The following is a 57,671-nucleotide window of genomic DNA, read 5'->3' on the forward strand; positions in this document are numbered from 1 at the left end:
AGATGACGAAGTTGGCATCCTTGTCGTATTCGTCTTTGTTTAAGGAATACTTAACAACTACGGTGTCGGTGTTTTCCATGATGGCTTCAACGCTTCGGTATTCTTCGTTCATTTTATGGTCGAGCATTTTCAGAAAATCGTTAACCAGTACCTCATTGTTTTTTTGGTAGACGTACGAAATACCGTAGCCACGGTAAAAGTCGCCGGGTTGTCCGGGGAAAAGCGTTTTGGTGCTGTCGGGTATCTCGTAGTCGTAGCGGATGCTGGAATAAGTCCAAACCGTTTCCCACTGGTGTACGGCAGCTTTGGTAGGTTTCAACATGTATTCATTCGAACCCCATGGTTCAAAAAGGCGTTGCAACTGATGCTGTTGCTGGCTTTGTTTGTCGAAGGGGAGGGTGAGGATGTGTTCCTTGCGGTCGATGTTCAGGAAGATATTCGCCCACTGGCCGTACGAGAAGGTCTCGTCGAGCTGGTAACGGTCATCTTCGCTGTTGTTGTAGATCACTTGTTCGAGGTATTCAACACTTTTGGCCAGATCACCCAGTGTGAGGTACATTTTTCCCATCAGGGTGTTGTAGCTCCAGATACTCCATACGGTGACCTCCCACGAATTGTCGTTGTTGTCGATATAATGGTTTACACCCACTGCTTTTACTTTGTTTTCCAGTTCCTGAGTAAAGTAGCGGATGACCCTTTCGGTATCGAAATATTGTTTTTCGAGTACCTCTTCGTGGTTATAAATGGTATCGTTGTAGTAACCATCGAGACTGTATTCGATGTATACGCTATCGACATAAGTAGCTCCTGAGTTAACAAAGGTATTGATTTCATCAATCTCGGCCAGTTGCTGATGAATGAAAGGTACCTTGCCGTAAATCTGTACTGCGTTGAAATAAGCCCAGGCCCTCATGCACAAAGCTTCGCCGTAAAGCCGGTCGTAGTTGTTAACCGGAGCATTCGGGTCGAGCACCGAAGGTTGTTTGTTTTCGATAATTGACAGAAAGCGGTTGGTGGCTGCAATCAGCCTGAAAAAATTATCAGGCGATGCATATTGATTGCTTTTCGATACGTTGAAGTTGTAGATTTCAAGCAGTTCGGCATCTGCATTATCGGTTACAGTAAGCAAATCGCCACGGAGCTCACCTAAAATGACAAGCTGCTCAACCAGCTCCTGCTGCAGGGCATATAATCCCATCGATGCAGCACGGTATTCATACCAGTCGGTATATAAATCTTCTTCACTCACTGTGATGTCCTGATCGGGAGTGAAGAATTCTTCACACGACGAAAGGTTGATCAGCATCAGAAGTGCTGTAAGTGGAAGGATGATTGTTTTTAATCGCTTATTCATGATATAAGTTTCTCTAAAATTTTATAAACCAATTTTAATACCAACCAGGAATTGACGTGGTGCAGGTGTTGTACCAAAGTCGATTCCCTGTTCGGAAGTATTGAATGAATAGGAAAATTCAGGGTCGTATCCGAGATAGGTCGACAGCGTTAAGAGGTTGCTTGCTGAGATATAAAATTCAGCATTTTTGAAAGCCCAGAATTCATTGGGGATTTTGTAACTGATCGATACATTTTTCAAACGCAGGTAGGATCCGTCTTCGATCCAGCGTGATGAAAAGGCACTGTTGCCAACAGGGTCGTTCAGCAGTGCTCGCGGAACTTCGGTGACCTGTCCGTCGTATTGCCAGCGCTTAAGCACCGAAGTGCTTTGATTGGCCAGGCTGGTCATCGATTCGTTTTTGTACCTCAGGTAATTGAATACTTCGTTACCGGTAACAAAATAAACGAAAGCATTTAATGACCAGTTTTTATAGGAAAAGGTATTGCTTAAACCACCTGTAAATTCAGGGATGGGTGAACCAAGGCTGATTTTATCGTAGCGGTTAATGACCTGGTCGGGTGTTCCGTCGGGGCCTGAGATGTCTTCATATATGGCGTCACCTGCTTTGTAGGCGATTCCCTTGTTGTTGACCATTCCGGCATTGGCTGCCTCTTCTTCGCTTGAATATACACCCAGAAAACGGTAACCATAAAAGCTGTTCATGGCTTCACCGGTCATGTTAACGAGTTCGTAGCTTCCATACGATGTAATTTGTATGTCGTTGGGCATGGCAGTGATCTGGTTTTGTGCATGCGAAAGGGTGGCTTCAATATCCCATTTAAACGATGGAGAATTGACAAGTCGTCCGAAGAGATAGCCATCCCAACCGGTATTTTTCATTGCACCGGAGTTTTCCGGTCTGTAATCAAAGCCATAGAATGCTTCGAGCGGGGCATATATCAACAGGTTGTTGGTGGTTGAACTAAAGAGGTCGAAGTTCATTCGTACCCTGTTTCCCCAAAGTGCCAGGTCGATACCTGCATTTAACTGGCTCACCATTTCATAATTTAGCTGCTTATTGGCTATGGTACCCGGCACCACTCCTGTTGTTTGTCGGTACTGGAGTGTACGGTAAAAGTTGGTAGCGTTTGATTCGCCAATATCGTCGTTTCCGGTAACACCGACTGCTACTCTGAATTTTAATTCTTCAAGCCAGGCTTTGTCGTTCAGGAAGCTTTCATTGGAAACCCGCCAACCAAGACCGGCTGAGTAAAACAAACCGAAGGGCTGCCCCATCAGGTTGAGTGCTGTAGGTGCTTCCTTTCCAATGCGTGAAGAGCCATCGAGCGAAACGCTAGCAGAAGCAAGGTATTTATCCTGGTAAGCATAGGAAAGTTTTTCGTAAATCGAAATCCAGTTCCAGTTCCGGTTGTTTCCTCCAATTTCTCGCAGATTGTCGATGCCGTTGGCAAGTTCCCGGTATTCGTCGTTTTCGTGGGCATTTTTAGCAATACCCCAGTCATATTGAAAACGGTTGGAGGTAAGGTTTACTCCGGTAGTTGAATTAAGACTGTGATTGGCATTGAATTTTTTATTGTAAATCAGCATGGAGTGATTACTGAAGCCATTGAAGGTATTGGTCGATGCCTTGGCTACGTTGTGGGCTTCCTTGTCGTAATAAAGTTCCATGCCCTTATTGGGCATAAACATGTTCTCCTTGAGTGCATTGTAAAAGATTCCAAAATTGGTTCTTAAAAGCAGGTTTTCACCCAGGTCGGCTTCAAATCCCAATGAAGTAATAATATGGTAGTTTTGACTCCGGGCAGAAAAATTCTCAATGGTAGCCAGGGGATTGCTCACTCCAAATTCGTCCACTTCGGAAAGCATGGAAGTTTCGAGGCCATCGGCATCGTACTGATAACGGTTTAAAAGTGGTGATTTTACCAGCGCCGAAAGAATGGGACTGGTTTCTTTAACCCGTGCTGATTCTTTTAATGCAGAATTACTGGTATTGAACGATACGCTGGCATTCATACGAAGCCAGGTATAGATGTTAACAAGACTGACAAAGCGGAGGTTGTAGCCCTGATAGCTGGTGTTTCGAATAATTCCCTTGTTGTCGTAATAACCAAATGACAAGCCATAGCGGGCAATTTCATCACCTCCCTTTACTTTGATGTTAAAGTTGGTAAATGAAGCATTTTCGAAGATGTATTGTTGCCATTCGGTGTCGTGGAGGTAATTATTATAGCGTTCGTCGTCTGCTTCGAGATATAGATTGGAATATTGCTCCCTCATTACTTCCTCGAGCATGCCAGAGCTGTAGAGCAATTCCTTGGCCAGCGTTTTGTGCTGGGATGCATTCATTACCGGAATGTTTCTTTCGGGTTTTAATGAGAGTCCGCGGCGCATGTCTATTTCGAACGAAGTTTCAGTGGCACTTGGGTCAAGGGTCTGAATCATTACCAATCCGTTGGACCCATTCGATCCATAAGCTGATGCATAAACTGCATCCTTCACCACGGTAGCATTGGATATATCGAGTGGGTTGATGGCCAGCAGAGGGTTATAAGCATAACCATCGATGACCGAACCGAACAAACCCTGAGGTTCCATAATAATTCCATCGACAATGTAAAGGGGTTGCGTATTGGCATGAATTGAATTGATGCCACGGATGTAGTTTACTGCTCCCGAACCAGGTTCACCCGATCGGTTCACCACGTGCATACCCGATACACGGCCCTGCATGTACTGATCGATCGAGGTGGTAATGGAGTGATGGATTTTATTCAGATCGAGATCGGAAAAGGCCGTTGCCATATTTTTCATCTGAACCTGTTGGCTCAGTGCGACAAGCTGATCCTCGCCACTTGCTACTTTTAAGGGTGTGAGCATAATGGTTAATGAGCTTCGGCCGTCGAGAAAGATGCGTTTGCGCTTATAAGCCGATGCAGGAGCCGCAATAATCCACACGTCACCGTGGTCGGCTTTTACTGTAAATTCACCATTCTCGTTTGTAAAGGCAGGCATTTCGGTCGATCCTTCAACACTCACCGATACATTGGCCAGTGCTTTGTTTTCGGGCGATACCACGATACCACTCACAGTAAGGATTTCCTGTGCATGCATTGTAAAGGTACTCATCATGATCATGAACAAAAAGAGCATGATTCGTGATAGGTTTCGGTTAATTGGTGTATTATTCATTGCTGAACTTGTTATTTTCTTAATTAGCTTCGGTCTTAACATGAGGTCATTACTGACCTGTTGATTGGCCCGGGGCCTGTTGTACTTCAAAAGAGCGTAAATCATCTTTACGGATTTTTAATAATCAGGTCGGTCATTGCTTCGGGGAAATAACCGATATAATCGATAAATAAACCGTTAAACTTAGCCTGACTCGGGCCTTTGTACTCGAGCCTGATTTTAGCACGCCCGTATTCAGTGATGTTATCAACCCAGAAGTCAAATTTGTTGAAGCGACCCTGGGGTACATAGCGTTTTCCGCTAACTGCACTGGGCATTATACCACGGTATCTTATAAAATCGTAATAGTCAAAGGTTTTGACTAGTTCGTCGTTTACGTATATTTCATACAGGCCGCCAAAATCCATATGGGTACGAATCACAAAAAGATAACGGCGGGGGAAGAGCGGCTTGCTCTTGAACTCGACGCTGTAAGCTTCTTCATATCCGTTGGGGAACTGAATCTTCATAATGGAGTCGTTGGAGGCATCGGCTACAAAGTCGGCATCGGGCAGAAAGGTCTGACTGCTGATTACCTTAATGGAGTCTTTCCACGAGTAGCGGTCTTTGCCAATAACGTTGAGAAGTGCCTCTCCTTCAGTGCGCAATGGGCTCATGAAAAGGGAGTCGAGGATTTCGAATTCGGCATAATTATAAGCATACCCGTTGCTGCAAATGGTTTTGTCGACCGGAGTAAAACGAATCCTGATACTGTCGCCCAGAATATTTTTAAGCGTGTCGGTGTCGAATTCTTCAGGTTCAAGCATGTTTTCGTAAATTCCTTCCTTCAGAAGATAGGGTATCAGTATGTCCTGTTGCCATTCGAGGGCAATGTCGTCGTAACTGTCGTAGCTTCCGCCGAGTTTAAGAGCCATGTTGGTCAAGGCTTGTTCGTAAAGATGCTGACGCGGGAAAACCAGGGTGGCTGTTTTTACCCTGAACTCTTCCGAAACTTTAAAGTATTCTTCTTCAAAAAGATTGATGACCGTGACCACCGAGTCGTAAATGGTATTGCCGTAATCGTCGAAACCCAGTGGCTTGCTAAGTTCCTTATCGAGAATGATTGAATCCTGATCGTCGATAAACTGTTTCAGTGCAGGGTTGGTTTGGGCAATGTATTCGTACAAACTGGGCTTGGGGCTTGCTACTTCACTGATAATAAAGTAACGTCCGTCGCGATATAGGGGGCTTGAAAAAGTAACAGGGATCTCGTCGAATAAATATTGTCCGTCACGCTTTTCAAACTGTGCAAATTTGAGCATCAGCGTCTGAATTTTGCGTTTGCGCTCAATGTTGTTGGGTTGGATATAATGGTGCAGAATATGATAGGCCAATCCCTTTTTTGTAATTTCAGCAGTGTCGGTATAGCTTTCAAGAGCACTGTTGCTTGGTACAAAAAAGCTATGTACATCGTTGTATTCAAAAATGGAGTCGAGTCCAAAGCTTTCAATTAATTCGACAAATTTGCTTGTCTGATTGTCGGCTTTCATGGCTTCCCAAACACTTTGATCAATGGTATCGGGTACGTTTACGTAGTGTTCCGTCCATTTGTCTTCACATGCTGTTATCCCTAAAACGATAAAGGCAAAGATGATATGATAAGCGATTTTTTTCATCAGTATTTTTTTTCAATTGACATTTACTGTCAGTTATAACGATGGTTTTTCGAAATAGATAACATCCCAGTACAGTATGCCTGGTATGAGTGTTTTCACTTTAATTTCGTGATTTTTATATTCAAGGAAAGTGACTCTTCCCAGATCGAAATTAACGTAAGGATCATTGCTGCTACCGCCGGTAGTCAGGTCTATTAAACCTCCAATTTTCACTCCGTCGAGGAAGACTTCTACCAGGGCATTGTCGATGCTGTTGGCATGGGCCCTGAAACGTACATTGTATTCTCCCTGAACAATTTTGGGTAATTGATAGGTGAGCGTAAAGTCACCCTGCATCATAATATAGTCATCATTCCAGGCTGGTTCTTCTTCATCGAGACTTTTCACGAACAGCAAATCGCTGGTTCCGCCGGTCCACGAGAGAGTAGACAGCAGGGATTGGTCCTGTACCAGGTATTCACCTCCCTTATCACGATAAATATTGAACAGCGGTTCTTCGAAGAATTCGAAATATTGATTGGCCACTATTGCATTTTGAGGCAGCATGATCTGGTTGATCAGGTGCACGGAGCCACTCAGTGTAAATACATTGCTCACATCGTAATAAAAAGTGATGTAGTTGAGGTAGGTGGTGTCGCCCACTTCCGAAATAATGGTATCAAATATTTGTTTGCCCCGGTTGATGGCCAGATCCAGTTCATCAATTCCGTTCACGTTCACAGGGACGTTACCATAAGTATTGTAGTTGGATGTTTGCTCTTCGAAGTTGGATAAAAAGAGACTGCCTTCGAGGATATGACAGGCGACAAAATTATACAGGTTGTTGTATGGGCTGGTGTATTCGGTGTTATTTGGACTAATGGCAGCTGCCAGATCGTTAAAATTCATGATGTTGTTACGGTGGTACACCGAATCGGGTTCCACAAAGAGGGTAACAGGGTTGAGGCTGATGGTATCGCGTTCAATCACGCGGCTCAAAATTTCATCGAGACCTGTTTGTTGAACTGCTTCGTAAAAGATGGAATATCCACTGGTTTGTTCGAGCCACTGGGTGGTGGTAAAAGTAATAGGTGTAAGGGCTTTTGAAATAACATGAATGTAGCCGTTCGACACTTCGATGTTCCCTTGTACAAGGGGAGCTTCATTGTTTATTTTGTAATAAGAACTATCGGTACCTATTTCGAAACCAATGGTAATGTTTTGGCCGTAAAGGTTTAGTTCGTCAAGCGCACCAAAGGGAAAATCGTTGGTGAGATAACCTCTGTTTACAACATGATAACGGGCCATTGCAGCAACATAGTCTGCATTGTTCAACAGATCGTCGAAACTGTTAAACAGATTGCTTTCGGCTATGAACAGTTCGATGGCTTCGTTGGTGGGTAAAAACAGGGTATAATCGTTTCCGTTAGGATTGTATGCACTTACGGTTTTATCGAGTTCTCCTTTTTCAAGTATCTGAAGAAATTTTGAATAAAGAGAGTCGTTCTCCGCGATGTAGTCATAGATCGTCTGACGTTCCATGTCTTTAAACCCGGCTTCGGGTACATCTTCGTTACATGAGTAGCATGCAAACAGGGTAACGAAAGTGGCGAGTATGATGTGAATTTTTTTCATCTGGTTTACTTTTAAAGGTTGCTTGAAAGCAAAGAAAACTGAGCCTTCCAATGCTAAGTTCTACCTGTTGTAATACGGATTCTGCTTTAGGTTTTTATTTCTTTCCAGTTCAAATTTATATACCGGCATGTACCAGCCCATGGGGTTGGTTAGTTTTGAGCCAAGAATTCTTTTTTGTGTTGATGGTACATTCTGGATGATGATTTCAACCAATTTGCTGCTACGGGCATAGTTATTGCGTCGGCCCATCCGAACCAGATCGAACCAACGTTTTCCCTCGAAAGCCAGTTCAAGTGCTCTTTCCTCAAGAATGGCATCCTCGAAGGCAGTTGCTGAATTCTGTAATGTACGCGGTGCGATACCTGCCCGTTCGCGAATCAGGTTAATCAGCTCAAGCGCTTCACTGTAACGACCTAGTTGGGACAGTGCTTCGGCTTTCATTAGCAGCACATCGGCATAACGGTACACAATCCAATTGGCTGTTGCTTCGATGTTACCCGGCCTGACAGTACTGCCGTCGGGGGCTAAACCAACGTATTTCCAAATGGTAAAATCGGTTTCCGAATTCTTTTTAATCGAGATGTCCTGACCACGGAAAGGTTCATTGGTATATTTCCGGGCAAAAGCTTTAATCGCCGTATTGCTGGGGTCAAAATTATGACTGTTTACTTCGGTTAAACCGAATAGATTATTGCGCTGATTCTGTCTGAAATCGATCTGGAATTCGAAAATGCTTTCGAGTGAATTTCCGGGATAGAAATTTTCAAACCATCGTGCACTGGGCATTAATTCAATTTTATCGGCCAGGATGATATTGTCGACATGTTCGATCACTGCTTCATAGTCGAAACGCCACAATGCGATGTCGGCCAGAAGGGCTTCGCAGGCTTCTCTCGAGGCTCGTCCTTTGATTTCCATTAACGACAGATAGTTGTCCGACAGGTATTTTCTGGCTTCGAGCAATTCGATGGTAATTTGTTCGAGTATACTGTCGGCCGGAGCCTGAGGCGGATAAAAATCAACATCGTCGGTTTCGCTGGGCTGGGTTACATAAGGAACATCGTTGTAGATACGAACGAGGTAAAAATAGGCCAGCGAACGAATAAAATAAGCTTCCGACATGTAGCCCTGGAGCTGATAGTCGGTAAATGTTTTATCGATGTCTTTTACTGCAGGAGCATTATCGATCACCTCATTGGCATAGTTAATTACCTTGTAAAAGTTTTCCCAGTTACTCAGCCAGTTGTCGGGGTAAATGTTGCCATTCATCATATTACGAATATTCCAGTCGAGGCTGTAGTCATCAGCCACCATGTCGGCCCGTGCTTCGCCATGAATAAACATCAAATTATCGAGGGTCGAAAAGGTACTGTAAGCGCCCATCAGGGTGGCTTCAACGTCCTCCTTGGTTTGCCAGTATTCCTCGCGAGTCAGTCCGCTGGGAGGCATCATTTCCAGCCAGTCGTTACAGGCTGTTTGCGTAACGAGGATGAGTAGGATGATGATATAGTTGAATCTGCGTTTCATTGTCGTGTGCTGTTTAGTCATTCTTTTCATTGTTATTAGAAATAAACCGATAAACTAACTGTAGTCATTCTCGATGGAGGGGTACGTGCATTATCGACTCCAATCCAGAAAGGGTCGCTTGCATTCTGACCAATTTCAGGATCCTGTCCTGAGTAGTTGGTGAAGGTGAGTAATTTACGCGCGCTCAACGCCAGGTTCATGCGGTTTACGTGCAGCAGGTCGCAAATGTGCTTGGGTACTTTGTAGCCGATCTTTACACTGTTCAACCTCAGGTAGTCGCCCCGTTCAACATAGCGGTCCGATCCCAGGTTGTTGGCAGGATGGTTCTCGTAGGCACGTGGCAACATGTGTTCTTCGTCCTGACCTTCTTTTTTCCAGCGGCGCAGTACAGCCTTGCTCTGGTTGTTGCGGTCGTTCATCCCTTCGGTTTTGATTGCTACCCCGTTAATAATATCGAAGCCGATACGATAATGGAAGCCCAAAGAGATATCAAAGTTTTTGTATTGAAAGGCGCTTCCGAAACCACCAATGAAGTCGGGGTTCGAGTCACCAATATAAACTACGTCGTTGAGGTCGATTTTTCCATCGTTGTTTTGATCGCGGTACATGGCATCTCCCCCTTTGAAGGTGTAGGTTCCGAGATAGGTCATTGGAATTACATCGCCGTCGGCATCGAGAATGGCATTGCCTTCGGCATCGCGGGCAATGGCATCTTCGCTACTGGCATATACGCCCAGATATTCGAAACCGAAAAATGATCCGATAGGTTCACCTTCAACTACGCGCTGTGGATATTGTCCATTGGAGATGTCGGTCGACTTCTCATTGTTGAAATTTTCGGGCAGTTTTGAAAACTGGTTGTAGTTGTTCGAAGTATTGAAATAGACACTCCAGATAAGATCCTTTTTACGAATCAGTTTTCCGTTGATCATTAATTCCCATCCCTGGTTTAACATTTCACCTCCATTGAAAAACTGCAGGCCTGAAAAACCAGAAGAATAGGGAATCTGATAGTATTGCCATGTTTGTGTTCCACCAAAAAGGATGTCGGTGGTATGTTTGGTATATACATCAGCCTCAAAATAAAGGCGGTCTTTAAACAGGTTGAGGTTGATTCCTACGTTGTACGATTCTACATTTTCCCATTTCAGGTTTCGAAGTTCGATTTTTGAGGGAATAATTACGTTGTTTCCTGCGTAAGTACCCGATGTATTGTAGAGTGAAAAGCGTGCATAGGGATCACTTGGAGGACGTCCGGCAGTACCCCAGCTAAAGCGGAGTTTGCTTTCGCCCAGCCAGTCGGCACCCGAAAGAAATGATTCGCTTGAAAAACGCCATCCAACAGATACTCCTTTAAAAAGGCCCCAGCGGCTGTTTTGTCCGAAGGCTGAGTTGGCATCGGCTCGTGCATTAATTTGAAGCATGTAGCGGTCGAGGTACTTATAGTTCATGTTGAAAACTGCTCCAAGGTCGCGGGCATCGCCTGATCCGGAACCAATCCAGTTAATTTGAGAATTAATGGCTGGATCCTGCAGGTCAACCGATGGTGTACGGTTGCTTTGCAGGTTCATCCATTCGTAATGCGACTGGTTGGTTACCCACGAAATGGCTCCTGACAAATCATGTATGGAGGCATCGAAGGGTGCATTGAATATGAATTGAGATTCAGTACGAATGGATGAGTTAATGTTGTTCGATTCTTCTGCTTTATTGACCTGCCAGTCGAGCCAGTCAACACCGAGGGCATTGTAGGGAAGAAAGACATTTGATTTCGATCCGTTGTACTGAAAGGAAATGGTTTGACGGAAGCGAACCCAGTCATTGAAAATATAACGCAGGCGAAAAGAGGTTTCCAGTCCGTGCTCTTTACGGTCATTACTGCCTAATGTACCTACTGCCACTGGGTTGTAGTAGGAACCTCCGGCTCCCTGGTAGCTGGTGATTGGTGTAAAGTATTCCCCGGTGGGCTCTCCGTTTTCATCGTACTCCCAGATACTCATGTTGGGTGCTTTAATGTACGACATTTCCCTTATGTTACGATTATCAATTGAAACGTTGCCGTCGACATTGTTGGTAGTATAAGAGAAAAGCACCGTGTACATCAGTTTTTTCGACAGGATGTAATCGAGGTTGATACGGGTTGAAAAACGCCTTGAGCGGGTATTGATGGTGGTTCCTTCTTCGTCGAGGTAACTGAACGAGGCTGAATAACGCGTTTTGTCGCCACCGCCCGACAGGGCAAAGTAGTGGTCCATGGTGATACCGTTTTGTGTAATGGCATCTAGCCAGTCGGTATTGGCCGAATAGTTATAGAAGTCTTCGTAATCGGGGTTGTAGGCAATTTCATCGGGTAATTCGAAAGTACCCCTGGCATTGTGTAACTGTTCCAGTTGAAGGGTGACATATTCATCACCATTGAGCATGGGGATGGGGTCGGGCTGTACATTCAAACTGTGTTTGTACTGGTATTCAAACTGTACTTCTCCCATCTTTCCCTTGCGGGTTTCGATAAGCAAAACTCCATCGGCACCTTTCGAACCATAAATGGCAGTAGCACCTGCATCTTTCAGTACCTCGATGGATTTGATGTCCTGAAGGGCAATGTTGATCATGTTACTGATGTCTTCCTGGTCGGCTGAGCTAAGGTCGATGTCGGCTCCCACGCGGTCCTGCGGAATGCCGTCGATTACGATCAAGGGCTTGTTATTCCCAATAGAGCTCAGACCACGAATTACAATTTGTGATCCTGAGCCCGGGTCTCCGGAGGCACTAAGGATGTCCAAACCCGCCACCTTGCCCTGAAGCGCATCGGCAGCTGAAGTAACCCCTACTTCCTGCATCTCAATCAGGTCGACTTTTACCGACGAGGAGGCCTTGTCGCGGTCCTCGATGTTGGTGAGCCCCGAGCCCGACTGGCGTTCGGCAGTAATGGTAACAGCCCCGATTTCGATGTCGGTCGATTCGAGTTCGATTTTCATCGATTGATTAAAAAGCGGTTTTAGATCCCGGGCATGGTACCCGATTACACTCACACGAAGCATGTTGGCCGGATCTTTCATAGTATATACAAAGTCACCGTTGATGTCGGTAGCAGTACCACCAATTACACGATTGTCGCTGTCGATCTCGGCCACTGTTGCCCCGATGATGGGTTCAACACCGGATTTTTCGACGATCCTGCCGCGGATGATTTTGCTGCTTTGTGCATTGGCAAGGGTCGAACAAAATAGCATCAGTGCCAGGATCAGGTTTATGGATGTTTTGATTCGTTTCATTTCGTATAAACGCCTTAGGTTCAAAAATTAATCGTTTTGTATGGTTAGGTTTTACTTAACGTCGATTTGCGTCAGATCAAACACTTTATCAATGCCATGAATTACGCCCGTTGACACTATGTTATTGAAATTAGCCTGGCCGCTGCCGTCGTCGAGGTTGTTGGCTGAGATAATATTGGTATTGACCGATTCGTTCACTTGGGCATAGCTTCCGCCGTTAGCAGCCCTGACCTCGATGATGTCGGATCCCGGACTCAGGTAAACTTCGATGTTGACAGTGGCATTGCCAACTTTTTGAGTGGCAGCAGAGGGATAATAGCCCGAAGGCATTCTACCATCGGTAAAGATCATATTTCCTTTAATAAAATGAAGTTTCAGAAAAGGAACAAGTTCTTCGTTGCTCAGGGTATCAGCCTGATAGGCCTGTAAGGCTTCTGCCGTAGGGGCAAATACGGTATAAAGGTCGGTTCCGGTTATAAAACTGAATTCTTCTTCTCTTTCATTGGCCAGGCCTGACTTAACCAGCAGACTGGTAAATTCAGGAAAGTTTGATTTTAATTCGAGGAAGAGGTTCGTTGCGGCATATTTAAACCAGGCATTCACTTCGTATGTATCCCCGTTATCGGTATCGGTACTAATTTTCTTCGGTCTTACTTCAACTTGATCTCCACTTCGGAAGCCGGTTGTTGAGGGTTCCATACCAACCACGGTTCCGCTTGTGTTATCCCAGGTTATGTAGTTGCCGCCAAGGGTCTTGAGGAATTCCTTGTTTGCAATTCCTTTCGGCGTTTCTACTGCAATTTGGTTAAGTAGTAATACCCGCAAATCGTTTTGATAGAAATAATACATTTTAGGCTGTGAAATTCGTGATACAGCATAAAAGTATTCGGTAATCTGATCTTTTTGTTCTATGTAGCGGTAAAACAGCGATGAGTCGACGGTAAGTGTTTGATCAGGTACGGCAAAAAGTGCGTAATCCTGTCCTTCACGTTTAAGGGAGGAAAGCAAACCCGAAAATTCAATTGCATTCATCATGGTGGAAAAACCCCGCTGACGATATACCGGGCCGGTAACACTTTTGAAGGCACGGGGAACGATGGGTTCATCAATCCCTATAAAGGTTGAATTGCTTCCGTATTGTTTTTCTACAATGTGCGAAGGATCGAGAAAGATAAGGTCTTCTTCTCCGTTGTAGAATCCGTTTTGTAAATCGCTCTGGTAGATGGCATTGATCGAAAAATAGGAGTTGGCAATAATTTTTCTGATTTTACGTGGTACTGCCTGCAGTGATCCCCATTGTCCTGCTCCCTTGATGTATTGATCGACAAAGGAGGAAAATGCCTGATTGGTTGGTGCCATCAATCCGTGATGAAAACGAATGGTTACTTCGCTGGGCAGGCCCACTCCTCCGGCAGGAGCCTTGGTTCTTTCGCTGGTGATATCAAAAGTGAGCTCGGGATAAGTGAGGTCAAATAAGGAATCAACCTGAAGCCCCTGGTCTGCACCGGCCTGTTCGTTGGTTGCGGTTTCATTCCAGCTCATGTCGGGGAATTGGTTCACCAGGTTCAAAAAGTCCTTATATTCATCATTGCCAGCTATCATTTCATAGGCATTGGGCAGTGGTTCAACAACCCGGTCTATGACGTGAATAAAACCATTGTCGGCAAAGTGCTCCTCGCCTGAAAGCTTTGCATTCACGTAATACATGTCCATCGGATCGTCAAAGGGGCGATCGAAATAGAAGCTGTAATCGTTAAGCTGTAAATTGTTCAGGTTGAAATATTCCTTATAAAATACAGGTGCATATTTGCTTATATCGTTAATAAAAACGCGTTTGATATTCGACTTGGTCGTGTCGACCAGATTCCATGCGTCTTTTTTATCGGGTGCAGAGATTACACCAAATTTATAGTCTTTTTTCTTCAACAGGGTCTGCCTTTTATAACCCCAGGCTTTGTTGTTAAATTCATCGGTGGGATCAATCCAACCATTTACATCAAGCAAACGCAACTGATCCCTGTTCCATGGATTTTGTACAATGTGGTATTTAACCAGGTTGGTGAGTTCCGGAAGTGGAATGTCCTCTACCGTGGCATAAGAAGGGTGGTTTTGAAAATAAAGTTCAAATGCTTCATTGGTGGGAGCAAATACAGTATAGCTGCCAGAAGCATCAATGATTTCAGCATATTCGCTAAACTCGAGGCATTTGGTAAATGTTTCAAGCCCTTCGATGTTTTTTATCTGGGTGTAAACCATCCCCTCGAGCCATTCGGGTTGCTCGTATTTGTTGAAATCATCCTTGCATGAAAAAAGCATCAGGAGTATCAGTGTGATGAATAGAAATTTTCCTTTGGTCATTGCTTTGTGCATTTAATGGAAAAATGTGTTAATAAATGTCAAAAGTATTAAAATGCAATTCATTTGTCGTGGTCAAATGTTGCGATTAGGGTGAAAATTTCTTGTGTATGGTGTATATTTTACTGTTGGCGTCGCATGAATGATGTATGAAATATTTAGCCCCCTGACTGCTCCTCCGTAACACAGCTTGTCGATGGCAGACCATCTGTGACTTGAGTTAATTGTCATGAAATCAGTGGCTAATGCAGTGTGTCGAATGTTTCCAGCAGTGGCCATAATTTGTAGTATTTGCCCCTCATTTACGGGTTGTGGGTTTATTGGGGGCCTGTTCATGTTGAAAGTTATATAAAAAGCGGTGGTTAAAATTTGGTTTTTATTGTTCGGAGGTGTCTCTATAACTTGCAGGTGTTACTCCGTAATATTCTCTGAAGCATTTAACAAAGTAAGACAGGTTATTAAAGCCCGATTGATAACACACTTCCTTGATGCTGTAATTTTTTCGGCTTAACAACTGGTGTGCATGTTCAAGCCGGGTATTTCTGATTAATTCTACGGGAGAGAAACCGGTAAGGTTTTTTATTTTTCGGTATAGTTGGGTCGTACTTAGTTCCATTTCGAGAGAAAGCTCGTGAACATTAAAATCGGCCTGGTCGAGGTGTTGTTTGATCAAGCTTTTTAATTGTTGGATAAAGAGTTCATCTCTCGATACTTTATTGGTCAGCAGGTCGGTCATCAATAATTCCCGGGGCTGGGAATTTTCGCTTAATTCCCGGTTTTTAATGGTTCGTGAAATTTGTGCAATCAGAACTTGCTGGTTCAAAGGTGGGAGTAAAATACCATCGGCACCCTGAAGGTAGTATTTGCTGATCAGTTCAGGGTCGGCATGTTCTGCAAGCACCAATACCGGCAAATGACTGGTTCCTCGTGTTTGCCTGATTGATGCGGTAAGGTTTTGGCCCTGATCGTCGGTGGCAGTGGGTGTTGTGATAAGCAGCATTGGCAGCCTTTCTCCTTTCAACAAAGCCATGGTTTGCTCCGCTTCATGTGGTGCAAGGCATTCAAAGTAGGGAGTAAGCAAGCTGATCAAAAGCAGTCGTTCATCTTCAGAATCGCTAACGATCATGATGGGTTCTTGCTGGTTTTCCTTTTCAAATAAAGTAAACTTATCAGCTTGTTTGTCTTCTTCAAAGCTTAGATTTCTTTTTGCTTTGTTGATTTCGATGTCGGCAGCAGGAAATGTTAAAAGATAAATGGATTGAGTTTGTTCAGACTGCTTTATGACAAGTTGTCCACCTGCCTGTTCAAGCGCCTGTGCGATGATTGGTAAAAGTAGTTGGAATACAGCTTCTTCAGACTTGTTCTTCCTAAGTTCATTGTTTATTTGATTGGGTACAGAATGATGTTGTACCGTGATCGACAATTCGATGGACTGCTTATTTTTGACCGATGTGGCTGCCTTGCTTTCATTCGGACGTAGTTCGAGTACTATTTCAGCAATACGGCCAGGTGCTTCCAGGCAGATCCCGTTGAACAGGTTAAGTAAAATCAGCTCAAAGTTTGGGATGTCAAGGCGGGCACTGATCGCCTGAGACCTCAGTTTCCATGCAAGCTTTCTGCTTTGGCGGTCAAGATGGAAGGCCTTAAGTGTTATTTTTTCAATGAGTGTTCTAACTTCAGTTTTTTCAACAGATGGTGTTGGCGTTTTTTTCTGGTGAATGGATTGAATCAACTCATTGTACCATTGTAAGCCTGAAAACTGGTCAGATAAACTTAAAATGTCATTTTGGCTAGGTGGTACATCGATCATGAATTGTCTGAGTTGATTTCCCAGGTGGGAAATATAGCGTTGGTAAATGAGGCTTTGGTCGATTTGTTGTTGCTTAATTTTTTCGGCTTTCGTCTGGGCAAGTTGCCTGGCTTTCCTATTCTTTAGCAGAAAGGAGCAGGTGATGATGAGGAGAATCAGAAGCAAGACAATAAAAAACAGCATCGGCCTGGCACCGGTTTGAAAAACCGGTACAAAGCAGTACACAAGTTCCTTGCTGCTTCGTTCAGCTGGTCTGGCATTTATCATCGATATAAACTTTGAGTTCACTGTATTGCATGTTCCGAAGATAAGAAAAGAAAGTGAAAGATGTAAGAAATCTGTTATTCTCTGGAATGGATGATGGTCCGCAAGGCTTGCTGGCTTTTATTTCTGTATTGATATCTGTTGCTGGTACTGATGTTGTATTTGTTATACCTTCAGCGCGGGCTGATTTATCAGTAGCGCCTAACTGTTCCTATTTGATGTTTGTGTAAGATCTTCTTTCTGGTAAATCTGTTTTTGTATTCTCCGTTGATAAATCGTAAGTGGTCGAAGTTGCCTTTTTGTGCGTCTTGTAAAAAAATAGGGCCTGATCCACGATTATTTCCACCCGAGGGGGTTAACTGTTTCTGGCAGGGGGTGCAAAAAAAACAGCAATTTTCAGGAGTAACATATTTTATTCAGAAAAGAGTGAAATGTTGTATTAAAGAATCGTTGGTTTCGTTGCAGCGCTTTCAAATAATTTACAATTTTAAGCTAGCAACTTTTCAATTGACTTAAACTTGAAATTATTAACTTAAACTTAAAAATTATGAAGTTTAAACTTTTACTTTTATTATTATTCGTAAGCGCTGGCTTTTTAAGAGCTCAGGAGGCTTACCGAAATCTGATTTTTTCGGAAGTGAGAATGGATGAATGGCACCATACTTACGCCGAGATTACCAACATGGGTGATCAAACAGTTAACCTGGGTGATTTTGAACTTGGAACCATCACTCCATGGAACGATCCTTATATTCCGGGACCCGACAGTTATGTTCGCTTAACTGCAGTAGATCTGGCACCGGGGGAATCGTTTGTAATTGCAACATTCCGCGACTGGCTGGCAGAACAGGCCATTATCAATCCTGAGCGTTATGATGCCATTACCAAGAAGGATACCTGGAAACTGGCCGACATGCAATTACATTTACGTGAAGCACCAACCGATGATCCCACCGACAGTGTGTCAGTAGGTTTTGCTGCACTGGAAGCATGGAATGGTCGTTCATGTTGGTATTTGCGTCATCATTTTGTAGATGAGGTTACCGGCATCAAAGACTCTGTGGTAGTGGATGCTGTAAACGGTATCTTTACCGGTGATGACGGACGTCGTCCCGGCGATGTGCCAAGCGATGTGGCCGGTGTTGCCAATGGTACACGCGAAGCAATTTTGGTGCGCAAGTACAATATTACACAGGGAACTACCGACTGGGAAGCTGCCCGTGGAACCGACCTGAACGATTCTGAATGGCTTCCGATTCCCCGCATGGTCGCTGGTGGATGGGAAATCAACCGTAAGGAATACTGGACTGTTGGTAATCATGGCAACTTCCGTCTCGATGCCGAACATGTTAAGTCTTCGACCATTGCCATCGACTGGAACAACAAAACCATGACCGTTGACTGGGGTGGACGTAATAATGACTCCATCATGGTTGAATTTGATTATGCTCCCGGTTTGGCATGGCGCTATCAGTTGTCACCCGATCCGATCGACTCAGCCTTTACTTCGGTTCGTACCGGTGACTCGCTTACGCTGTATGCGGCAGGAAATCAGCTTGATATTATGAAATTTGCACTTATTCTGAATCCTCCGACTGCAAGCGAAGCCAGGGTAATGCCTAAGAATGCTCAGGGAGATGATGGTGGCTGGTATACTCCTTATATTGTAACCACGAACGTTAGTCCTATCGATTCAATTCTGGAAGTACCTTATGCAACACGTGTTGATACCTTGTACAAGTACCTCGAAAAAGCACCGAATGCTTCGTGGGAAATTGTATGGGCCGACGGTGTTGAACGTCCCGACCTGATTCGTGGCGACAAACTGAAAGTAACTGCCGAAGACGGATCAACCACCAAGGAATATTATATCTATGTGGAAGACTATCTGCCAAGTCACGATGCAGAGCTTTCATCGATTACCTGGCCTGATATCCCGGAATACTTAAAAGGTATTTTTGGATGGGAAGGTGATACCATTCCAAGTTTCACCCAAACCAAAGTGAATTATAAGGTTCAGGTGCCGCTCGATGTGACTGGTATTCCTAATCTGATAGCCAAAACAAATAACATCGATGCCAAAGTAGAGGTTGAAAGAGCTAAAAACCTGACAGGATCAGAAGCAGACCGTACCATTAAATTTCATACTACGGCAGAAGACGATACCAGTAAAATGACCTATAATATTGTGCTGGAAAAAGAAAAGGACATTGAAAATCAACAACCTTATGTGGCTGAGCCTTTCTTCTCTCAGATTGTTATGCGTGAAAACTGGGGTAATAATTTTATTGAAGTTTGTAACCCGGGTAATCAGGTTCTCGACCTGAGCCGCTATGTTATTGTTCGTGGTGGAAGCAGTCCGGGTGAAGCCATTACCGAAAGTTCAGGCGTTGACAACTGGGGAGATCGTTTCCGTCGTTTTGTACCTGGTTATATATGGCAGGACGAAGCGCAATGGCAGGAGCAACCTTCTGTGCTGGTGCAGGACTTCAGTGTCAATACCATGGTTGACCCGGGTGACGTTTTTGTAATGGGTTGGTGTGCTGCAACTACCAATAGTGGTGCCGATCATCCCCGTTTCCCCGAAATAGATGTGAACTTCCGCTCGGAGTATAATCCATGGGGACTCACCTTTACCGATGGTCAGGTGGCTGCTTTTGGTTGGGTTAATGAATCATATTATCTCTATAAGATTACGAATGACTCTGTATTGAATGGTTTAAAACCATTGAATGATCCGGCCGATGTTGAGATTATTGATGTATTTGGTAATTGCGACTGGAGCGACTGGGGTACTGTTGACGGTGTTGCTACCGGCCAGAACTCAGGTTTCATGCGTTTACCACAATACTATAAAGGAAATACCGAACCTGGTGGTTCTTTCGGAACCGGCGAAGCAGGAACTTCAGAATGGCGTTATACCAACTTTTCTTACTGGGAAGCCAGAGGTTACGGATGGCCATGGAATGAGGTTCAGAACAGTGATGGTATTGGTTCACACGAAATGGTAACTGTAACCGAGTACATGTCGACCATTGGTTCAATAGAATATATTGCCAGCGAAGGTTATAAAGGAGAACAGACCATTATTGGTGTGAAAACCGGAACCACTGTTGATGACTTCCTTGCCGCCATTATTAAGAAAGACGAAGGACAAGTACTTACTGTTAGCAGCAATGGTACTGATTTGTCAGGCGGTGCTACAGTAAGTAAAGGTGATGTGCTGACAGTTGTATCGGCCAATGGTGAAAATACCACACAATACACGATTGATGTAACCGATCAGGGGCTTGATAACGATGCAGTATTGACTTCAACAACTTACACCATTACTGTAAATGGTGCTCAGGGAACAATTTCCGGATTCGAACCGGGTACTACCCTGCGTGCAATTCACGATGGTGTTACCGTTCCTGCAACTGCTCTGTATTTTAATATGCTCGACGCCGAAGGTGCTTATGTTGCCTTAAGCCAGATCAATTTCGACACAACGTATGTTGATGTACTGGCTTCAGACCAGATTTTCTTTGATGTAACTGCTCAGGATGGTAAAACCAAAATTACTTATCAGTTACAACCCAACAGCACAGCAAGTGATGCTTACGTTCTTTCGAATACCTTCGAAGTGGATCAGGATCTTGCACTGATTAAACTGGTTCCTGAAGGACTGAACGTTTCTGCTTTGTTCGACAATGTGACTCCTGCACCAGGTGCAAGTATCGAATTGCGCAACAAGTTGTGGCAACTTCGCGACTTCGGTTCGGTTTATAAGGATGATAAACTGGTAGTAACCGCACAGGACGGAGAAACCCAGAAAACTTACTCTCTGATGATGCTGAACGACCTTACTGCTGCTTATTTGGCAGTAGCCTACTCCGATGTATATGTTGTCGATCAGGCTGACCAGACTATTAGTGAGGTAAGCGAAGGTACAACACCTGCCGCATTCCTTGCCAATATTTCAGCTTCGGCCGGAGCAACTATTGAAGTTCAGAATAGTGATGGTACTGCCAAAACAGGCGATGCCATGGTTAGCGGCGATATTCTGATGGTTACATCTGAAGACGGCTCTAACGTTACATACTATACTGTAGATGTTAAAGTTTCGGCAGCGAAGTTTGGTAACAGCGGCATTAAGATGTATCCTAACCCAACTTCAGGGATGGTTAATTTCGACGGCGTAAGCGACGGAAGTACCATTCGCGTATTTAACGCAGTTGGATTAAATGTAATGACCATAAATGCTGATGCGATGACTAATACCGCATCACTGAGCGACCAGCCTGCAGGTATTTACATGATTGTTATTAGCAACGCTAATCAAAACGTTGCCAAGTTTAAGTTGATCAAGAAATAGTTGTAGAAAGTGTTATTAAAAAAGGCAGCCATCGGCTGCCTTTTTTTTGTATTATTTTGAGCTTTCTGTTTGCAGTACAATCCTTGATGCTTCAGATTAGTTCAATCGATTCAGCTTAACAATTCTTAAACCCCAGAAAAACTCGAGTGTTCCGAGTGCCAGGTAAAGGGGTTGAAGCCAGGAAACAAAGCCAAGCATTATTACCTGAATTACAATCCATGCCATTAGCAAAACGCCAAAAATAATTCCAAGTATTCCCGCTTCCTTCATCATTTTTAAACTAAAATAGGAAGCAATGAGTGAGCCAATTCCATTTACGGCCAGCAAAAACAGGCCTGGTAGTAGAAAATCAGTAAAGGGTGTATTGCTTAACATTTCGGTGGATAAACCCTGGGCTGCCCCATCGGGAGTTAAAACCATGGGAAGGCCACCGGCAATGCCTCCCATGCCAACGAATAGCTGTAAATAGCCCAGAAGTTTGTAAGTTCGTACTGACATTGTTGATTGTTTTTAGTATTGTTGTCAAGGCTCAAAGATAAGCGCTTAATTATTCGATGTCAATCAGCATCAAAAATTTCTCCCAAAGTTGGTTTTTGCTGATGTTTGTTTTCACAACAGCTTCTGTTTTTCGAAAAGAGTATTCTAAAAGAAAAGTGTTTCATTACTTTTGATGCTTCGTTAATTAAAAATACAGACATGCTTCCTACAAAAATGAAAGCGGTAAGACAGAATGCTCCGGGTGCACCACTCGATGTATGTGAATTACCCGTTCCGCTACCTCAAAAAGGAGAGGTGTTGGTGAAAATGGCCTATGCTCCTTTTAATCCTTCCGATATTAGTGCGCTTCGCGGATTATATGTCGATCAGAAACAGTATCCCTTTACTCCGGGAATTGAAGGCAGTGGTATTGTGGTTGGTGCCGGAAACGGGCTTTTACCCAAATTGCGCATGGGCAAGCGGGTTTGCTGCTCGTCGGGCAACAGCGGCGGAACATGGGCCGAGTACATGTGTACGCCTGCTACCCGGGTAATTCCACTTAAGCCAGGCATTGGTCTGGAACAAGGGGCCATGCTGATTGTAAACCCTATGACAGCGCTGGCTTTTATGGAGATGGCGCGTAAGGGAAAGCACAAGGCCATTGTGAATTCGGCAGCAGCAAGTGTTTTGGGCCAGATGTTGATTAAGTTATGCAAGCAGTATCAACTTCCGCTTATCAATATTGTACGCCGCAGTGAACAGGTGAGCAGCTTGAAAAATCAAGGCGCAGAACATGTGTTGAATATGAGTGAAGAAGGTTTTCCCGAAGCCCTTGCCAGCCTAAGTCATCAGCTTGGGGCAACGCTTTTGTTCGATGCAGTGGGTGGCGAACTCACCGCAGTGTTGGTCGATGCAGCTCCAGTGGGCAGTACCATTGTTATTTATTCAAATATGTCGGATCAGCCTTTTAGCATCAATGCCCGTTCGCTCATTCAGAAAGATAAAAGCATTTCGAACTTTTATCTGGGTACCTGGACTTCGAAGCAGAATATTCTGAAAACGCTGAAAGCGGCGAAGAATGTACAAAAGCTGGTTGCTGATGAGCTGCAAAGCAAGGTTCGGATGCGTTATCCACTCGATCAGGTAAACGAAGCACTGAATGACTATCAAAATCAAATGACCGGGGGAAAAATTTTACTGCAAATGAACAGCGATCTTTTTTGAGGTGTTCATTTGCTGAGCAGTTTGCGCATATTGTTCATGGTAATCCAGGGAGCATCGACCGAAGCGCTGTTGGCCAGCCAGGCCGGAATCATTCCGCCCGGATCGGAGTGCATCTGAAAAATTATCCGTGTGCTGTTTTCTTCAAGCGGAATAAGCATCCAAAAACCACTCGAAAAGGGCATTCTTATATAGCCGGAAGGAATTTTTTCGTCACTCTCAAAGTGATGTATTTCAAAAAGCACATGGCCGGTAATACTGTCTTTTGAAATGTCGGTGTACAGGTAAGCTTCACGGTTCTTTATTCCCGGAGGAGTCGCACTCTCGTAGTAGTAATAGATGCGCCCTTCTTCTTTTTTAAGAACATTGGTAGCGGTGGTGCGATAACACCAATCGGAATAACGTTCAATGTCACTGATCAATGCGGCAAGCTGTTCCATTGGGATGTCGGTTTTCATTTCACCCCTGAAAGCTTTAAAGTTGCTGTTCTCCACTTGAAGTGTGTACACACTGATACCTTCTTTTTCGTATTCAAAGCGCCAGTCATCATGCTGCATTAAACCGGCCAAAAACATCCAGGTCAGCAGTAATAAACTCATTTTTACTTTCCGAGTGCAATGTTAATACGGGTGTCATAATATACACCAAACGAAATGTCGCTGAATGCAGGGGGATATTTCATTTTCGATGAGAATGAATAACCCCATGGTTCAAGAGGTCCAAGCAGCCACTTGTCGAAACGATGGTTGTGATTTACATCCTGAAACGAACGGATGGCATACTCTCCGGGAGGTACATTTTTGAATTCATATTCAACATAGGTCTTGTCATAATTCACCCAATACGAAAGGGTGTCAATTCCCTGTTGTTCATTGTTAAAGCTTGTTTCGTTGCATAAGAGTACATACACTCTCCCCTCGGGGTGATGGGCATTAACACGGCCCGAAACGGTATAGCTTTTCTCCTGTGAAAAAGCCATGCTAACAAGCAGGGTGAACAAAATGGCGATCGAAAACTTCATGTTGCTTGACTAAAATTGAAGATAAAGATAAGGATTGTAAAATGTTTATGCCATAACCTTTCTTCTTAAATGTATTATTTTCGACCTTTGAGTAGTTTTTTTAAATCCGATCGATAAAATAAAAGTAACAGATGTCGATAAATTTCTCCTTTCGAAAACTCTTACTGAGTTTCAAATATGCAGGCAGGGGGCTTGTTGTGCTGTTTAAAAGCCAGCAAAATGCATTGATTCATTTGCTTGCTCTGGTGTTTGTATTTGCATTGGCCTGGTATCTGCAATTGTCAAAAATTGAATGGCTGTTTATTGTGTTGAGTGTGACCATGGTCATCGTGGCCGAAGCTTTTAATACGGCCATCGAATTCCTGGCTGACAGCATCAGCAAAGAGCATCACCCTTTAATCGGGAAGGCCAAAGATGTCGCGGCCGGCGCAGTTTTGCTCACGGCAATCATGGCTGTTGTGGTGGGCATTCTTGTTTTTGGACCTCACCTTTTGGCTTAAACGAAACCCTAATTCCTGCCCAGGTGTTCCTCTACCAGTTTGATGGTATGCTTTAGTAAACTGCTGTCGCCCACCTGGCCGTGGCCCGGAATTACCCATTTTGCGTTTCCGTATTTCTCCTGTACCCTTTCAACACTGCTTTTCCACGAGGTGATTTCTGCATCGGCAGTATTTCCAAGTCCCCGTGCTTCGGCAGCCTTGATGAGACAACCTCCAAACAGCAGGCTTTCCTGTGGAATAAAAACCACAATGTTATCGGGTGTATGACCGCCACCCGGGAAATAGCATTCAATGTTCTGCTCTTCGAAAGGGAAGCTGAGTGTTTCCTCAAAGGTGGTATCGGGTAGTGGCAGATTCAACTGTTGACAAAGCCGTTTGGTACCAGCTCCCAGAATGGTGTATACGCCCTGTTGCTGAAGATAAGCCATGCCGCCAATGCAGTCGTCGTGCGAATGGCCGCCAATGAAAGTGGTGATTTCAACATTCATGCTATCCCGCAAGTACTTGTATATGATGGCCGTATGTTCGGGTGAAATGGGCGTGTCGATCATCAGCGCCTTCTGCTTACTGATAAGCAGCATGCCGTTGGAAGAAAAGCGGCCATACACTTCCGAAGTACTGTACGTTTGGTGAACAAGTACCTGATCTGAAATACGGATCAGTGCAATGTCGGGATGAACAAATACAGGCACTTCGGCCCAAGCCTGACTATTCAAGAGTTGACTGAGTATTATAAGCAAGACGAGTTGAATACTTTTCATGATGCATCGAATTTAAAATAAGCTGCCGTCTTTTTTACTATTTGCATGTTGCTCCTCGTGTTGAATGAGCCAGCGCTTTCGTTCAACTCCTCCCAAATAGCCGGTTAGTTTATTGCCAGCACCAACAACCCGGTGACAAGGGATGAGCAAAAGCAGGGGGTTGGTGGCAATGGCCCTGGCAACAGCCCGGGTGAGCGAGCTGCTGCCAAGTTCATTGGCCAATTGACCGTAGGTAATAGTTGTACCGTAAGGAATGCCCCTAAGCAGCTTCCAGACCTGCTGCTGGAAATCACTTCCATTTAAATCTACAGGAAGGTCGAAACGGAACAGGCTGGCTGAGAAATAGGCATCCAGCTGCGAACGAATTTCCATGAAGAGGGAAAGCCCGCTGGCTGGTTCTTCGAAGGAAAGGCTGTTGATTTGTTCGTCTGCAAAAGTATCGGCAAACTGAAGCAAAGCAATCCCCGTGGAGGAACAAGCGCAGAGGACGCTTCCAATTGGAGTGGAAAGGCGGCTGTAGTGCAATGAATCGTTTAGGAGCAGTGCTTGCTTTTGTGGATGGTGCATTCGGGCTGATTTTTAAAAACTGAAAGACAGGATTACCGTCAGGCTTTGGCCAGATGATAACGCTCAATGATTTCCTGCACACTCAGATGGCTGTTGGGCAACACATCGGGCGGGCAAACTCCGGTGGCCTCTTTTACAAGGTAGCGCTTACAGGTTTTGTAATCGGGCGACTCACAAAAGTACTGCCGGTAAGCTTTGCTGGTCATTACTTTGTCTTTCAGGATTCCTGAATAAATAGGACATTTTTCATAATTTGGACAGATGGTACTCATAACTGGTTGTTTTTAGGTTTAAGCAAACAAGTTAACATAAAGAATGATTGAATACAATAGCTTCTCTCACAAATTTTCTTTATCACAATAGCTCTTAATTCATTGATAATTTAATGATTTAGTTGGATGTGGGAATGTTGAAGTGAAAAATAGAAAGTATTCCTAAATTCGGGTAGAAATGATTATTTTTAGTCATTCATCAATCCTACAGCAATGAAACGTAGAAGTTTTTTCCGCTCAGCTGCCCTTGGTAGCGGTGTGTTGGCCCTGGCTCCTTTAAGTGCCTGCACGTCAAGTGAAACAAATCATGAGGTTGATTTCTCCTCCTTCGACCTGAATGAAGCAAGCGTTGAAAGCCTGCAAAAGCAAATGGCTGCCGGTGAAATTACCTCGCTGGCTCTTGTCGAAAAGTACCTCGAACGCATCGCCGGTGTTGATGGTGTTTTGCATTCGGTCATAGAGTTGAATCCCGATGCTCGTGAAATTGCATCCCGTTTGGATGACGAGCGGGCCCGGGGGAAGCTACGCGGACCTTTGCATGGAATACCGGTCATGATTAAAGACAATATCGATACGGGCGACAAAATGATGACCACGGCGGGTTCAATGGCACTCGACGGTTTCAGGGCACAGGAAGATGCCTTTATTGTGAAGCGCCTGCGCGAAGCGGGAGCTGTGTTGCTTGGTAAAACCAACCTGAGCGAATGGGCCAACATCCGTTCAGGCAATTCAAGCAGCGGCTGGAGCGGCAGGGGTGGTCAGGTTCGAAATGCTTACGTGCTCGACCGCACACCCTGTGGATCGAGCTCGGGTACCGGCGTTGCCGTAAGTGCCAATTTGTGTACTCTTGGCATTGGTACCGAAACCGATGGATCGATCGTTTGTCCCTCGGGAACCAACGGAATTGTTGGGATTAAACCTACACTGGGAAGCTGGTCGAGGCAGGGAATCATTCCCATTTCGCACAGCCAGGATACTGCTGGTCCTATGGCCCGCACGGTAAGCGATGCCACCATTTTGCTGGGGGCCTTGTCGGCAGCCGATCCTTCGGATGAAGCGACCACTGTTCCCGGTCGTTTGAATATCAGCGATTACACCCCGTATCTTAAAAAAGACGGATTGAAGGGAAAGCGCATCGGTGTTGCCCGTCAGTTCTTCGGCTTTCACGCTCAGGTTGATGTACTGATGAACGAGGCGCTGGCCTTGATGAAAGAAGCAGGAGCCGAACTGGTCGACCCAATTGTACTGGAAGGCAGGCGCGAATGGGGTGAAGCAGAATGGCAGGTGCTTTTGTACGAATTGAAACACGATTTAAACAAATACTTTAGCGAACATCCCAATGCACCGGTTCGTTCGCTCGAAGAAGTGATTGCCTATAACAAAACGCATGCAGCCATTGAGATGCCCTGGTTTGGACAGGATATTTTTGAACTGGCCCAGCAAAAAGGCGATTTGAACGAAAAAGAATACATCGATGCACTTAAGACTTCGAAAGAACTGAGCCGCAATGCCATCGACGGGGTCATGAATGAACACCAGCTCGATGCCATTGTGGCACCAACCAATGGTCCTGCATGGAGCATCGACTGGGTGAACGGTGATCACTTTGGAGGTGGAAGTTCGGCACCCGCTGCCATTTCGGGCTATCCCAACATTACTGTTCCGGCAGGTCAGGTGCATCAGTTGCCGGTAGGCATTTCGTTTTTTGGAAGGGCCTGGAGTGAAGCTGTGCTGATTGAGACTGCCTATGCTTTTGAGCAGCTTTCAAAATTCAGGAAAGCACCTGGTTTTGTTCCTTCGCTGCTTGATCAAAAATTGTAGTACGAAGTGTTGAGAGGGATGAAAGGTTATTTCAGACTGATGTTACTATAGTCCACCCTGGTATCGTGATATTTTTCTGCAATTTTGTCGAGGATTGTGAGTACATCTTCGTATTCAGTTGAGCGCAGCAATTCGATGCGTAGTTCCCTGAAATTGGGCAGGGCGGGAAAGTATTTGGCAAAATGACGGCGCATTTCAAAAATGGCGCGGGTTACATCGTCTTTCCATTCGGCCGAAATGCTCAGCTGATCTTTTACATTTTGAACCACTTCGGGTACAGTTGGGGGAGGAAGTAACTCGCCCGTTTCGAAAAAGTGTTTTATTTCCCTGAAAATCCAGGGCCGTCCAATGGCACCTCGTCCAATCATTAAAGCATCGACTCCGGTTTGCCGGTACAGGGCGGCAGCTTTTTCGGGGCCGTTGATATCGCCGTTTCCGATAATCGGAATGTGCATGCGGGGATTATTTTTCACTTCTCCGATTAAGGTCCAGTCGGCTTCTCCGGTGTAAAGCTGTTTGCGTGTACGTCCGTGTATGGCCAGTGCTTTGATGCCTGTATCCTGCATGCGTTCGGCCACATCGACAATGATCCTGCTGTTTTCGTCCCAGCCCAGGCGGGTTTTGGCAGTTACGGGCACTTGCACTGCATCGACAATGCGGCGGGTCATTTCTACCATTTTGGGTACGTCGAGTAACATGCCGGCTCCGGCCCCTTTCTTTACGATGCGTTTCATGGGGCAGCCGTAGTTGATGTCGATGAAGTCGGGCTGAAAGGTTTCGGCTACTTTGGCTGCTTCAACCATCGAGTCGATCTGATGGCCAAAAATCTGAATGGCAACCGGACGGTCGAAATCGAAAAGCGTCATTTTCTGTTTGGTCTTCTTTACATCGCGTATCAAGGCCTCACTTGAAATGAATTCAGTGTACATTACATCGGCACCATATTTTTTGCACATGTACCTGAACGATTTGTAGGTTACATCTTCCATGGGAGCCAAAAAGAGCGGCAGCTTTCCTAATTCGATAGTTCCGATTTTCATGGCGCAAAAATAAAGAATTTATTTTATGCTGATCGACATGCTTAAGCCGGTGTGTTGAGGACTTACAGTCGGGAAGAAACGAATGCTGTTGTTGTCCCATTGCTTGCTGATAAAAATACCAATGGTGGTGCCAACGGCAGCACCCATCAGCACGTCGCTCGCCCAATGACGTTGGTGAACGATCCGTTGCAGGCCACCCAGTGTGGCCAGGCTGTAGGCTGTTACCGGTACCCAGATGCGGTCGCGATAACGATAGGCCACTACCGAAGCAGCAGTAAAAGCAGTAATGGTATGACCCGAGAAGAAGGAAGTACCATTGAAAAATGGCCCTTTCCAATCGTGTGGGTCGGTGGTACCCAGTGCATTGGGACGCTGTCGGCCGGCAGTAGACTTCACTGCGTGTACGACTACTGTACTAATCAGCAGGGCTTCAGCCATGATCACAGCGGTTTCAGTTGAATAGTTGTTTTTGCTGATCAGTCCGTGGGTCATCAGGGCCCCCATGGCAAGCAGCGGATAATAGTTGCCTGCTGGTTCGGCCAGCCAGAATAAGCGATCGATCGTTGAAGAACTGATGTTCCCTGTCGAATGGTAAATGGCTTCATCGCCCCGGGCTATGAGGAGTGAAGTAGCTGCTACCGTTCCTCCGGCCAGCAGCCATTTCCCGGTGCTCCAACGTGCCGGTGCTGTCAGCAAGGCCTTGCTGTCGGTAAGGCCATGACGAATCGTTTTACGAAACAGCAGACTGTCGCTTTCCTGGGCAAGAAGTTGAAAGCTTAACAGGATCAGCAGCAATGCAAAGACAGACTTCATAGCTTGTTTATTTTTTACTTTTTTCAGACATCAAATTTTTTGGCTTCTTCCCAGATTTCATCCATCTCAGACAGGCTCATGTCGTGCAATGAGCGGCCTTTCATAAGCGTTTGCTGTTCGAGGTAAGAAAAACGTCGGATGAATTTGATGTTGGTGCGTTCGAGGGCTGCTTCGGGATCGATTTCGTATAAACGTGCAGCATTGACCATGGAGAAAAGCAGGTCGCCGAATTCTTTTTCCATGTCACGCTGATTTCCTGCTTTCACTTCGTGTTCAAACTCGGCAAATTCTTCTTTTATTTTATCCCACACCTGTTCACGCTCTTCCCAGTCGAAACCTACGCCCCTTACTTTATCCTGAATGCGATGGGCTTTTACCAGCGCTGGCAATGAGCCTGGAACCCCTTCGAGCACCTGTTTTTGTTTTCGTCCCTTTTCTTTTAATTTGAGTGCTTCCCAGTTTTCGGCTACTTTTTGTGCATCAGCGGCATCGACATCAGCAAAAACATGAGGATGCCGAAAGATGAGCTTTTCACAAAGTGAGTCAATAACATCTGCTATATTGAAGGCCTTTTTTTCGTCAGCAATTTTTGCGTAGAACACAATGTGTAGCAGCAAATCGCCCAGTTCCTTTTTGAGTTCCTGCATGTCACCTTTCAAAATGGCATCGCCCAGCTCGTAGGTTTCCTCGATGGTTAAATGACGAAGACTCTCGAGTGTTTGCTTGCGATCCCAGGGGCATTTTTCCCTGAGTTCGTCCATGATGTTAAGTAAACGTTCAAACTGTTTAATTTTTTCGTCCATGGCTGATTGGATTAAATAAAAAAATCCTGTCTTGTTTTTCGACAGGATGATGATCAACTGTTGCTTTCTATTTTAGAACAGCCCGTGAATTTGTGCATCCACCCGATCGATGATTTTGCTGAGATCTTCGTTGTTGTTGTGAAAGTTCAGATCATCGACATTAACAATCAGCATCTTGCTGGCTTTGTATTTGCTGACCCATAGCTCGTAGCGTTCGTTGAGCATTTTCAGGTAGTCGAGGCGGATCGATTCTTCGTATTCGCGTCCACGTTGCTGAATCTGGTTGACCAATGTTGGTACCGAAGCCCTGAGATAAATGAGCAGATCGGGTGGCTGAATGAGTTCGACCATTAGCTGAAAAAGCGAGTGGTAATTGTTGAAGTCGCGGGTCGACATCAGTCCCATTTCGTGCAGGTTTGGAGCAAATATTTCAGCATCCTCATAAATGGTTCGATCCTGAATGACCGTTTTGCCCGACTTACGTATATCGACCACCTGTTTGAAGCGGCTGTTGAGGAAGAAGATCTGAAGGTTGAACGACCAGCGTTGCATGTCGTTGTAAAAATCGTTAAGGTAGGGATTGTCGTCAACCGTTTCGTAGTTGGGAATCCATCCATAATGTTTCGATAACAGCGTAGTTAAGGTAGTCTTCCCTGCGCCAATATTTCCGGCAATTGCAATGTGCATCTTGTATATTGATTTATTTTTTGCTGCGACTAAGGTAATAAATCAATGTATTGTCCGGTGAATTTAGTGCTTCTAAATCGCGATGTTTTTTATGTCAGCACTTGTGATGCGCTGTAGATAAGACTTTAAGACTTATTGATGAGTTCAAGCAGTGGGTCGAGGTACTCGCGGTTATTGGCAAGGCGTGGAATTTTATTCTGTCCCCCGATTTTTCCTCTTTGTTTCATCCATTCGTAAAAGGTCCCTTGTGGTGCTATTATGATTTCGAGACAGGTAAGCGTCATGTCTTTGTAGCGTTTGGCTTCGTAGTCGGAATTGAGTGACTGTAGCGCTTTGTCGAGTTCAGTGGCAAAGGCTTCGAGGTTTTCTGGTTCTTTTTCAAACTCAATGATCCATTGATGGCGTCCCTTGGAGCTGGTACCCATGAATACCGGACCGGCGGTAAATTCACTGATATTGGCACCGGTTCTTTTGCATGCCTCATCCAGTCCCTTTACTGCGTTATCAACAATCAGTTCTTCGCCAAACGCATTGATAAAATGTCGGGTTCGTCCTGTAATTTGTATTTTGAAAGGATATTTCGAGGTAAACCTGACGGTATCGCCTATGACGTAGCGCCACAAGCCGCCATTGGTTGAAATAACGAGTGCATAATTTACGCCTGTTTCCACCTCGTCCAGTGTAAGTGCCCGGGGGTTTTCGGTATGAAATTCACTCATGGGAATGAACTCGTAATAAATGCCGTTATCGAGCATCAGCAACATGTCGTCGGTTTCGGGGTTGGTCTGCATGGCAAAGAACCCCTCCGAAGCATTGTAAGTGTTGATGTAGCGCATGGTTTTGCTGGGAATCAGCTTTTCGTACTGTTCGCGGTAGGGTTCAAAGTTGATCCCTCCGTGAACAAAAACTTCGAGGTTGGGCCATACCTCCAGCAGGTTCTTTTTTCCGCTTACTTCAAGTATTCTTTTTATTAATACCAGAAACCACGAGGGTACGCCTGTTAAGCTGGTAATGTTTTCGTTGATGGTTGACTGAACAATCCTTTCAATTTTTTCTTCAAAATCGGGGATCAGTGCAATTTCGGCATCGGGTGTATTTTTGAAACGTGTAAGGAAGGGCAGGTTGTGTAACATCACTGCCGAAAGGTCGCCTGTACGGGTTTTGGCATTCATGGTACTTACCTTATGACTGCCACCGATGGTGAGGTTTTTTCCTTCGAAAAATTTTGAATCGGGGTTGCTTTTGATGTAGTGGGCAAATACATCGATCGATGCTTTGAAATGGCATTTTTGTAAGGCCTCGTTGCTTACGGGAATGAACTTACTTTTATCGCTGGTAGTCCCCGATGATTTGGCAAACCACTTTACCCTGCCCGGCCACAAAATATTTTTTTCGCCGACGATCATTCGTTCAATCCACCCTTTCAGCACTTCATAGTCGGTAAGCGGTACTTTTTCTGCAAAGTCAGCTGCTGATTTGATGTGACGGAAATCGTACAATCTGCCCCACTCTGTTTTGCGGGCTTTTTTAACAAGTTCTAATAGCACATTCTCCTGTTGTTCAACAGGATGTTTGCTAAAATATTCATATTTCTTGTAGCGACGCGTAAATATAGTTTCGATACTACGGTTGAATATCCTGGCCATGCGTTGAAGGGGTTTTAACCTTGTTTAAATGCTTGTGCAAAATAAGAAAAAAAAGACGTACTTTCATTTAGTTTGACAGTAAGCGCTTATTTTTGTATCAACTAAAGCTTTTTAGTCATGAATTATATCGATTATATTATTGTAATACTACTGGTTATTGCTGCAGTAAAAGGTGCTGTGAAAGGTTTTGTGTACGAGGTGTCCTCGTTAATTGCACTGATTGCAGGGGTGTGGGGCGCCATCAAATTTTCGGGTGCTACCGAAAGCTATCTGCTTAATCGTTTGAATTTTACCTCGCAGTACATCGACGTAATTTCCTTCATCATCACCTTTGTGCTGATCATTATTTTGGTTCACTTTATTGGAAAGGCGGTAGAAAAGGCGGTTGAATCGATTTCGCTGGGTGGATTAAACCGTGTACTGGGGCTGGTTTTTTCTGTATTGAAAACCGCCTTCATCCTCGGTATACTGGTGGTATTGATCCATAAAATTGATGAGACTATTTCCATCGTTCCCGAAGACGATATCGCCGAATCGAGGTTTTATGAACCATTGCGCGGACTGGCCGTAAGCACTTTTCCTTTTGTTCAGAGTTTAATTGAAGAAATGAAAGAAGATGACGGGGACCAGGATCGAAACAGCAGAAAGAGACGCACTAACGGAGCGAGCATTTAATTCGACAAAATCAATTTTGTGTGATGAAATACCAGCACATGGCCGGTTTCATTTTAAACACGTTGTATATTTTTGTACTTTTGCCCGCCATTGTATGGTTACTTCCATGCAATTTTTTTTGGAATTTGATATCAACTGAGGAAGCATGAATTTTATAGAAGAATTAAAGTGGAGAGGCATGATCCACGATATAATGCCTGGTACCGAAGAGCAATTAGCCAAAGAGATGACATCGGCCTATGTGGGCATCGATCCTACTGCCGATTCACTGCACATCGGGCACCTGGTTAGTGTGATGATGCTGAAGCATTTGCAGATTGCAGGTCATAAGCCCATAGCCCTCATTGGTGGTGCTACGGGAATGATCGGTGATCCCAGTGGGAAATCGCAGGAACGCAATTTGCTCGATGAGCCTACACTCCGTCATAATCAGGCCTGTATTAAGCAACAGCTCGAACGGTTTCTTAATTTTAGTTCTGATGCTCCCAATGCTGCTTTGCTGGTAAATAATTACGATTGGATGAAGGAATTTTCCTTCCTCGACTTCATCCGTGACATCGGTAAGAACATAACGGTGAATTACATGATGTCGAAAGACAGTGTAAAGAAACGTTTGGGCGATGAGTCAAAAACAGGCATGTCGTTTACCGAGTTTACCTATCAGTTGGTACAGGGCTATGATTTTCTGCACTTGTACAAAATGTACAACTGTCGCTTGCAAATGGGGGGATCCGATCAGTGGGGTAATATCACTACCGGTTCTGAGCTGATCAGGCGAAAAGAGCAGGGAGAAGCCTTTGCACTCACTTGTCCGCTTATCACCAAAGCCGATGGAAGCAAATTCGGTAAAACTGAATCGGGGAATGTTTGGCTCGATGCCAACCTGACTTCGCCTTATCAGTTTTATCAGTTCTGGCTGAATGTGTCTGATGAGGATGCACAGAAGTACATCAAAATATTTACACTTCTAAAAAGGGAAGAAGTAGAAGCACTTGTTGCGCAACACAATGAGGCGCCTCATCTAAGATTGCTTCAGAAACGACTGTCAGAAGAAGTGACCACCATGGTTCATTCGAAGGAAGCATTGGATGCCGCCATTGAAGCTTCACAAATTCTGTTTGGTAAAGGAACAGCCGACCAGTTACGAAAGCTCGACGAGCGTACTTTCCTGGCAGTTTTCGAAGGGGTTCCTCAGTTTACTGTGTCGAAATCGCAACTCGAAGCCGGTGTGCCTGTGATGGATTTGCTGACCGATTCGGCAGCCGTATTTCCTTCGAAGGGTGAGTTACGACGCACCATACAAGGGAATGGTCTGAGCATCAATAAGGACAAAATAAGCGATGTTGAATTAAATATTGATTCGAACTATCTTATTGGTAATAAGCATATTCTGGTGCAGAAAGGAAAGAAAAACTATTTTCTGTTACTGGCTGAATAATAAAAATATATTCCCAACGTTCAATTGTTTAGACTAACGAAACTTATTCATGGATAATTTTTTCGACAACAGGCGGATCCTTTCCTCCATCTGGAAATGGAAAACTCACCTCATTGTGATCATCACCTTAACGGTGGTGCTTTCTGCCATCATTTCAGGACCCTGGTTCATTACACCGAAATTTGAATCTTCTGCCAGGGTTTATCCGGTAAATATTACCGAAGCCAGTGAGGAATCGGAGAGTGAGCACCTGCTCGAATACCTTCGTTCGAACGACATCCGTTTCAGAATGATTGATGCTTTCAAACTCGATGAAGTGTACGATATCAGCCGTGATGAAAAACTATATCAAACCTGGATTCTTTACGAGTACGAACAAAATGTAAGCTACAAAAAAACCGAATTTGAGTCGATCGAGATTCAGGTATTGGATGAAGATCCGGTACGTGCACGCGACATGGTTGATTCATTGATTGTTTTTCTAAACGACAAATTATTGAGCGAACGCAATAAGAAGCACCTCGAATTTGCAAAGGTTTACAAGAAGGCACTGGATCAGAAGCAACATGAACTCGATTCATTGGGAGCTGTAGTTGACCAAATCAGGGCTGAAACCGGACTGATTGATTATTTTTCGGAAGCAACCACTGCAACCGAAGGCCTGTTGCAGGCTGCTGCCCGTGGAGGCGATCGTAAGCCTGCCCTGCAGGCAGTCGATAACCTGGTGAAATGGGGTGGTGTGCTGCGTGTTAATCAGGAACTGATAAAAGATTATGAAGTGGCAGCCGACACTTTGCGCCTTCGCTACGAAAGGGCTATGTCGAATGGAACAAAAGTCATTTCGCATACCCGCATTGTTGAACATCCTTTTGTGGCCGATAAAAAGGCGTATCCTATTCGCTGGCTGATTGTATTTTTATCGACAGCTGCGGCAGGTTTTGTTTCATTAATTACCGTATTGCTGATCGACTATTTTCGTGAATCTAAGCCGACTTTATAGACAAATCCCGGATAAATGGATCAGGCTCTTCCTGTTCTATTCTTTTTCACTGGCATTTGTGCTGCTGAACGCATGGCTGGTGCTCAAAAAAGACACTTTGCTGGGTGTGCTGTTTCCGGTCTTGCTCATGGTATTGGTCACTGCCCTTTTCTCTTATCAAAAATTGATATGGCTGGTCATTTTGCTTACACCGCTGTCGGTACCCCTGAAAAAGCTGTATTACGGTTTGCCCTTCGACATGTTTATTCCAACAGAACCTTTGCTTGCCGGTATCTTAATACTGTTTTTAATTTCGATTGCCCGGGGGCAACGGCTCGATTTTCGACTGACAAGGCATCCGGTGGCGATTGCCATTTACTTCTATCTGGCCTGGATGTTGCTTACCGTGGTTAGCAGTACACTGCCCCTGGTTTCGCTTAAATTTGTTCTGGCCCGTATTTGGTACGTTGTTATTTTCTTCTTCTTACTAACGGTTATTTTCAGAAAACAGGAGAATATTTCAAAGTTTGTTTGGTTTTACACAGCTGCCTTTGTTCTGGTCATTATTTACACCTTGGTCAGGCACACGGGGTATGGACTGAATAATCACAAAGCGGCCCACTGGGTGATGACTCCCTTTTTCAACGATCATACCTCGTATGGGGCCGTACTGGCCATGTTCATTCCCTTTTTAATCGGCTTTTCATTTGCACGCTGGATTCCTGTGCGTAAGCGCGTTTGGATTTGGGCCTTGTTGCTGTTTTTTGTGGCAGCCGAAATCTTTTCCTATTCGCGGGCGGCATGGCTCAGTTTGATCGTATCGTTTGGTGTATGGGGAATTATGCGTTTACGCATCCGTTTTAAAACACTTATGATTACCGGTGTGTCGATTCTGGCTATTGCATTTGTATTTCAAAAGCAGCTGCTGATGAAATTAGAGCAAAATTCAACCGATTCGTCGAGTAACCTGATGGAGCACGTTACCTCAATGACCAATATCTCGACCGATGCGTCGAACCTTGAACGGATTAACCGCTGGCAGTGTGCCTTGGCCATGTTTAAAGAAAAGCCTGTACTAGGCTGGGGCCCCGGCACCTATGCCATGAATTATGCACCTTTTCAGCTTACACGGCAACGAACCATTATCAGTACCAACTCAGGCGACGGAGGAAACGCACACAGCGAATACCTGGGTTCGATGGCTGAATCGGGGCTGCCCGGACTCATTACACTGCTGGCCCTGCTTTCAACGGTGTTGTATACCGGTATCAGGGCTTATACACGTTCAGAAGATCAGCGCATTAAAACCATTCTGATGGCATCGGTCATGGCGCTCATTACCTACTATACGCATAGCTTTTTGAATAATTTTCTTGATACCGATAAGGCTTCGGTTCCTTTCTGGGGATTTACCGCCATCATTGTTGCACTCGACATTTATACCCGCGAGGAAAAAAAGAAGGCACTCAAAGTATCTTAAGCGCCCCGAATCTTTAGTTTCAATTTTTATTTTTCGTAAACCAGCGTACCTATTTTTCCACCGGTAAGTACCTTTTTCAGATTGCCGGGTGTATCCATGTCGAACACCACGATGGGCATTTTGTTTTCCTTGCACATGGTGGTAGCTGTGAGATCCATTATTTTCAGTCCGCGCTGGTAAACCTCGTCGTAGGTAATTTTGTCGAATTTTTTAGCCTGTGGATTTTTCTCCGGGTCATCATCATAAATACCATCCACCCGTGTACCTTTCAGCATCACATCGGCACCCATTTCGATGGCCCGTAAAGCCGAGGCGGTGTCGGTGGTGAAAAAGGGATTACCCGTTCCGGCAGCCATGATGGCCACTTCGTTTTGCTTTAAAGCATCGATGGCCTTGGCTTTTGAGTACATTTCACCAATGGGTTCCATGCGTATGGCTGTAAACAAGCGGGCGGTAACTCCTTTCTTTTCAAGTGCCGATTGCAGTGCCAGGCTGTTGATGACTGTAGCCAGCATGCCCATTTGATCGCCTTTAACGCGGTCGATTCCCTGGGTAGCACCCTTCAGTCCGCGGAAAATATTTCCACCACCAATTACAATGCCTACCCTGATTCCGGTTTCAACAACTTCTTTAATTTGTCCGGCATAGCTGTTCAGTTTTGCACTGTCGAGGCCATAACCGGCATCTCCCATTAACGACTCTCCCGAGAGTTTAAGCAATATCCGTTTGTAAGGATTAATAATCATATGCTTCGATTTTTTACAAATTTAAAGATTTTCAATGAGCATTGCCCAACAAAGTAGGCAATAAGCTGGTACTTGTTCTTCTAAAGCGCCTTGAAAACGGCTTTGATTGCCGTCGCCTGCTCGCTGTGATTTACCATGGGACGCGGATAGTCCAGGTTTGCATGTGGCTTCGATTCAAGCTGATGAATTGCTTCGGCTGACAGTTTTCTTAGCTCGGGGACCCACTTTTTAATGTAAATGCATTGGGGGTCAAATTTTTTCTGCTGGCTCCAGGGATTAAAGATTCTGAAGTAGGGCTGGGCATCGCAGCCGGTAGAAGCAGCCCATTGCCAGTTGCCATTGTTGATTGCCGGATCGTAGTCGCTCAGTTGCTGTGCAAAATAACGCTCACCCCATTGCCAGTCGATGTGCAGGTCCTTGCACAGGAACGAAGCCACAATCATGCGAACACGGTTGTGCATATAGCCCGTTGCATTCAGTTCGCGCATTCCCGCATCGACAATCGGAAAGCCGGTTGTACCCATGCACCAGCGTTCGAACTGTTCTTCATTGTTGGTCCACCCAATGTGCTCGTATTTGCTTTTGAATGCGCGACCCAACACGTGGGGGAAGTGCCAGACAATGTGGGTGAAGAAGTCGCGCCAGTACAATTCGTTGATCATCGGATGATCCTTACCGAAAAAGGAAAGTACTTTATGGTAGCTTTCTCGCACCGAAATGGTGCCAAATTTATGGTGGGCCGACAAATAGCTGGTACCCCAAACTGCAGGCAAATCGCGTTGCGTGGCGTAATCGGCGAGCTTTTCAATGTGTTCAAGCAATTCGAGCCCTTCGCTTCGTCCGCCATTTAGCAGCAAGCCCGGGTTTTTGCTTTTCAGCAGCGATTTGGGGTCGTTTAAGACGGATGGACTTTGAATGTCCTGCTTGTAATAGTTTGAATACAGGTTGTATAAGGGCTCCGAAACAGCATGCTGTCGTGCCTTTTTCATGAAAGGTGTGAAAACCGTGTACGGTGTACCATCGTCCTTGTGTACCGTTTCGGGTTCGTTAAGCAGGGCATCGCCAAACACATTCAGTTTGACCTTGTAGTTTTGACAAACCTTTGCTATGGCTTCATCGCGGCCTCGGCTGAAAGGGGTGTAGTCGCGGTTGAAATACAGGGCATTGGGTTTTACGCTTTCAATCAATTCCTGAACTACCTCATGGGCAAGGCCTTTAAAGAAATATAAGCGGGAGCCTTTTGCTCTTAGCTTCTGATCGAGTTCGAGCAGCGAGTTGATCATGAACTGGAAAGAATGCTTACCCCGGTAGGGATGGTCGAGCTGCCTTTCGTCAAAAATAAATGCCGGAATTACCTGCTCCGATTGTTCGAGAGCAGCCATCAGGGCCGTGTTGTCGTTTAGCCGAAAATCGCGCCTGAAGATATGAATGGATAAAGAAAATGGTTTCATGCTACAAAAACATGAAACCATCTTCTTATGTTTAGTAATTTGATTTATTGTTTTACCAGGCGCTTGATGAAGCTTCCTTCTTCGCTGTCGACTTTCAACATATAAATGCCCTTACTGAGCGATGACAAGTCGACGCTCTCGCTGGTAGCCTCCAACTTCCGGATGAGCAATAAGCGGCCCGATAAATCGAAAATTGAGAGGGACCGAAGCTGCGATTCACCGGAGATGCTAAGCTCTTTGTTTACCGGATTGGGGTAAATGGTGAATTGTGCTGAAAGCAGTTCGTTAACGGCAGTGGGAATGCTGTTGGCATAAACAGCTTCGACCTCGTGATAGTACAATTCGGCCAGGAGCTGGTCGTAAATAATCAGGGTATTCTCATCGTTGCGGCTTTCGGCCGATGCGCTCCAGTTGTGCGTTCCGGTCAACACCAGCGGGTCTGATTCGGGATGCAGGTAATCGGCTACAAGGTATTTATGATGAACCGTGGTATTTTCGGGCCACGACAAGCCATCGGCATTGGTGTAGTCAACTACATCGATACCGGCAGCCTGTAGCTTTTCATATTCACTTCCCGAATAATCGACATAGTCGATTACTCCCTTAATGTTAACGCCCCGTTTATGAGCATCGATCAGTGCAGCTCCAATCCCATCGGAAGTAAAGGCCATGATGTTGAAGGCAATTTCGTGGTTGGCCGAGTTAATGGCATCAATGATTTTGCTTTCGGTGTTATCGGAAGGCGAAAAGTACAATTCAACCCGTTTGCCGTTGATGCTGAACAAATGGGGTGTATTGTCGGCTTTGTTTGAAGCAAAACGGCTTTTTTCGTAATCGGGTGCTGACTGGGGACCACCCCACATCTCGTTGAACTCGGCAGTATACGCCTTGGCCAGTGACTGATCCTGAATGGTAATCAGGTTGTTGGCATCGAGTACCAGGTTGTTGTAGGTCCAGTTAGTTGAACCGGTTAGTACCCCGCTGTTGTTTTCGCTCGCAGCATCGACTACAATGAATTTGTGGTGCATAATTCCGTCGGTATTCCCCCACATCACCTGTGCATTTTCAAGCATTTCGGTAAAGAAGGCATCATCCGAATCGTTGTCGGTAATGATCCGCACCTGCACACCTGAACTCGCCTTCGCTTTGATGGCATCAAAGATCTTCTGATTGGTATCATCACTTTCGGGACTGTGGTTTTTTACATCGTAAATGGCGATGTCGAGCGTTTGTTGTGCCTTGTTGATAAAGGCTGCAATGGAGTCGGCAATGTGCTTTGTATAGTAGCTTTCATCGGCTCCGGTGTATGTTGTTGTGAAGTTGTCGGGACTGGTGAATACTACCTTGATTTCACCGCTTGAATTCGAAACGGTGGTAAAGGCACTTAGCACTGGTCTTGTGGTATCGCTACCGGCCACCGAAAATGCCTTGGTGTAGTAGAGTTCGCCGGGATTGAGGTTCTGCAAAACGATTTCATGCTTCGTACTGTTGTTCTGAAGGCTTACACTTTCGCTGAGTAGGTCGGGCGAGATTCCGTAATGTACTTCAGAACTTGCTTCAACATTGGTTTCCCATTTCAGGGTGATTGACGTTTTATCGGGATCAAGCTGGTAGGGATTGCGCACAAAATAAAGCGCACTGTTTATTTCGATATCGGCCGCATTACGCGGAGCTATTTTATAAGCGCTGTAGGTATAATGCATGATGCCGGTAATATCATACTTGTCCCCTTCGGTCGATGCAAATTTGTAAAAGATTTCATCAACTGCCAGCGGCCCGCTTCCGTCGTTTATTTCCCATTCGCCATAGCCAATGTCGGAGTTGGTGCAGGTGCCTGCAACTACTTTTACAAGCATTCCTTCGTAAGCTTCGGGTGCCTCGTGACCAGTTGAAATGATAATTGGTTCGGGCAATTCGTTTCCTGTTGAAATAATTTCGAAGGCAGAAACTGCTTCAATTTCGGTTAAATCGTAGTATTCCTTTGCTTTCCCGGTGAGTTGCACTTCGTCGCCGGGATTGGGCATGGGCGAACGATTGAGGTCGTATATAAAAACGCCCGACCAGGCGCTGTCGGCATCCTGTAAAAAATAACCGGCACCGCTTTTTGCTGCCGTTACAATGCCCTTAATTGTGACTTCCTGTCCTGCATAAGGCGAAGCAGCCTGCTGTCCCTGAACTTTGGCAATGGCCAGCACCTGTGCATTTGCGCCGAAGGTGTAAAGCAGTAGCAGGGTAAATAGAATAAAACGCAACATGGTAAAAATATTTTCTTATTGAACAACTACTCTTTGATGATACCGGGCTTCTTTTCCCACAACATGAAGGAGATAAATTGCGGCTTGTTTACCAAGTGAAATCGTGTTTTGTTGCTTGTTAAAAGGAATAACAGCAAGCAGGCGGCCACTGATATCGTAGACTTCGACCCGTTCAACGGGTTCGTTGGCAGCAACAGTAAAAACACCGTCATTCGATGGATTCGGGTAAATCTTTAGCTTCCCGGCCGTAAATTCGTTTACCTTGCTAATGAGCGATTCAAATTCGATGAGCTGGTTGTCGATGGCATTGCCCATCTGATCGGTAACACCGTTGACCGTCAGGCTGTGGTTGCCAATCGATAAGCCGGTAACGTTTAGTATCACTGTTGTTCCTTCGGAATAACGGAAAGCAGACAAAACGGTGATTCCACTGCTGAAAACATAATTTTCGACCTGCTCCGAAGTGGTTTTTTCAACCCTTTCGTTAAAATCGATCGTGATCCAGTCCTTATCGAGTATGGCAACTTTTGTTACCACTGGTGCGATGGTATCATTCCCCTGGGTAAAATCGTCCATGCTCCGGACGAGCAGCTGATACGTATCGTTGTACTGACTAACAACGCCTGTAACATCGACCACGCCGTAGGGGATGGTTTCGCCAACCAGTCGTGAACCGTATCGTGAGTAAACGGTAAGGCTGCCTGTTTCGTCGCTAAAAGTATAGGAGGCGTTATCATCGGGAACAATGGTTCCTGCATCGTCGAACGAAACATCTTTAATGGTCACCAGCATTCCTTCGTAGGCTTCCGTAATTTCGTTCACTTTGAGTGCGCTTGCTTCATAAGCTTTGTTGGACTTCACGTTGTGAAAATAACTGACATTCGAAAGTTCTGTCAATCCGTTGTATTCCACTATGTCACCTTCAACAACAATGCTGTCGCCAACATAACCGGTTTCGTTGGACCCAAAAACACAAAGCCCGGAATACGGTCCGCTTCCATTTTGGATGTACACCGAATTATCGAGGTTGGCCACTACGCGCCCTGAAACAATTACTTTGTTTCCAAGCAGTGGGCTTTCGTTGCCTGTGCCCTGTACTGTTGCAACAGAAGTCAGTTGCGCTGCTTCAATGGTGCGGGGCAATTCGATGCTCGTGTGCCTGACGTATGCTTCACCATTAATTGTGGCCATTAATTTTACATGAACCAAAGTTTCTTCGGTAAAGCTACTTAAATCAAGGGTTGCATTCTTTTCTCCCGGGTTGTTGTCAAGTTGAAGCGAAATGTCCTCTTCACCGTAGGTTGTACTTAGGGTGACAAAAAGTTCATCGACGGGTGCATCGGCAAGGAGCTGAAACGACAGTTGGGCTGTTGAACCGGCAAGCGGCAGCTCAGGACTGAGTTCCAAATGCTCAAACTGAACGGGAGCTGCTTCGGCATTGGCCCAGATTAAATCGGCCAGTTCAGGCATGTCGATAAAAGGATTACGGTTTTGCTGAATGGTAAAGAGGCGTTCGTTCCTCCGGCGTTCGAAATCGCTTGGTGGAAACTGGCGGTTCCATTCGAGCAGTGTTGCCAGGTCGCCATGTTTGGGTGTTGGATAAGTATTCACGCCATTTACAACTTCGAGATCGATTTCATCATTGGTGCCTTCGTAGCGGGTAGCCATGTAAAACAGTATACGGGCTACCTGGCCTTTGGTGGCATCGCCGGGTTCCCAGGTGCTGGCATTGTACCAGCACTCAGTGGCTTCGGGATGTTGGGTTCCGTTGGGCTGAACAATGCCAAAATCCTTGTTGCTTCGATCCATGTTCACCGAAGCATCGGCAGGACGGAGGTTAAAGGCATCGCCGTCCATGGGACGCTTTCCTGAAAAATCACCATGCGATTTGGCCCAAACATGTTCCCGGTTGATAAAATCGCCGCCTGAGCCATATGATTCGGCACTTTGCGAGCGTTGGGTGTAAAACAGGATCACATTGTTTTCGTTTTCAGGATCGGCATCCGAATAATTAATCAGGTAGCGTGCCTGGCTGTACGAAAAATCGACATGATCGTTGATGATTTCGTGCAATTGTGTTTTCAATGCTTCGCCCTTAAGCCCCGAAATACCATTGTAATAAGCTGGTGGCTGGGTAAAGGCTAAGCTTGAAAGAAGTAAGAAAAGGGATGCGAATATTGTTCTTATCTGCATTAGAAAAACATTTTTAAACTGAAATTATAGGTGCGACCAAGGCCAAAGAATACCGATGCCGACTTTGCATCATAATCGGTATAGTTTACATCGTTGTAGTTGTCGTTGTTTTGTGCCCTTACGATGCGTTTTTTATCAAGTACGTTCAGCACGTTGGCCCTGAACTGAAAGCGCTGGTCAAAGAGTTCGAAACGATAGCCTGCATGAAAATCGAAAATCAGGTAAGCCGGAATTCGCCATGAATCGCGGGCATTGCCATGTTCTCCGGTTGCTTCATCGTACCATTCGTACGAAGCAGGTGTTCCATCGAGCGAAATGGGATCAAACTCGGCATAGTAATCGGCGAAATAGGTTACGCGGGGTTTGAAATACAAACCTTTGACGGGTTCCCAGCGGATTTCTCCGGCGACTTGTGTTTGAGCCGAGTTGCCTACGTGTACGCCGGTTGCATCGAAAAAGCGGGAAGCAATTAAGTTTTGGTTGTCATCATAAATCCTTACGGTGTCTGATGAGTTCCAGCGCCAGTCGCCCAGCGATACCAAACCCTGAATGTCGATCTGTTCATTCACCTTAAAAATGAAATCGAGTTCCACTCCTTTATGAAGCGCATCCATTCCGTTGATATTAAGAGAGAATTCTTCAAATTCGCCCGGCGATGTTTCAACGGCTACCTTTCCTGCACTATCCATTGGTTTGTTTTCCCATATCGTATAATAGGCATTCAAATTGGCCGAGAAAATGGTGCTGTTATAGGAATAACCCAGTTCAAAGGCTTTTACAATTTCGTTGTCGGTATTGAAAAAGGATACATTGTCGTATGCATATACATTGTTGAAGCGTGGCGCTTTGCTGAGGTAGCCAAGATTTACAAAGGCGTTCATCCGTTTGCTAAAGTTGTAGTTGGCACCGCCTTTGGCCGTATACCCCGGAAACCACTTCCAACCGGTAAATTCAACCAGATTTCCATCGATGGTTTCGTAGGTAAAGCCATCGCGTTGTTCTACGTTTCTTGTTTTACGCATCACGATGTAATCGGATCGTTTATAACCTGAGTTGGATAGCGTAAGGTTTATAAAAGAGCTTAGAATATCGGTTTTATGTTCCCATTGGCCAAACAATCCGCCCCAGCGAACAAAGCCATCGTTGTGGTAGTTGTTTTTGTCGCCGTCCTTTAACATGTATTTCGATTTGGTGGCATCGTCCCAGTCGGTGATGTAGTCGAAAACAGCATAGTCGGCACCCATTAGGTCGTACACTTCTTCGTAATGAATTCCACGGTAGTTTCTCAGGTCGATCCCTCCCGAGAAAGTATTTCTATCGTCGATCTCATAATTCAAAGTCGATAACAAACCTAGCCAGCGGTGAGAATTAACGCGACGAACCATGTAGTTCGAGGCCGCATGCAACTCATCATCAAAAAGCTGGTTGATGGAACCCTCGGAGATGTTTCGGTCGTAAATCGACTGGAAGTTCATTTGTCGGGTTTCGGGTAGAAGGCTGGGAGTTGCTTTTGCTCTGATTCCGCCGCCGTTACCGATCGATAGGTAAGCAATGTTCGAGATGAACAGCTTGTCGTTTACATTCCACGAATCTTTTAAGGTGAACTGAGGTTTATGGTATTGATTCACGCGCTCGGAGAAAGGTTGAGCCACGGCATCGGGATTGTCTTTGGTACGTGCCAGATAGCCCCAGTGCTGGTTGTAGCGGACTCCCATCGGGGTTGCGGCTTCGATGGCTTCTTCGGGTACACCCAGTTCGCGGGCCATCTCGGCATCATAGCTTTGTATGGTTAGCATGTATGAGCGTTGCGCATGCGATTGCGGTGCGCCATAACCCGAGAGTGAAAGCGTGTGCTTGCCCAGTCGTTTGTCCACTTTGAAATAGTAGAAGAAGCCTTTGGTCCAGGTTTGATCGACCCAGCCATTGCCCTGTTTGTAGGACCCGGCTGCTGACAGCGCCCAGCCATTGCCTATTTCACCGGTCGAATAACCCAGATCGGTACGGATGTAACCGTCGGAGCCCATTTCCTGTTTAATGCTTCCGCCCTTGCGGGTATCCATTCCTTTGGTAATGATGTTGATGGTACCACCCACCGACGGGAGGGCCAGCTTTGAGGCACCCAGTCCGCGCTGTACCTGAATGGAACGGGTAACGGCATCAAGCCCAAACCAGTTCGACCAGTACACATGGCCTGTTTCCATGTCGTTCACCGGAACACCGTCGAGTAAAACGCCCACGTTACGTGAACTGAAACCCCTGATGGTTACCTGTGCATCGCCGTCGCCACCGCCTTCGGTGGTGGCGTAAACGCCCGGTGTTGAGTTGAGTACCATGGGGATGTCCTGGGCTGCAATAACCTCCTGGAGTTTTTCGGGTGTTAAGGTGGAGAAGGCTACGGGGGTTTCACGCGAACGCGCCACGTCGGCCACCACCCTGATTTCGTCAATCTGAAGTTTTGTTTCAAGTGCGAAATTGGCCTGTACATTGCTGTTATTTACCGTAAGCTGTTTTTGCTGGTCTTCATAGCCCACATAGGAGACAGTAAGTGTGTAGTTTCCATTTCTGACATTGATGGTATAGTAGCCATCGATGTTGGTCACTGTTCCCATGGTGGTGCCATCGATGAGCACATTGGCTCCGATGAGGGTTTCACCTGTTTCGGCATCACTCACTACACCGCTGATGCTGTGCTGGGCCATTCCATACAGCGATAAGGCAGTGAACAGGGTAATCAATAGTGTTCGTATCATTTTTTATGAAGTTGTTTAAGAAAAAAATAGGTCTCCGATTTTTCGAAAACCTATTTCTATATTCAATTTCTTATTAATTCCGGATGAAACGTTTGTGATCGGTGCTCCGATCGGCGTATTCAATTTGAAGCAGGTAAACACCTTTTTTAAGCTGTGAGGCGTCGAAGCGCACAAGGTTTTCATTGTTAACCGCCTGAGAATAGCTCAGCTGACCTGCTATATTTACAACACTTACCCTGCTGATGGCTTTTCCGGCACTGATGTTCAGCATTTGGTCGGAAACCGGGTTGGGGTAGATGTTTAGCTGCTTGCCGGAAGTAAAATCGTTGGCCGATACTTGTACATCGGAAAGGATGGCCAGAACGGTGGTCGATTCCGACTCGGTATAACCATCGTTTACCGTAACGTCGATGTAAAGGGTGTCCCACTCGCTTTCGAGCAGCGCCGCAGCATCAATCAGTTTGATCTCGCCGCTTGCACGATCCATTTTAAAGGGGGTGCGACGGGCATCGTTGCTGTCGTAGATGAAATTACCTGCATTGATGTAGTAACGAAGCTGGTCGTTTTCGGCATCGTTGGCTTTAACCACACCAAGTACTGCATCGTTTTCAGCCTGCTTCCAGATTTTGAACTCAAATTCATTGGATGTAAAAACAGGTGTTGCATTGTTGGGTGAAACATCACTCTTGTGCCAGCCCAGGTGGTTGAAGGTGTTGGCTGAGAGTGAATCCCACTGTTCGAGTGGATTAAACATGGACGGGTTTTCTTTTACACCTTCAATCACCGAAGATTTACGGTAGAGGGTATGATCGGCAGTAACACCAATTCCGTCGCCTGTGAAATAAGGGGCCGTATCGGTCCAGCACTCAACGGGGCGGTCCGATCCGGGCAGGGCAGCTGCCGAAGGGCTTGGAGCTCCCCAGCGGGCGAACAGGTCGACCAGGGTTCCGTTGGTTTTTTCGAGGGCCATGGCATCGTTGCCGTTATGGTACAGTGTGTTGCTTACACTGTAGTTGGGGCACAGAAAAACATCGGCACGGTCCTGCAACTGTTCCCATACCGGGGCATTCTGACCCGTTCCGGCGGGATCGCGCTTGTCTAAAACGCACACATAGGTTTTATGAGGTTGCAGATCAACATTTGGCAGTACAATTTTCCAGTCGTTTTCGGCCGGCGGGATGTCTTCACCATTGCCATAGCGCACCAGCTGGTAGCCCGACAGGTTGATTGCATTGGATGTTGGGTTGTAGATTTCTATCGCTTTGTTGTTCGACCATCCTTCGACATACTCCGAAATGATCAGATCGGATTGAGCTTTCAGACCTGCCGATACCATCAGGCCAATAACAATAAGTAGAATTTTATTCATCATATCACGTTTTTTTATTCTGTAAAAGTTTTTTCAAAATTAGAATTAATCTTTAAATATTTCCTGTTTTTTCTCACTTTCCAAACTTTAACAATTGATTCAGATCAGCTTAACAATTTAGAAAAAGCAGCTTCAAAAAACCAGTTTTTTTTAAAGAAACTGTACAAGAACAGCATTTGGTAAATTTTGGTGAGGATGTGTTCCTCTTCGGTTTTGTTAATCGGTTAAAAGACATGCAACTAAGGGTTTTAATAAAGATTAAAGAAATTAAACACACATTATCTGATACTATTGCGATATTTGAAGGATCAAAGCTGTGATGTCATGAACAAAATTTTCTTCTTCCTTCTGTTTCTGAGTCTTATCGTCATTCGGGTTGATGGACAGGAGTTGGTGAACGAACCCTTGTATAAAGCTGATGTTGACTATCATACCATAAATTTCGGTGATGCCTTCGACCAACAATTTTTTTCTGCCTTTTATCCGGGAGCCGGAAAGGCCGAGGCCTTTGGTCGTCAGCTTTTTCAGCTTTATTCGGTACCCGAGAGCTTCACTTTTTATCGCGACTCGCTTAGCTCACAGCAAAGTTTTCATTATTATGCCAGTCCCAATTTCTATTTCTTCCGCAATGACCGGCCACTGTACTTTAATGCCGGTTTTCATTTCAAAAATATCTTCGGCTGGGATCGTGTCGATCCGTATTTGTTTTCGGCAGGCGGCTTGAGTACCGATTATGAGTTTTCAGATGAAAAAATTCTGAAACCCGGCACAGGAAAGCCTGCACTGTACTTCGAAATGGGAGCGGGCGTAGAATACAAAGCCGATGATGGAAAGTACATTTTTCTGCAGTCGTCGGGAATGTTTCGTAATATGACACCCATCGGCAACAGGCAACTGGGTGGTGTCAGAATGAAGTTTTAAAGGCTGTAAGTCATCATGGTTCTTAAGACCAGGCAGTTTCAGGCTTGTTGTGTGTATTTGCAGGGAGAAATCCCGCTTTTGTAACAATCGGATTGATTTGTCTGTTATTATTACGTAATGATTTTATAAATTTGCAGCCTGTTATTGAAACAAGGAGGAGAAAGCATGCTCAGCAACGAAATAACCATGAAGCTTGAAACAGATGGCTTCATTGATGAAGCGATTCCCAAAGGACTGAATCTGGTTGAAGAAATCAAACGGCTCAAGAAAGAAAAGAATGCCGTAATTCTTGGTCATTATTATATTGAAGGAGAATTACAGGATATTTCCGATTTTGTGGGCGACAGCCTGGCGCTGGCGCAGGAGGCGGCGCGCACCACGGCTGATGTCATCGTATTTGTGGGTGTGCACTTTATGGCAGAAACAGCCAAAATTATCAATCCTTCGAAGAAAGTTTTGCTGCCCGACCTGAAAGCCGGCTGCTCGCTGGCCGAATCGGCTCCAATTGATCAGTTCAGGGAATTCAAGGCAAAATATCCCGATCACAAGGTAATCAGCTACATCAACTGCACCGCTGATCTGAAAACCGAAACCGACATCGTTTGCACCTCGTCGAATGCCGTGAAAATTGTCAACAGTTTTCCCGAAGATGAAAAACTGATTTTCGGACCCGATAAAAACCTGGGTAACTACATCAATTCCCTGACCGGTCGTTCTATGGTTTTGTGGGACGGTGCCTGTATGGTTCATGAGCAGTTCTCGGTGGAGAAAATTGTAAAGCTGATGGAACAATATCCCGATGCCGAGATGATTGCTCATCCCGAGTGTGAAAAGCCCCTGTTGCTGCTGGCAAAATACATTGGATCGACCTCGGCACTGTTGGATTATGTACAGAAAAGTAAGGCGCAGAAATTTATTGTGGCCACCGAAAGCGGCATTCTTCACCAGATGAAGAAGGCTTGTCCCGATAAGCTGTTTATACCGGCACCTTCGAACGATTCGACCTGCGCCTGCGACGATTGCACCTATATGAAACTGAACTCGATGCGGAAGCTTTATCTGTGCATGAAGAACGAGCTGCCCGAAGTGCAACTGAGCGACGAGGTGATTGAAAAGGCGCGGAAGCCCATTGAGCGGATGCTGGCGATTTCGTAGGTAAGACGCGAAGAAAAGGATCACGCGGAGGCACGAAGACGCGAAGGAATGGATCACGCAAAGGCGCTGAGGCGCGAAGAAATGGATCACGCCAAGACGCAAAGGCGCGAAGAAATGGATGACGTGAAGACGCAAAGGGAAGAGTCACGCGAAGATGCAGAGACGCGAAGAAATGGATGACGTGAAGACGCAAAGGGAAGAGTCACGCGAAGATGCAGAGACGCGAAGAAATGGATCACGTGAAGAGGCCAAGACGAAAAGGGGAATTAATTTTCCTTAGCGCCTTGGCGGCTTAGCGTGAGTATACTCCTGGTGGGTTTATAGCTTGTTCACAATTCTGCTTATACCATCTTTGATTAGTTTTTCATTGAAGTTAATCAGAAGCCCCAGTTTTTTATCGGCTATTTTCAGATAGGTTAACAACTGTTTGGGATGTACCGGTGCGAGATGTTCAACTGATTTTAATTCAATTATAACTTTGTTTTCGACAAGCAGGTCGGCCCTAAAACCCATGTTGATTTTTATACCATCCCAGAAAACAGGGATGATTTTTTGTTTTTCTACATTCAGGCCTTGCCTGACGAGCTCATAATACATGATTTCCTCATAAACCGATTCCAGTAAACCCGGACCCAGTTTTACGTGAATGTCAAAAGCGGTGTTTACAACAATTGTTGCAATTTCATTTTCAGTCATGATGGATTTGCTCGTTCTTTATTCTGTAAATATTCCGAACCAGCCCTTGCATTTTTCCGTGAAGACGATCACTTTTGGAGACCAGTAAACACATTTTCCGGATTCACCGATGGTTTTTCCGAAGCTGACGATGCGTTTTTCGGGCTTGCTTTTGTCTTTCGGAGTAGACGAAGGTTTTTCCGGGATTACTCTTTGTTTTTTCACGAAATAGCATGTTAATATACGTTATATTAAGCTAATAGTCAAGGGGCTTACGATCATTGGAAGTAAAAGGCGCGAAGAAATGGATCACGCGAAGGCGCAGAGACGCTAAGAAAGGGATCACGCGAAGGCGCGGAGACGCAAAGAAATGGATCCCGCCAAGACGCGGAGGCGCGAAGAAATGGATCACGCGAAGACGCAGAGGCGCGAAGAAATGGATCACGCGAAGACGCAGAGGCGCAAAGAAATGGATTACATCAAGATGCAAAGGGGAATTAATTTTCCTTTGCGTCTTAGCGGCTTTGCGTGAGTTACCTCCTGGCGGGTCTACAGCTTTTTTATTATATCTCCGGCACTATTCACAGCCCGGTCGAAAGAATCGTGTATGTTACTTTTGCCAATCAGACTACTGATTTGAGCACGGTCGAGTTCGGCTTTAACCCCCGGGTTGACCCCTGAAAGGATGATGTGAGTGTCGTTGTGGATGAGCTGTTTAATGGCTGATTTAAAATTCTGCAAACCGGTTGCGTCGATAAAGGGTACATGGCGCATTCGAATAATCAGGACCTTCGATTTGCTGCCTGTGCTTTTTAACACCTCGACATATTCTTTGGCTGAAGCAAAAAAGAATGGCCCGCTGATTTCGTAAACCGATATTCCCTTGCCCAGTTTTGAATAGTCGTCGAGCACGTCGCTGTCGACTTCGCGGTTGAGCGCCTGCAGGCTGGTGTCCGACATACGTTTCATGAATAATAGTGCCGACAATACCACGCCCACCTCAATGGCAATGGTCAGATCGACCAGCACGGTGAGGAAAAAGGTGGTGAGCAGCACCAGTTTATCAAACCACGAATTTTTAAGGATAGAACGAAAGGTTTGCCATTCGCTCATGTTGTAGGCCACTACGATGAGTACACCTGCAAGGCACGACATGGGGATGAGCTTTGCCCAGCGGCCAAAAAACAGCATGATGAGCAGGAGCGTAAGCGCGTGAATTATTCCGGCAATAGGGGTTCGGCCCCCGTTTTTTACATTGGTGGCAGTGCGGGCGATGGCTCCGGTAGCAGGAATGCCCCCAAAAAACGGGGTAACAATATTGGCAATTCCCTGGGCAATCAGTTCGGTATTCGAGCGGTGATTTCCGCTGATCATCCCGTCGGCAACCACTGCCGAGAGCAATGATTCGATGGCTCCCAGCAGGGCAATGGTCAGGGCGGGGGCAAGGTAATGTTGCAACTGGCTCCATTCGAAATGTGGCAGGGTGAATTTAAACTGATTGGGAATTTCGCCAAAAAAAGTGGCAATGGTGCTTACTTCCAAACCGGCCAGCTGAACAACCAGGGTTAGAACAACAATGGCGATGAACGATCCGGGAATTTTCTTGATCAGCTTTTTCGAATACACCATGATCAGTATGGTGGAAACGGTAATGATCAAAGCAGTATAATTGATACTGTGCAGGTTGGTGAAATAGGTTTGCCATTTTCCTATGAAATCGGCCGGCACGCTTGTGAGTGAAAGGCCCAGTGCGTCTTTGATCTGGGTGGAGAAAATCACCAGTGCGATGCCGCTCGTAAAGCCAACAATGAGCGGGTGGGGGATAAATTTGAGCAGGGAGCCCAGACGAAGTACGCCAAATAGGACCAGCATCACCCCGGCCATGATGGTTGAAATAATTAATCCGTCGATGCCGTATTGTTGTACGATGCCATACACAATGACGATGAAGGCACCGGTAGGGCCGCCAATCTGCACACGGCTGCCCCCTAAAAATGAAATGAGGAAGCCGGCTACCACTGCGGTAATCAGCCCCTTATCGGGCGATACTCCCGAGGCCACGGCAAAGGCAATGGCCAGTGGGAGCGCTACAATACCTACTACAACTCCTGCCATGGAGTCGGATAATAATTGTTTCCGGCTGATGCCAGATTTTAACACGGAGAAAAACTTGGGTTTAAAAATTGTGTCCATACCAAACGTAGATCAATGATTCGTCCGGCGCGCCAATGGTGTTGTGGTTTGAAGTTTAACTTACACGCATCATCGCTGGTGGTCGGAAGCGCAAAAATATAGATTTTGAAACAAGATGAAACAAGTCAGGGGAAATTTTTGAGGAATGTTAAGGATGTGGTGGTATAGGGGGTGTCGGTTGCTGGATGCTGGATGCTTGTTGCTGGATGGTGCGTGGGACTGTTTCGTATATTGACGGATTGTATAAGCTTGTTGTTGATTTCAGGGTAGGTCATTGAAGTATTTTTGGTTAACGATTGATTAGCTTGCGTGTTTCAATTCCTCAATCGTTAATCTTCAATCTTCAATCGTTCATCTTTTTTAATTGCTATTCCTTCTTATAAATTCAGATAGAAGTCCTTGAACAGGCTGATGCATTCGGGACTGTATTCGTGATGGTTTTCGGTTTCGATGGTAAGTTCTTCAGGTTTTTCGCTAAAGGCTTCAAATTTCATTTCGATAAGGGCTCTGATAGCCGGCTTCGAGGGTTTGGGCTTCACCAACACCAATCGTGACTGAAAGAGGCGGTAGCGCATGGCTTCCTGCTTAAATTGGGGTATGACGTTAAGGGGAAGAATGGCACTGAACGATCCTCCGGGTTGTAGCAGGGCAGCAACGCCCCTGAGCAGGCTGGCGTAGGTGAGTGTAGCGGCATGCCTCGCCATTGCTTTTTGTTTGTTTTCCGAAGGCAGGCCATCGACAAAAAAAGGCGGATTGCTAACAATGGTATCGTACTTATCGGGAAACTGAAGGGTGTAGCGTGCAAGCGCAGTCCACTGAGCTTTTAGCCGGTCGGCCCACGGTGAGTGGCTAAAATTGAAGGCTGCGTCCTTAATGGCGCCTTCATCAATATCGATGGCGTGGATGGAGGCTTTGCAACGCTGGGCTGCCATCAATGCAATGAGCCCTGTTCCGGTTCCAATGTCGAGTATTCGTTCAGCCCGGCTTACATCGAACCAACTGCCAAGCAAAACTCCGTCGGTGCCTACCTTCATGGCGGCATGGTTTTGTTCGATCCGGAACTGCTTAAACTGGAAATAGTTGTTGGGCATGGCTGAAGATAAGAATTTAAAAGCAGTGCCCGCCCCTGTAAGGTTGGTATAGGTGCCGATTTATTTTTGCCTGGAAGAATACAGGCAGGTAAATTCTTGTTGTTGTTGTTGTCATTGTTTCCGTTGTTGTGGTTACAGGGCCTTGTTGACGCCCAGCCCGAAGAGGGCCAGGTCGTATTTTACCGGATCGAGCGGATCGAGCTTTCTAAGCGCCGCGGTCACCTCTTCAACTGCCTGCCAGTTGTTCTGCTTTCTTTTTAGCAGGCCAAGCTGGCGTGAAATATTTCCGGTATGCACATCGAGGGGGAGCATGAGTGCCGAAGGGGGGATTTCCTTCCACAAAGCAAAATCGACTCCCCGCTTGTCGTTTCTCACCATCCAGCGAAGAAACATACAGAGTCGTTTGGCGCTTGAATTTTTTGCTACGTTGGCAAGGTGTTTTTCACTGCGTTGTTCATGCTTCGTTTCAAGAAAAATAGTTCTGAAAAACAGTAGTGTTCCATACAGGTTCTGTTCCCGGAGGAAACCCCTGGTAAAAACTGCTTCGAGTCCGCCATGATGGAGGTAGATATTTCTTAGCGATTTCAGAAAAAAGACGGCATCGGTACCGTTAAAGGTACGATGCACAAAGGAATTAAAGGAACGAAAATCGCTTTCGCCGGCGTTGAGTATGAATTCGTGCGGATAGTATCCCATTCGTTTCATCAACTTATGGGCATTGCCAATAATGCTTTTGCGCTGGCCCCAGGCAATGATGGCAGTGAGAAAGCCGGCAATTTCAATGTCTTCTTTTTTATCAAAAAGATGCGGGATACTTATTGGATCATCGATGATAAAACCCGGAACATTGTATTGTTCGTATTTTTCATCGAGCAAGGTTTTTATTTCCCCGTTTTTCACCTGTATCCAGTTTAAGTAACAATGAGCCCGTCTTTGATCTCAAAGATTACATCGCTCATGCGGGCAAAATCGCGGTCGTGGGTTACAATCACCAGGGTGATTCCATAGCGGTCGCGAAGGGAGAAGAAGAGGTCGTGCAATTCCGACTGGTTCTTACTGTCGAGATTGCCGGTAGGTTCGTCGGCAAAAATGACCGAGGGATTATTGATGAGTGCCCGGGCAACGGCCACTCTTTGTTTTTCACCTCCCGACAGTTCGTTGGGTTGATGGGTGAGGCGATTTTCGAGGCCTAAAAACGAAAGCAGCTCAAGGGCTCTTTGTTCCACTTCGGCCTTGTTTCGGTTGGCAATGTAGCCAGGCAGACAGACATTTTCGAGGGCCGTAAATTCGGGCAGCAAGTGATGAAACTGAAAAACGAAGCCGATGTGCCGGTTTCGGAAGGCAGCAAGCTCTTTTTCCGGCATGGAAAGCGGATCCTGTCCGTCGATGATGATTGTACCTCCTTCGGGGCGGCTCAGGGTGCCAAGTATTTGCAGCAGGGTGGTTTTGCCTGCTCCGCTGGCTCCAACAATCGAAACAATTTTTCCTGCTTCAATGTTGAGATCAATTCCCTTTAGAACCTGAAGGGATCCAAACGATTTGGTGATATTTCGGGTTGTAATCATTGTACTTTAAAAATCATGACGATGTAAATAACGTACAGAAAGAACATTATTATTCCTTCGGGTCTCGAAATCCGGCTTCCCGAAAGTTTCTTATAGCGTTGAAGAAACGATGTTGTTTCGTCGGTACTTTTTCGCAGAAGGTAGTTGAAAGGTAAAATAAAGATGAACAGCAGGAAATAAAAAGCCAGCATGAAGTGCAGGTCGATTTTGAATGCATTAAAATTCAGCGGAATGGGATGAATGCCCGAGGTGATTCCGATTACTGCAAACACATTGAAAATATTGGAGCCAATAATGTTGCCCACCGAAATGTCGCTTTCTTTTTTAATGGCTGCAATGACCGATGCGGTTAGTTCGGGAAGGCTGGTTCCAAAGGCAACGATGGTAATTGAAATGATGCGCTCACTAATGCCCAGTGTCAGCGCCATGTGTGAGGCTCCGTTTACCAGGAAGCGTGATCCGAGAGCCAGGCCGCCCGAAGCCAGCAAGGTTATCAAGAGATAAACCCAAATGCTGTATTTGTTGTCGGGCCTGGGAATGCTCACTGATTGCGGGTAGCGTTTGCTTCCTCGTATTGATACCACAATGAAGAGCAGGAGCATGGCAAACAAAATAAGGCCTTCGACATTTGAAATGCTGTTGTTGAACATGACCAGGTAAAGCATCAGCCCCGAAAGCATCATGATGGGCCAGCTGCGCCTGATGGTTTGAGGGGCCACCGGCATGGGCAGTATGATGATGGTAAGCGCCAGTACCAGGGCAATGTTGGCAATGTTCGATCCAATTACATTTCCGAGGGCTATTTCGGGATGGCCGGTGATGGCAGCATCAAGACTAACGATCAGTTCGGGAGCCGAAGTGCCAAAGGCCACCACGGTTAAACCAATTACCAGTGGAGATATTTTGAAATGATTGGCGATGGCAGCGCTTCCTTTAACCAGGTAATTGCCACTGTAAACCAATAGAATAATTCCTGCAATCAACAGGCCTAAGTTAAACAGAAGAGTTTGATCCATTAAAGTTTGATGTTTTTGGCTTTGTCGAAGTTCTCCTTTATTTTGCGGGCGTCGTCACCAACCGTTTTATTCACTTCATCGATGTTCTTTTTAAAGTCGGAAGTAGAATCGTTAAACTCTTTCTGAATTTCGTTGGTTGCCTTCCTGAATTCGCGCACACCTTTACCCATCACCCTTGCAATTTCGGGGATCGATTTTGCACCAAAAAAGATAAGTGCCAGTGCAAGTATCAGAATAATTTCCTGCCCGCTAATAAAAAGTTGTATCATTGAGTGCTGTAATTTTTTGAGCAAATTTAGGGTAAAACATTGAAATATTACAATTAAGAACAACGATTGTTCGAATTGTTCTGATGCACCCAGGTATTAAAACCACCGGCACTTTACAGGAAAAACAAAACCCGTGGCACCATTTGGTACGCACGGGTCTGTCCTTCTCTCCATGATCCCCCTAATATTTTGAAATCAAATCCATTGTTCGCTAAGTATTTCGCCCTTAATGCTTACCACGATGGCTTTAACCGGAACGTTGCGGCTGGTCATGTGTTGTGCTTCTTTTACCAAATGAAGCAAGCCTCCACAGCAGGGTACTTCCATCATCATTACCGTAATGGTATTTACTTTGGCATTGTCGATGAGCATGGCCAGTTTGTTAATGTAGCTTTCGGCTCCCGAGTCAAGTTTTGGG

The 57,671-nt window shown here is 45.5% G+C and carries 44 protein-coding genes (2 of these 44 running past the window's edge); 10 read left to right on the forward strand and 34 right to left on the reverse strand.

The window, feature by feature from the left end; genetic code table 11:
- The 8 genes from FHS86_RS01855 to FHS86_RS01890 all read right to left on the reverse strand — a co-directional run.
- Window positions 1–1,354 carry the 5' portion of a RagB/SusD family nutrient uptake outer membrane protein gene (locus tag FHS86_RS01855; protein WP_429410528.1) on the reverse strand. 494 nt of this gene lie to the left of the window's left edge, so 1,354 of the gene's 1,848 nt are visible here — the first part of the coding sequence; the start codon lies at window positions 1,352–1,354; its stop codon lies beyond the left edge, outside the window.
- Between the two features lie 21 nt (window positions 1,355–1,375).
- A complete protein-coding gene (locus FHS86_RS01860) occupies window positions 1,376–4,546 on the reverse strand; it encodes a SusC/RagA family TonB-linked outer membrane protein (protein ID WP_429410530.1) in 3,171 nt (1,056 codons plus the stop codon).
- Between the two features lie 107 nt (window positions 4,547–4,653).
- Entirely contained in the window at window positions 4,654–6,201 is a 1,548-nt protein-coding gene (locus FHS86_RS01865; protein ID WP_429410532.1) for a fasciclin domain-containing protein, read from the reverse strand.
- A gap of 33 nt (window positions 6,202–6,234) precedes the next feature.
- Window positions 6,235–7,815, reverse strand: coding sequence for a fasciclin domain-containing protein (locus FHS86_RS01870; RefSeq protein ID WP_429410534.1), 1,581 nt, complete (start codon window positions 7,813–7,815; stop codon window positions 6,235–6,237).
- Between the two features lie 60 nt (window positions 7,816–7,875).
- Window positions 7,876–9,342: a RagB/SusD family nutrient uptake outer membrane protein gene (locus tag FHS86_RS01875; protein ID WP_429410536.1), complete on the reverse strand. Its 1,467-nt coding sequence runs from the start codon at window positions 9,340–9,342 to the stop codon at window positions 7,876–7,878.
- 35 nt (window positions 9,343–9,377) lie between these two features.
- Window positions 9,378–12,617, reverse strand: a complete 3,240-nt coding sequence (locus tag FHS86_RS01880; RefSeq protein ID WP_429410538.1) for a SusC/RagA family TonB-linked outer membrane protein — start codon at window positions 12,615–12,617, stop codon at window positions 9,378–9,380.
- Window positions 12,618–12,668: 51 nt separating this feature from the next.
- On the reverse strand, window positions 12,669–14,975 hold the full coding sequence (locus tag FHS86_RS01885; protein ID WP_429410539.1) for a fasciclin domain-containing protein: 2,307 nt from the start codon (window positions 14,973–14,975) through the stop codon (window positions 12,669–12,671).
- Window positions 14,976–15,348: 373 nt separating this feature from the next.
- Window positions 15,349–17,049 (reverse strand): helix-turn-helix domain-containing protein, encoded by a 1,701-nt coding sequence (locus FHS86_RS01890; protein WP_429410541.1) that lies wholly within the window; start codon window positions 17,047–17,049, stop codon window positions 15,349–15,351.
- 544 nt (window positions 17,050–17,593) lie between these two features.
- Here FHS86_RS01890 and FHS86_RS01895 point away from each other — a divergent pair.
- Window positions 17,594–21,403: a T9SS type A sorting domain-containing protein gene (locus FHS86_RS01895; protein WP_429410543.1), complete on the forward strand. Its 3,810-nt coding sequence runs from the start codon at window positions 17,594–17,596 to the stop codon at window positions 21,401–21,403.
- A 96-nt stretch (window positions 21,404–21,499) separates the two neighbouring features.
- Here FHS86_RS01895 and FHS86_RS01900 read toward each other — a convergent pair whose 3' ends face one another.
- Window positions 21,500–21,901 carry a hypothetical protein gene (locus FHS86_RS01900; RefSeq protein WP_429410545.1) on the reverse strand — a complete coding sequence of 134 codons (402 nt, stop codon included), beginning with the start codon at window positions 21,899–21,901 and terminating at the stop codon, window positions 21,500–21,502.
- A gap of 198 nt (window positions 21,902–22,099) precedes the next feature.
- Between FHS86_RS01900 and FHS86_RS01905 the strand changes: the two genes are divergently transcribed.
- On the forward strand, window positions 22,100–23,104 hold the full coding sequence (locus FHS86_RS01905; protein WP_429410547.1) for a zinc-binding dehydrogenase: 1,005 nt from the start codon (window positions 22,100–22,102) through the stop codon (window positions 23,102–23,104).
- A gap of 5 nt (window positions 23,105–23,109) precedes the next feature.
- Here the strand turns inward: FHS86_RS01905 and FHS86_RS01910 are convergent, their stop codons facing one another.
- Both FHS86_RS01910 and FHS86_RS01915 read right to left on the reverse strand, forming a co-directional pair.
- The gene (locus FHS86_RS01910) at window positions 23,110–23,700 is read right to left on the reverse strand and encodes an START domain-containing protein (RefSeq protein WP_429410549.1); all 591 of its coding nucleotides are present in this window, start codon (window positions 23,698–23,700) and stop codon (window positions 23,110–23,112) included.
- 2 nt (window positions 23,701–23,702) lie between these two features.
- On the reverse strand, window positions 23,703–24,122 hold the full coding sequence (locus FHS86_RS01915) for a DUF2141 domain-containing protein (RefSeq protein WP_429410551.1): 420 nt from the start codon (window positions 24,120–24,122) through the stop codon (window positions 23,703–23,705).
- Between the two features lie 131 nt (window positions 24,123–24,253).
- On the opposite strand from FHS86_RS01915, the gene FHS86_RS01920 reads away from it, so the two are divergent.
- The gene (locus FHS86_RS01920; RefSeq protein WP_429410553.1) at window positions 24,254–24,622 is read left to right on the forward strand and encodes a diacylglycerol kinase family protein; all 369 of its coding nucleotides are present in this window, start codon (window positions 24,254–24,256) and stop codon (window positions 24,620–24,622) included.
- Between the two features lie 8 nt (window positions 24,623–24,630).
- Here FHS86_RS01920 and bla read toward each other — a convergent pair whose 3' ends face one another.
- From bla to FHS86_RS01935, 3 genes are read right to left on the reverse strand one after another with little or no spacing between them, the layout of a single operon-like run.
- On the reverse strand, window positions 24,631–25,383 hold the full coding sequence (gene bla, locus FHS86_RS01925; protein WP_429410555.1) for a subclass B1 metallo-beta-lactamase: 753 nt from the start codon (window positions 25,381–25,383) through the stop codon (window positions 24,631–24,633).
- A 12-nt stretch (window positions 25,384–25,395) separates the two neighbouring features.
- Entirely contained in the window at window positions 25,396–25,950 is a 555-nt protein-coding gene (locus FHS86_RS01930) for a methylated-DNA--[protein]-cysteine S-methyltransferase (protein ID WP_429410557.1), read from the reverse strand.
- Window positions 25,951–25,988: 38 nt separating this feature from the next.
- The gene (locus FHS86_RS01935) at window positions 25,989–26,222 is read right to left on the reverse strand and encodes a hypothetical protein (RefSeq protein ID WP_429410559.1); all 234 of its coding nucleotides are present in this window, start codon (window positions 26,220–26,222) and stop codon (window positions 25,989–25,991) included.
- A gap of 213 nt (window positions 26,223–26,435) precedes the next feature.
- Here FHS86_RS01935 and FHS86_RS01940 point away from each other — a divergent pair, with 213 nt between their 5' ends.
- The gene (locus tag FHS86_RS01940; protein ID WP_429410561.1) at window positions 26,436–28,043 is read left to right on the forward strand and encodes an amidase; all 1,608 of its coding nucleotides are present in this window, start codon (window positions 26,436–26,438) and stop codon (window positions 28,041–28,043) included.
- 26 nt (window positions 28,044–28,069) lie between these two features.
- On the opposite strand, the gene dusB is transcribed toward FHS86_RS01940, so the two are convergent.
- From dusB to FHS86_RS01965, 5 genes are all read right to left on the reverse strand, one after another.
- Complete coding sequence (dusB, locus tag FHS86_RS01945; protein ID WP_429410563.1) at window positions 28,070–29,083, reverse strand: tRNA dihydrouridine synthase DusB; 1,014 nt, start codon at window positions 29,081–29,083, stop codon at window positions 28,070–28,072.
- Window positions 29,084–29,101: 18 nt separating this feature from the next.
- Window positions 29,102–29,896 (reverse strand): phosphatase PAP2 family protein, encoded by a 795-nt coding sequence (locus FHS86_RS01950; RefSeq protein ID WP_429410564.1) that lies wholly within the window; start codon window positions 29,894–29,896, stop codon window positions 29,102–29,104.
- Window positions 29,897–29,919: 23 nt separating this feature from the next.
- Window positions 29,920–30,699 (reverse strand): nucleoside triphosphate pyrophosphohydrolase, encoded by a 780-nt coding sequence (gene mazG / locus FHS86_RS01955; RefSeq protein WP_429410566.1) that lies wholly within the window; start codon window positions 30,697–30,699, stop codon window positions 29,920–29,922.
- A 72-nt stretch (window positions 30,700–30,771) separates the two neighbouring features.
- The gene (locus tag FHS86_RS01960) at window positions 30,772–31,386 is read right to left on the reverse strand and encodes a deoxynucleoside kinase (protein WP_429410568.1); all 615 of its coding nucleotides are present in this window, start codon (window positions 31,384–31,386) and stop codon (window positions 30,772–30,774) included.
- 125 nt (window positions 31,387–31,511) lie between these two features.
- Window positions 31,512–33,032 carry a GH3 auxin-responsive promoter family protein gene (locus tag FHS86_RS01965; protein ID WP_429410570.1) on the reverse strand — a complete coding sequence of 507 codons (1,521 nt, stop codon included), beginning with the start codon at window positions 33,030–33,032 and terminating at the stop codon, window positions 31,512–31,514.
- A 117-nt stretch (window positions 33,033–33,149) separates the two neighbouring features.
- Here FHS86_RS01965 and FHS86_RS01970 point away from each other — a divergent pair, with 117 nt between their 5' ends.
- From FHS86_RS01970 to FHS86_RS01985, 4 genes are all read left to right on the forward strand, one after another.
- Window positions 33,150–33,707, forward strand: coding sequence for a CvpA family protein (locus FHS86_RS01970; RefSeq protein WP_429410572.1), 558 nt, complete (start codon window positions 33,150–33,152; stop codon window positions 33,705–33,707).
- A gap of 145 nt (window positions 33,708–33,852) precedes the next feature.
- Window positions 33,853–35,145: a tyrosine--tRNA ligase gene (gene tyrS / locus FHS86_RS01975; protein ID WP_429410574.1), complete on the forward strand. Its 1,293-nt coding sequence runs from the start codon at window positions 33,853–33,855 to the stop codon at window positions 35,143–35,145.
- A gap of 49 nt (window positions 35,146–35,194) precedes the next feature.
- Window positions 35,195–36,145 (forward strand): GumC domain-containing protein, encoded by a 951-nt coding sequence (locus tag FHS86_RS01980; RefSeq protein ID WP_429410575.1) that lies wholly within the window; start codon window positions 35,195–35,197, stop codon window positions 36,143–36,145.
- Window positions 36,123–37,604, forward strand: coding sequence for an O-antigen ligase family protein (locus FHS86_RS01985; RefSeq protein WP_429410577.1), 1,482 nt, complete (start codon window positions 36,123–36,125; stop codon window positions 37,602–37,604). The genes FHS86_RS01980 and FHS86_RS01985 overlap by 23 nt, the downstream gene beginning before the upstream one ends.
- A 26-nt stretch (window positions 37,605–37,630) precedes the next feature.
- On the opposite strand, the gene pyrH is transcribed toward FHS86_RS01985, so the two are convergent.
- The 6 genes from pyrH to FHS86_RS02015 all read right to left on the reverse strand — a co-directional run bounded on the left by pyrH (window position 37,631) and on the right by FHS86_RS02015 (window position 48,371).
- Window positions 37,631–38,350, reverse strand: coding sequence for a UMP kinase (gene pyrH, locus FHS86_RS01990; RefSeq protein WP_429410579.1), 720 nt, complete (start codon window positions 38,348–38,350; stop codon window positions 37,631–37,633).
- An 80-nt stretch (window positions 38,351–38,430) separates the two neighbouring features.
- On the reverse strand, window positions 38,431–39,801 hold the full coding sequence (locus FHS86_RS01995) for a cryptochrome/photolyase family protein (protein ID WP_429410581.1): 1,371 nt from the start codon (window positions 39,799–39,801) through the stop codon (window positions 38,431–38,433).
- A 44-nt stretch (window positions 39,802–39,845) separates the two neighbouring features.
- Entirely contained in the window at window positions 39,846–42,056 is a 2,211-nt protein-coding gene (locus FHS86_RS02000; RefSeq protein ID WP_429410583.1) for a phospholipase D-like domain-containing protein, read from the reverse strand.
- A gap of 15 nt (window positions 42,057–42,071) precedes the next feature.
- Window positions 42,072–44,249, reverse strand: a complete 2,178-nt coding sequence (locus tag FHS86_RS02005) for an endonuclease (RefSeq protein ID WP_429410585.1) — start codon at window positions 44,247–44,249, stop codon at window positions 42,072–42,074.
- Window positions 44,249–46,999: a TonB-dependent receptor gene (locus FHS86_RS02010; RefSeq protein ID WP_429410587.1), complete on the reverse strand. Its 2,751-nt coding sequence runs from the start codon at window positions 46,997–46,999 to the stop codon at window positions 44,249–44,251. Before FHS86_RS02010 ends, FHS86_RS02005 begins: the two co-directional genes overlap by 1 nt.
- 73 nt (window positions 47,000–47,072) lie before the next feature.
- Window positions 47,073–48,371, reverse strand: a complete 1,299-nt coding sequence (locus tag FHS86_RS02015; RefSeq protein WP_429410589.1) for a lamin tail domain-containing protein — start codon at window positions 48,369–48,371, stop codon at window positions 47,073–47,075.
- Between the two features lie 321 nt (window positions 48,372–48,692).
- On the opposite strand from FHS86_RS02015, the gene FHS86_RS02020 reads away from it, so the two are divergent.
- Together FHS86_RS02020 and nadA are read left to right on the forward strand one after the other, a co-directional pair.
- Complete coding sequence (locus FHS86_RS02020; RefSeq protein ID WP_429410591.1) at window positions 48,693–49,289, forward strand: hypothetical protein; 597 nt, start codon at window positions 48,693–48,695, stop codon at window positions 49,287–49,289.
- A 144-nt stretch (window positions 49,290–49,433) separates the two neighbouring features.
- Window positions 49,434–50,444: a quinolinate synthase NadA gene (gene nadA / locus FHS86_RS02025; RefSeq protein ID WP_429410593.1), complete on the forward strand. Its 1,011-nt coding sequence runs from the start codon at window positions 49,434–49,436 to the stop codon at window positions 50,442–50,444.
- A gap of 318 nt (window positions 50,445–50,762) precedes the next feature.
- Here the strand turns inward: nadA and FHS86_RS02030 are convergent, their stop codons facing one another.
- The 9 genes from FHS86_RS02030 to FHS86_RS02070 form a co-directional block, all read right to left on the reverse strand.
- A complete protein-coding gene (locus FHS86_RS02030; protein WP_429410595.1) occupies window positions 50,763–51,140 on the reverse strand; it encodes a GxxExxY protein in 378 nt (125 codons plus the stop codon).
- A gap of 18 nt (window positions 51,141–51,158) precedes the next feature.
- Window positions 51,159–51,344: a hypothetical protein gene (locus FHS86_RS02035; RefSeq protein ID WP_429410597.1), complete on the reverse strand. Its 186-nt coding sequence runs from the start codon at window positions 51,342–51,344 to the stop codon at window positions 51,159–51,161.
- A 324-nt stretch (window positions 51,345–51,668) separates the two neighbouring features.
- Window positions 51,669–53,312 (reverse strand): SulP family inorganic anion transporter, encoded by a 1,644-nt coding sequence (locus FHS86_RS02040; RefSeq protein WP_429410599.1) that lies wholly within the window; start codon window positions 53,310–53,312, stop codon window positions 51,669–51,671.
- Window positions 53,313–53,689: 377 nt separating this feature from the next.
- The gene (locus FHS86_RS02045) at window positions 53,690–54,403 is read right to left on the reverse strand and encodes a tRNA1(Val) (adenine(37)-N6)-methyltransferase (protein WP_429410601.1); all 714 of its coding nucleotides are present in this window, start codon (window positions 54,401–54,403) and stop codon (window positions 53,690–53,692) included.
- 132 nt (window positions 54,404–54,535) lie between these two features.
- Window positions 54,536–55,303 (reverse strand): TIGR02757 family protein, encoded by a 768-nt coding sequence (locus FHS86_RS02050; RefSeq protein WP_429410603.1) that lies wholly within the window; start codon window positions 55,301–55,303, stop codon window positions 54,536–54,538.
- An 11-nt stretch (window positions 55,304–55,314) separates the two neighbouring features.
- Window positions 55,315–55,968: an ABC transporter ATP-binding protein gene (locus FHS86_RS02055; protein WP_429410605.1), complete on the reverse strand. Its 654-nt coding sequence runs from the start codon at window positions 55,966–55,968 to the stop codon at window positions 55,315–55,317.
- Entirely contained in the window at window positions 55,965–56,984 is a 1,020-nt protein-coding gene (locus FHS86_RS02060) for a calcium/sodium antiporter (protein WP_429410607.1), read from the reverse strand. Before FHS86_RS02060 ends, FHS86_RS02055 begins: the two co-directional genes overlap by 4 nt.
- Complete coding sequence (locus FHS86_RS02065) at window positions 56,984–57,253, reverse strand: Sec-independent protein translocase subunit TatA/TatB (RefSeq protein ID WP_429410609.1); 270 nt, start codon at window positions 57,251–57,253, stop codon at window positions 56,984–56,986. The genes FHS86_RS02060 and FHS86_RS02065 overlap by 1 nt, the downstream gene beginning before the upstream one ends.
- A 195-nt stretch (window positions 57,254–57,448) precedes the next feature.
- Window positions 57,449–57,671: the end of an ATP-binding protein gene (locus FHS86_RS02070; protein ID WP_429410611.1), read on the reverse strand. 653 nt of this gene lie beyond the right edge of the window; only the last 223 of its 876 coding nucleotides appear in the window; its start codon lies off the right edge, out of view — the gene reads right to left on this strand; the stop codon is at window positions 57,449–57,451.

This window comes from Roseimarinus sediminis, from assembly GCF_050433125.1.
Lineage (GTDB): Bacteria > Bacteroidota > Bacteroidia > Bacteroidales > Prolixibacteraceae > Roseimarinus > Roseimarinus sediminis.

Coding starts and splice junctions, on each gene's coding strand:
- FHS86_RS01865 (WP_429410532.1), bottom strand. CDS start 6,201: ATGAAAAAAATCGCTTATCATATCATCTTTGCCTTTATCGTTTTAGGG.
- FHS86_RS01970 (WP_429410572.1), top strand. CDS start 33,150: ATGAATTATATCGATTATATTATTGTAATACTACTGGTTATTGCTGCA.
- FHS86_RS01860 (WP_429410530.1), bottom strand. CDS start 4,546: ATGAATAATACACCAATTAACCGAAACCTATCACGAATCATGCTCTTT.
- FHS86_RS01895 (WP_429410543.1), top strand. CDS start 17,594: ATGAAGTTTAAACTTTTACTTTTATTATTATTCGTAAGCGCTGGCTTT.
- FHS86_RS01880 (WP_429410538.1), bottom strand. CDS start 12,617: ATGAAACGAATCAAAACATCCATAAACCTGATCCTGGCACTGATGCTA.
- pyrH (WP_429410579.1), bottom strand. CDS start 38,350: ATGATTATTAATCCTTACAAACGGATATTGCTTAAACTCTCGGGAGAG.
- FHS86_RS02020 (WP_429410591.1), top strand. CDS start 48,693: ATGAACAAAATTTTCTTCTTCCTTCTGTTTCTGAGTCTTATCGTCATT.
- FHS86_RS01930 (WP_429410557.1), bottom strand. CDS start 25,950: ATGCACCATCCACAAAAGCAAGCACTGCTCCTAAACGATTCATTGCAC.
- FHS86_RS01995 (WP_429410581.1), bottom strand. CDS start 39,801: ATGAAACCATTTTCTTTATCCATTCATATCTTCAGGCGCGATTTTCGG.
- FHS86_RS01900 (WP_429410545.1), bottom strand. CDS start 21,901: ATGTCAGTACGAACTTACAAACTTCTGGGCTATTTACAGCTATTCGTT.
- FHS86_RS02040 (WP_429410599.1), bottom strand. CDS start 53,312: ATGGACACAATTTTTAAACCCAAGTTTTTCTCCGTGTTAAAATCTGGC.
- FHS86_RS01905 (WP_429410547.1), top strand. CDS start 22,100: ATGCTTCCTACAAAAATGAAAGCGGTAAGACAGAATGCTCCGGGTGCA.
- FHS86_RS02065 (WP_429410609.1), bottom strand. CDS start 57,253: ATGATACAACTTTTTATTAGCGGGCAGGAAATTATTCTGATACTTGCA.
- FHS86_RS01890 (WP_429410541.1), bottom strand. CDS start 17,049: ATGATAAATGCCAGACCAGCTGAACGAAGCAGCAAGGAACTTGTGTAC.
- FHS86_RS01940 (WP_429410561.1), top strand. CDS start 26,436: ATGAAACGTAGAAGTTTTTTCCGCTCAGCTGCCCTTGGTAGCGGTGTG.
- FHS86_RS02015 (WP_429410589.1), bottom strand. CDS start 48,371: ATGATGAATAAAATTCTACTTATTGTTATTGGCCTGATGGTATCGGCA.
- tyrS (WP_429410574.1), top strand. CDS start 33,853: ATGAATTTTATAGAAGAATTAAAGTGGAGAGGCATGATCCACGATATA.
- FHS86_RS02010 (WP_429410587.1), bottom strand. CDS start 46,999: ATGATACGAACACTATTGATTACCCTGTTCACTGCCTTATCGCTGTAT.
- FHS86_RS01870 (WP_429410534.1), bottom strand. CDS start 7,815: ATGAAAAAAATTCACATCATACTCGCCACTTTCGTTACCCTGTTTGCA.
- FHS86_RS01875 (WP_429410536.1), bottom strand. CDS start 9,342: ATGAAACGCAGATTCAACTATATCATCATCCTACTCATCCTCGTTACG.
- FHS86_RS01980 (WP_429410575.1), top strand. CDS start 35,195: ATGGATAATTTTTTCGACAACAGGCGGATCCTTTCCTCCATCTGGAAA.
- bla (WP_429410555.1), bottom strand. CDS start 25,383: ATGAAAAGTATTCAACTCGTCTTGCTTATAATACTCAGTCAACTCTTG.
- FHS86_RS02045 (WP_429410601.1), bottom strand. CDS start 54,403: ATGCCCAACAACTATTTCCAGTTTAAGCAGTTCCGGATCGAACAAAAC.
- FHS86_RS02030 (WP_429410595.1), bottom strand. CDS start 51,140: ATGACTGAAAATGAAATTGCAACAATTGTTGTAAACACCGCTTTTGAC.
- FHS86_RS01920 (WP_429410553.1), top strand. CDS start 24,254: ATGTCGATAAATTTCTCCTTTCGAAAACTCTTACTGAGTTTCAAATAT.
- mazG (WP_429410566.1), bottom strand. CDS start 30,699: ATGGACGAAAAAATTAAACAGTTTGAACGTTTACTTAACATCATGGAC.
- FHS86_RS01950 (WP_429410564.1), bottom strand. CDS start 29,896: ATGAAGTCTGTCTTTGCATTGCTGCTGATCCTGTTAAGCTTTCAACTT.
- FHS86_RS02000 (WP_429410583.1), bottom strand. CDS start 42,056: ATGTTGCGTTTTATTCTATTTACCCTGCTACTGCTTTACACCTTCGGC.
- FHS86_RS01885 (WP_429410539.1), bottom strand. CDS start 14,975: ATGACCAAAGGAAAATTTCTATTCATCACACTGATACTCCTGATGCTT.
- FHS86_RS02005 (WP_429410585.1), bottom strand. CDS start 44,249: ATGCAGATAAGAACAATATTCGCATCCCTTTTCTTACTTCTTTCAAGC.
- FHS86_RS01910 (WP_429410549.1), bottom strand. CDS start 23,700: ATGAGTTTATTACTGCTGACCTGGATGTTTTTGGCCGGTTTAATGCAG.
- FHS86_RS01960 (WP_429410568.1), bottom strand. CDS start 31,386: ATGCACATTGCAATTGCCGGAAATATTGGCGCAGGGAAGACTACCTTA.
- FHS86_RS01935 (WP_429410559.1), bottom strand. CDS start 26,222: ATGAGTACCATCTGTCCAAATTATGAAAAATGTCCTATTTATTCAGGA.
- FHS86_RS01915 (WP_429410551.1), bottom strand. CDS start 24,122: ATGAAGTTTTCGATCGCCATTTTGTTCACCCTGCTTGTTAGCATGGCT.
- FHS86_RS01965 (WP_429410570.1), bottom strand. CDS start 33,032: ATGGCCAGGATATTCAACCGTAGTATCGAAACTATATTTACGCGTCGC.
- dusB (WP_429410563.1), bottom strand. CDS start 29,083: ATGAAAATCGGAACTATCGAATTAGGAAAGCTGCCGCTCTTTTTGGCT.
- FHS86_RS02060 (WP_429410607.1), bottom strand. CDS start 56,984: ATGGATCAAACTCTTCTGTTTAACTTAGGCCTGTTGATTGCAGGAATT.
- FHS86_RS02055 (WP_429410605.1), bottom strand. CDS start 55,968: ATGATTACAACCCGAAATATCACCAAATCGTTTGGATCCCTTCAGGTT.